50 protein-coding genes (1 of these 50 only partly in view) are annotated in these 54,530 nt (G+C 45.5%); 9 read left to right on the top strand and 41 right to left on the bottom strand.

What is annotated here, in order from left to right:
• Window positions 1-119 precede the first annotated feature (119 nt).
• From rfaH to ABUE20_RS14960, 3 genes are all read right to left on the bottom strand, one after another.
• Window positions 120-632: a transcription/translation regulatory transformer protein RfaH gene (rfaH, locus tag ABUE20_RS14970; protein WP_408620754.1), complete on the bottom strand. Its 513-nt coding sequence runs from the start codon at window positions 630-632 to the stop codon at window positions 120-122.
• 79 nt (window positions 633-711) lie between these two features.
• A complete protein-coding gene (locus tag ABUE20_RS14965) occupies window positions 712-1,713 on the bottom strand; it encodes a response regulator (protein WP_408620753.1) in 1,002 nt (333 codons plus the stop codon).
• Between the two features lie 101 nt (window positions 1,714-1,814).
• Window positions 1,815-2,573, bottom strand: a complete 759-nt coding sequence (locus tag ABUE20_RS14960; protein ID WP_408620752.1) for an MlaA family lipoprotein — start codon at window positions 2,571-2,573, stop codon at window positions 1,815-1,817.
• Window positions 2,574-3,004: 431 nt separating this feature from the next.
• Between ABUE20_RS14960 and ABUE20_RS14955 the strand changes: the two genes are divergently transcribed.
• Together ABUE20_RS14955 and ABUE20_RS14950 are read left to right on the top strand one after the other, a co-directional pair.
• Window positions 3,005-3,934 (top strand): hypothetical protein, encoded by a 930-nt coding sequence (locus ABUE20_RS14955; RefSeq protein WP_408620751.1) that lies wholly within the window; start codon window positions 3,005-3,007, stop codon window positions 3,932-3,934.
• Entirely contained in the window at window positions 3,931-4,236 is a 306-nt protein-coding gene (locus tag ABUE20_RS14950) for an EscU/YscU/HrcU family type III secretion system export apparatus switch protein (RefSeq protein ID WP_408620750.1), read from the top strand. Before ABUE20_RS14955 ends, ABUE20_RS14950 begins: the two co-directional genes overlap by 4 nt.
• Window positions 4,237-4,243: 7 nt before the next feature.
• On the opposite strand, the gene ABUE20_RS14945 is transcribed toward ABUE20_RS14950, so the two are convergent.
• The 33 genes from ABUE20_RS14945 to gyrA all read right to left on the bottom strand — a co-directional run bounded on the left by ABUE20_RS14945 (window position 4,244) and on the right by gyrA (window position 40,357).
• Window positions 4,244-4,663 (bottom strand): DUF2802 domain-containing protein, encoded by a 420-nt coding sequence (locus tag ABUE20_RS14945; protein WP_408620749.1) that lies wholly within the window; start codon window positions 4,661-4,663, stop codon window positions 4,244-4,246.
• A gap of 3 nt (window positions 4,664-4,666) precedes the next feature.
• Complete coding sequence (locus ABUE20_RS14940) at window positions 4,667-5,155, bottom strand: chemotaxis protein CheW (protein ID WP_408620748.1); 489 nt, start codon at window positions 5,153-5,155, stop codon at window positions 4,667-4,669.
• A 121-nt stretch (window positions 5,156-5,276) separates the two neighbouring features.
• Window positions 5,277-6,167 (bottom strand): chemotaxis protein CheW, encoded by an 891-nt coding sequence (locus ABUE20_RS14935; RefSeq protein WP_408620747.1) that lies wholly within the window; start codon window positions 6,165-6,167, stop codon window positions 5,277-5,279.
• The gene (locus ABUE20_RS14930) at window positions 6,164-6,946 is read right to left on the bottom strand and encodes a ParA family protein (RefSeq protein ID WP_408620746.1); all 783 of its coding nucleotides are present in this window, start codon (window positions 6,944-6,946) and stop codon (window positions 6,164-6,166) included. Before ABUE20_RS14930 ends, ABUE20_RS14935 begins: the two co-directional genes overlap by 4 nt.
• Window positions 6,946-7,965, bottom strand: coding sequence for an OmpA family protein (locus tag ABUE20_RS14925; RefSeq protein WP_408620745.1), 1,020 nt, complete (start codon window positions 7,963-7,965; stop codon window positions 6,946-6,948). Before ABUE20_RS14925 ends, ABUE20_RS14930 begins: the two co-directional genes overlap by 1 nt.
• A complete protein-coding gene (locus tag ABUE20_RS14920) occupies window positions 7,962-8,714 on the bottom strand; it encodes a flagellar motor protein (protein ID WP_408620744.1) in 753 nt (250 codons plus the stop codon). Before ABUE20_RS14920 ends, ABUE20_RS14925 begins: the two co-directional genes overlap by 4 nt.
• On the bottom strand, window positions 8,707-9,906 hold the full coding sequence (locus ABUE20_RS14915; protein ID WP_408620743.1) for a protein-glutamate methylesterase/protein-glutamine glutaminase: 1,200 nt from the start codon (window positions 9,904-9,906) through the stop codon (window positions 8,707-8,709). The genes ABUE20_RS14920 and ABUE20_RS14915 overlap by 8 nt, the downstream gene beginning before the upstream one ends.
• A 26-nt stretch (window positions 9,907-9,932) precedes the next feature.
• On the bottom strand, window positions 9,933-12,131 hold the full coding sequence (locus tag ABUE20_RS14910; protein ID WP_408620742.1) for a chemotaxis protein CheA: 2,199 nt from the start codon (window positions 12,129-12,131) through the stop codon (window positions 9,933-9,935).
• Window positions 12,132-12,142: 11 nt separating this feature from the next.
• Window positions 12,143-12,901: a protein phosphatase CheZ gene (locus ABUE20_RS14905; protein ID WP_408620757.1), complete on the bottom strand. Its 759-nt coding sequence runs from the start codon at window positions 12,899-12,901 to the stop codon at window positions 12,143-12,145.
• 11 nt (window positions 12,902-12,912) lie between these two features.
• Window positions 12,913-13,296: a chemotaxis response regulator CheY gene (gene cheY / locus ABUE20_RS14900; RefSeq protein ID WP_408620741.1), complete on the bottom strand. Its 384-nt coding sequence runs from the start codon at window positions 13,294-13,296 to the stop codon at window positions 12,913-12,915.
• A gap of 131 nt (window positions 13,297-13,427) precedes the next feature.
• A complete protein-coding gene (locus ABUE20_RS14895) occupies window positions 13,428-14,153 on the bottom strand; it encodes an RNA polymerase sigma factor FliA (RefSeq protein ID WP_408620740.1) in 726 nt (241 codons plus the stop codon).
• A gap of 11 nt (window positions 14,154-14,164) precedes the next feature.
• On the bottom strand, window positions 14,165-15,040 hold the full coding sequence (locus ABUE20_RS14890) for a MinD/ParA family ATP-binding protein (RefSeq protein WP_408620739.1): 876 nt from the start codon (window positions 15,038-15,040) through the stop codon (window positions 14,165-14,167).
• Between the two features lie 8 nt (window positions 15,041-15,048).
• Entirely contained in the window at window positions 15,049-16,458 is a 1,410-nt protein-coding gene (gene flhF / locus ABUE20_RS14885) for a flagellar biosynthesis GTPase FlhF (protein ID WP_408620738.1), read from the bottom strand.
• Between the two features lie 18 nt (window positions 16,459-16,476).
• A complete protein-coding gene (gene flhA / locus ABUE20_RS14880; RefSeq protein WP_408620737.1) occupies window positions 16,477-18,588 on the bottom strand; it encodes a flagellar biosynthesis protein FlhA in 2,112 nt (703 codons plus the stop codon).
• Between the two features lie 164 nt (window positions 18,589-18,752).
• Window positions 18,753-19,880, bottom strand: a complete 1,128-nt coding sequence (gene flhB, locus ABUE20_RS14875; protein WP_408620736.1) for a flagellar biosynthesis protein FlhB — start codon at window positions 19,878-19,880, stop codon at window positions 18,753-18,755.
• Window positions 19,881-19,891: 11 nt separating this feature from the next.
• On the bottom strand, window positions 19,892-20,671 hold the full coding sequence (gene fliR, locus ABUE20_RS14870) for a flagellar biosynthetic protein FliR (protein ID WP_408620735.1): 780 nt from the start codon (window positions 20,669-20,671) through the stop codon (window positions 19,892-19,894).
• Entirely contained in the window at window positions 20,671-20,940 is a 270-nt protein-coding gene (gene fliQ / locus ABUE20_RS14865; protein WP_408620734.1) for a flagellar biosynthesis protein FliQ, read from the bottom strand. The genes fliR and fliQ overlap by 1 nt, the downstream gene beginning before the upstream one ends.
• Before the next feature lie 15 nt (window positions 20,941-20,955).
• A complete protein-coding gene (gene fliP / locus ABUE20_RS14860; RefSeq protein WP_408620733.1) occupies window positions 20,956-21,702 on the bottom strand; it encodes a flagellar type III secretion system pore protein FliP in 747 nt (248 codons plus the stop codon).
• On the bottom strand, window positions 21,686-22,102 hold the full coding sequence (gene fliO / locus ABUE20_RS14855; protein WP_408620732.1) for a flagellar biosynthetic protein FliO: 417 nt from the start codon (window positions 22,100-22,102) through the stop codon (window positions 21,686-21,688). The genes fliP and fliO overlap by 17 nt, the downstream gene beginning before the upstream one ends.
• Complete coding sequence (gene fliN, locus ABUE20_RS14850; protein ID WP_408620756.1) at window positions 22,099-22,434, bottom strand: flagellar motor switch protein FliN; 336 nt, start codon at window positions 22,432-22,434, stop codon at window positions 22,099-22,101. Before fliN ends, fliO begins: the two co-directional genes overlap by 4 nt.
• Before the next feature lie 79 nt (window positions 22,435-22,513).
• Window positions 22,514-23,551, bottom strand: a complete 1,038-nt coding sequence (gene fliM, locus ABUE20_RS14845) for a flagellar motor switch protein FliM (protein ID WP_408620731.1) — start codon at window positions 23,549-23,551, stop codon at window positions 22,514-22,516.
• 13 nt (window positions 23,552-23,564) lie between these two features.
• Window positions 23,565-24,080 carry a flagellar basal body-associated protein FliL gene (gene fliL / locus ABUE20_RS14840; protein WP_408620730.1) on the bottom strand — a complete coding sequence of 172 codons (516 nt, stop codon included), beginning with the start codon at window positions 24,078-24,080 and terminating at the stop codon, window positions 23,565-23,567.
• Between the two features lie 75 nt (window positions 24,081-24,155).
• Window positions 24,156-26,612: a flagellar hook-length control protein FliK gene (locus ABUE20_RS14835; protein ID WP_408620729.1), complete on the bottom strand. Its 2,457-nt coding sequence runs from the start codon at window positions 26,610-26,612 to the stop codon at window positions 24,156-24,158.
• A 215-nt stretch (window positions 26,613-26,827) separates the two neighbouring features.
• Complete coding sequence (gene fliJ / locus ABUE20_RS14830; RefSeq protein ID WP_408620728.1) at window positions 26,828-27,277, bottom strand: flagellar export protein FliJ; 450 nt, start codon at window positions 27,275-27,277, stop codon at window positions 26,828-26,830.
• Window positions 27,278-27,294: 17 nt separating this feature from the next.
• Window positions 27,295-28,638 carry a flagellar protein export ATPase FliI gene (gene fliI / locus ABUE20_RS14825; protein WP_408620727.1) on the bottom strand — a complete coding sequence of 448 codons (1,344 nt, stop codon included), beginning with the start codon at window positions 28,636-28,638 and terminating at the stop codon, window positions 27,295-27,297.
• Complete coding sequence (fliH, locus tag ABUE20_RS14820) at window positions 28,607-29,599, bottom strand: flagellar assembly protein FliH (RefSeq protein WP_408620726.1); 993 nt, start codon at window positions 29,597-29,599, stop codon at window positions 28,607-28,609. The genes fliI and fliH overlap by 32 nt, the downstream gene beginning before the upstream one ends.
• A gap of 2 nt (window positions 29,600-29,601) precedes the next feature.
• Window positions 29,602-30,630 carry a flagellar motor switch protein FliG gene (gene fliG / locus ABUE20_RS14815; RefSeq protein WP_408620725.1) on the bottom strand — a complete coding sequence of 343 codons (1,029 nt, stop codon included), beginning with the start codon at window positions 30,628-30,630 and terminating at the stop codon, window positions 29,602-29,604.
• Window positions 30,620-32,338, bottom strand: coding sequence for a flagellar basal-body MS-ring/collar protein FliF (gene fliF, locus ABUE20_RS14810; RefSeq protein ID WP_408620755.1), 1,719 nt, complete (start codon window positions 32,336-32,338; stop codon window positions 30,620-30,622). The genes fliG and fliF overlap by 11 nt, the downstream gene beginning before the upstream one ends.
• Before the next feature lie 41 nt (window positions 32,339-32,379).
• Entirely contained in the window at window positions 32,380-32,643 is a 264-nt protein-coding gene (gene fliE, locus ABUE20_RS14805) for a flagellar hook-basal body complex protein FliE (RefSeq protein WP_498038925.1), read from the bottom strand.
• Window positions 32,644-32,829: 186 nt separating this feature from the next.
• Window positions 32,830-35,001: a putative bifunctional diguanylate cyclase/phosphodiesterase gene (locus ABUE20_RS14800; protein ID WP_408620723.1), complete on the bottom strand. Its 2,172-nt coding sequence runs from the start codon at window positions 34,999-35,001 to the stop codon at window positions 32,830-32,832.
• 179 nt (window positions 35,002-35,180) lie between these two features.
• Window positions 35,181-36,470 carry a 3-phosphoshikimate 1-carboxyvinyltransferase gene (gene aroA / locus ABUE20_RS14795; protein WP_408620722.1) on the bottom strand — a complete coding sequence of 430 codons (1,290 nt, stop codon included), beginning with the start codon at window positions 36,468-36,470 and terminating at the stop codon, window positions 35,181-35,183.
• A gap of 58 nt (window positions 36,471-36,528) precedes the next feature.
• Window positions 36,529-37,611 (bottom strand): 3-phosphoserine/phosphohydroxythreonine transaminase, encoded by a 1,083-nt coding sequence (gene serC, locus ABUE20_RS14790; RefSeq protein ID WP_408620721.1) that lies wholly within the window; start codon window positions 37,609-37,611, stop codon window positions 36,529-36,531.
• Between the two features lie 85 nt (window positions 37,612-37,696).
• Window positions 37,697-40,357, bottom strand: a complete 2,661-nt coding sequence (gene gyrA / locus ABUE20_RS14785) for a DNA topoisomerase (ATP-hydrolyzing) subunit A (RefSeq protein WP_408620720.1) — start codon at window positions 40,355-40,357, stop codon at window positions 37,697-37,699.
• Between the two features lie 406 nt (window positions 40,358-40,763).
• Here gyrA and ubiG point away from each other — a divergent pair, with 406 nt between their 5' ends.
• The 4 genes from ubiG to yfaE all read left to right on the top strand — a co-directional run bounded on the left by ubiG (window position 40,764) and on the right by yfaE (window position 45,588).
• Entirely contained in the window at window positions 40,764-41,480 is a 717-nt protein-coding gene (gene ubiG, locus ABUE20_RS14780) for a bifunctional 2-polyprenyl-6-hydroxyphenol methylase/3-demethylubiquinol 3-O-methyltransferase UbiG (protein ID WP_408620719.1), read from the top strand.
• A gap of 428 nt (window positions 41,481-41,908) precedes the next feature.
• Entirely contained in the window at window positions 41,909-44,182 is a 2,274-nt protein-coding gene (nrdA, locus tag ABUE20_RS14775) for a class 1a ribonucleoside-diphosphate reductase subunit alpha (protein ID WP_408620718.1), read from the top strand.
• A gap of 15 nt (window positions 44,183-44,197) precedes the next feature.
• Entirely contained in the window at window positions 44,198-45,328 is a 1,131-nt protein-coding gene (nrdB, locus tag ABUE20_RS14770) for a class Ia ribonucleoside-diphosphate reductase subunit beta (protein WP_408620717.1), read from the top strand.
• On the top strand, window positions 45,328-45,588 hold the full coding sequence (gene yfaE / locus ABUE20_RS14765) for a class I ribonucleotide reductase maintenance protein YfaE (RefSeq protein WP_408620716.1): 261 nt from the start codon (window positions 45,328-45,330) through the stop codon (window positions 45,586-45,588). The genes nrdB and yfaE overlap by 1 nt, the downstream gene beginning before the upstream one ends.
• Window positions 45,589-45,649: 61 nt before the next feature.
• Here yfaE and ABUE20_RS14760 read toward each other — a convergent pair whose 3' ends face one another.
• Complete coding sequence (locus tag ABUE20_RS14760) at window positions 45,650-47,182, bottom strand: methyl-accepting chemotaxis protein (RefSeq protein ID WP_408620715.1); 1,533 nt, start codon at window positions 47,180-47,182, stop codon at window positions 45,650-45,652.
• 379 nt (window positions 47,183-47,561) lie between these two features.
• Between ABUE20_RS14760 and ABUE20_RS14755 the strand changes: the two genes are divergently transcribed.
• Window positions 47,562-47,918: a DUF3802 family protein gene (locus ABUE20_RS14755; RefSeq protein WP_408620714.1), complete on the top strand. Its 357-nt coding sequence runs from the start codon at window positions 47,562-47,564 to the stop codon at window positions 47,916-47,918.
• Here ABUE20_RS14755 and ABUE20_RS14750 read toward each other — a convergent pair.
• On the bottom strand, window positions 47,891-48,853 hold the full coding sequence (locus ABUE20_RS14750; protein ID WP_408620713.1) for a LysR substrate-binding domain-containing protein: 963 nt from the start codon (window positions 48,851-48,853) through the stop codon (window positions 47,891-47,893). The two genes, ABUE20_RS14755 and ABUE20_RS14750, sit on opposite strands and share 28 nt — an antisense overlap.
• Window positions 48,854-49,023: 170 nt before the next feature.
• Here ABUE20_RS14750 and ABUE20_RS14745 point away from each other — a divergent pair, with 170 nt between their 5' ends.
• Window positions 49,024-50,241, top strand: coding sequence for a pyridoxal phosphate-dependent aminotransferase (locus ABUE20_RS14745; RefSeq protein WP_408620712.1), 1,218 nt, complete (start codon window positions 49,024-49,026; stop codon window positions 50,239-50,241).
• Between the two features lie 10 nt (window positions 50,242-50,251).
• On the top strand, window positions 50,252-50,857 hold the full coding sequence (gene yfbR, locus ABUE20_RS14740) for a 5'-deoxynucleotidase (RefSeq protein WP_408620711.1): 606 nt from the start codon (window positions 50,252-50,254) through the stop codon (window positions 50,855-50,857).
• Here yfbR and pseI read toward each other — a convergent pair.
• The 3 genes from pseI to ABUE20_RS14725 all read right to left on the bottom strand — a co-directional run.
• Window positions 50,854-51,894 carry a pseudaminic acid synthase gene (gene pseI / locus ABUE20_RS14735; protein ID WP_408620710.1) on the bottom strand — a complete coding sequence of 347 codons (1,041 nt, stop codon included), beginning with the start codon at window positions 51,892-51,894 and terminating at the stop codon, window positions 50,854-50,856. The two genes, yfbR and pseI, sit on opposite strands and share 4 nt — an antisense overlap.
• A gap of 81 nt (window positions 51,895-51,975) precedes the next feature.
• Window positions 51,976-53,253: an NRAMP family divalent metal transporter gene (locus ABUE20_RS14730; protein WP_408620709.1), complete on the bottom strand. Its 1,278-nt coding sequence runs from the start codon at window positions 53,251-53,253 to the stop codon at window positions 51,976-51,978.
• Between the two features lie 351 nt (window positions 53,254-53,604).
• On the bottom strand, window positions 53,605-54,530 hold the 3' portion of the coding sequence (locus ABUE20_RS14725; RefSeq protein WP_408620708.1) for a sigma-54-dependent transcriptional regulator. It continues 436 nt past the right edge of the window; the window shows 926 of its 1,362 coding nt (coding positions 437-1,362); its start codon lies beyond the right edge, outside the window; its stop codon occupies window positions 53,605-53,607.

The raw sequence follows: 54,530 nt of genomic DNA, 5'->3' as shown, positions 1-54,530 counted from the left end.
TGGCTCAAACTACAAGCCATCCTTGAAGGCTATGAACTCGCTTTGTCTCTTGAACAGGACTTGTGATCAAGAGACAGCTTCAATGAAGTGGTTTTCTAAAGGATGGCGGCCCTATGGCACTAAAAAGCTAACTCTGCATTTTCAACGCAAATTTCAACTTCCTGGTGTAATAGGTTAATTAATAAAATCGAACGTTCCAAACCATCGGCTTTTTGATAAATGGCATCAAGCCCCCGATAAGGTCCATCTTTAATCCATACTTTGTCACCAATTTTCGGTAACAAACACAGTTGTTGGGACACAGCTTCATTCAGTTCATCGGTATCTGAACGAGACATCAACTGATAAACCAAATTAGCAGGCACCTTAACCGGGGTATTACCCACACGGACAAAATCCGAAACCCCACGAGTAGAACGGATCGAGGTAAAACTGGTTTGTTCCGTCATTTTCACAAATAAATAATTGGGAAATACCGGTTCTATAACTTTTGTTTTCTTTCCCCGGAGAATTCGTTCGCTTGAAAAAACTGGGAAAAAACTTACCACTCCCTGATTAGCCAGATGCATTTCGGCACGCTTCTCATTCCTAGCTTTGCAATAGAGCAGATGCCAAGGCATCGAATTATCCATAACTGACCTTCTATATCCAATAAACTCACCTAATTGTTATAAAGAAGAGCAGATACTAAGTCAAATGATGAGTATGTAATTAATAGCTCATTGGCGATAATTTGAGGCTTAGACGATCGCCACTTTGATTAGATAATGAGACATGAAACCCCCGTGAATCCAGCTTTTCACTATGGGTTGAATAATTCACGTGTTCAATCAGACCAAGGCCAAATTCTGATCGAATAAAAGGGGGTTTGATGTCAAGCACACCAGCATTAACGGAATAGATATTTTCATGATCCAAGACCGCATAAACCATCCCAATCGAAGCTTTCACCCCCGCACGACAAATCATTTCATTCAGATGCTTCATGAGTAGATGTGGCGTAATCGCCAGAGGGTCATGTTCACACCGATAGGCATTCCAAGCTTGCTGTAAAAGCGAATTCAAAATAACGGCAGCAACAGCAACTTCGCTTCCGGATAAACTAAAATCAATAATAGCAACAGCCGTATAGACATCATCCAGCCCACCGACCAATGGGAGTATCGTACTGCCTTTTAACTGATGAATATAAAGAAATTTACCTATTTGCTGGCCGGATTCCGGTAACATCTGAGCTAATAACTGACTGGCAGCAACATCATGACTTTTAAAGAAATCAAAATGTTCCTGCAGCTGAGCAATTTGCTGCTGTTCTTTCACTCGGGGAAGCTGCTGAATATTAGTCTGAATCACCGACCCTAATATTTCAAAATCGAAAAATGGCTTGAGCAAAAAATCGCACGCGCCAAGTCGTAACGCCTGACGAATTTCATCCAGGTTGCTGTGTGACGACATGGCAATACAAGCCCAAGGCCCTTGACCCAAAAACCTGATTAACTCAATACCATCTCGGTTAGAAAGTGACAAATCAATGAATACAACATCTGGATTATCATAAAGACAAGCTTCCATAACCTGATACCCGTCATGAATTAAGGTTACAGTAGCCCCCTGGCGACTTAAATAAGTCTCCAGTCGACGAACGAATACATCCTCTTCGTCAATAATCAATACATTGATGTCACTCAATAGCCATTGCTTGTTACGACTCATCGGCTACCTTGCTCCTCGAATATAAAACGAGAATGCCAAATTTTGGTCTGTGACTCTTCTGTTATATTTTCATGCTAATCGAGTCATGCCATGATTTGTTATTAATTATTTGATTCAATTTCGTCCATGTATTGTCCCATATCAACAGACGAATCAGGCTGTTGAGCAGGCGGATGACCATTGTAAAAACGATAACGCCGATACTGTAAATAGGCATCTTTCACAAAGCTGTACGAATCCAGAGAACCATCCACTAATGGCTCCTGATCGACGACTTCCGAGCGACGATTCACACCATCAACCGTCCAACGGATTGCTGTTTGCAACATATTTAGCTGAGTAAACGGAAAATAAAATTGATCGACAATATCACCGGTCAACTGCCGAGCAGTCGAAGGACCTAAAGCAGGAAGCATCAAATAAGGGCCATCACCAACCCCATAGTGCCCTAAGACGTCACTAAAATCAGACAGATCTCGTTTTACACCTGCACGCCCCATCACATCAATCAACCCAAAAACCCCAAACGTCGAATTAAATACAAATCGAGTAAAATTATTGAGTGCGGCTTTAAACTTTAGCTGCATTAGATTATTCACCATACTTCCCGGTTCTTCTAAATTACGCATAAAGTTATTCACGCTACGCCGTCCTCCCGAAGGAACATGATTTACGTATCCATGAACGACAGGCCGATAAATCGGTTTATCAAGATAATTATAGTTAAAATTCCAAATCGGACGGTTAATCGATTCTAGAGGGTCATAATCCTGAGTCGATCCATCTTTTTCTGCGGCATTTGCCTGAAAACAAACAAAAAGAGGGACGATCACCCAAAACATGATGGTCTTTTTCAACACAATACTACCTTTTGTCCATACCCGATCAGAGCAGCGCCTATACCTTACCGGGAGTAAAAGTAGCATGCAAAGGCAACTGTCTGGATCACATGATCATTATTTCATAATGAAACTGACATAAACGCAACCTGTTCCATCATGCTATCCCATACGACATCCTGAATCAGTGGCTAAAATAGCAACTCAGGAAAACTGATTATACATTAAAAATGACAAATCTGTGTCAACGGCGAACAGTTTCGTCTTATTTTAACTGTACAATACCATTCCGTAATCATGGTATATAGATTGCCTGTTATTGCTGATGATTCATAGTGAGCTGTCATCTGAAGTTCGTTTAAATAAGATGCTATCATTCTTAGCCTCGTTTAATTTAAATGCTCTTTCGCCATAACAGCAGGCTCAAAACTCGTGGATAGCTTAGGATCCTGATGATGAATATTCCTCCGATGAAACCAACGCCACCCATAGCGCCACTGGCTCCTGTCACTCCAACTGCAGCCACTTCAATCACAAAATCTGTAGCCACTCCTGAACCAAATTTATCAATAGCATTGACGACGTTGACGCTACTGAGTTCTTTTTTGGATCATACGGCAACGATACCATCATCATCCCAACTCAACCAAAGCCCGACGATCGCCACAGTCTTACAACAATTTTTGAATTTACTTAAACCCTTTGATCGAGAAATAACGCCTACAGAAACCAAGCGTTTATTGAATTTAATGTTAAACTTTCAGCCGCTCAATAGTGGCACATCAACTCCCTTGAGCACCCCCTTTAACCAGCTGCTCAGTAGTTTGTTACTTCCAAAGTTATCTCCAGATGCCGCGAAGTTGCTCCAACAACTGATTAAAACCGATCCTGCATTACTTAAAGAAGCGGCAACATTTACAGAAACCAAAAATTTGATGGATACGTTAAAACAAGTAACCGGACAACTTCAGTCGGCTCAGATAGCTAGTGTCCAATCTGCACAAGATAGTGCACAATCACTATTTTTTAATATTCCACTTCCTTGGGATCAGCAAACCCGACGGATTGAAGCTAAAATTTCTCAGCAAAAATCATCTCCAAACCGCCCGGAAGATCATGGCTGGCATCTAAAAATGCTCCTTCCTGTCGAACAGAATCAACATATTTTGGCAGACATCCGTCTGTCAGCAGCTACAGAATTCAAATTACAATTTTATTGTCCATCGGATACATGGTTACAACGAGTTAAACAGTCAATGCCTTTGCTACAAACACGGCTGGAAGAACTGGGCATTTCGCAACTCACGGTACAAACTCAATTAGGACATATTCCTGATACGCTTATTCCAACCCATCAGGGCCAATTGGACATGCATATATGACACAATATGAAGATAAAGCGGCAATAGCGCTTGGCTATAGTGGTCAAGGTGCCCCCACCGTAAAAACTAAGGGCTACAATCAACTTGCAGAAGAGATTATTCAAGCCGCCAGAGAAGCAGGGATCATGATCTATGAAGATAAGAATTTATTGGCAATGCTGGATCAACTCACCCTTGATGAAGAAATACCAGAACAACTTTATACAGTCATTGCAGAACTGATCAGCTTTGCCTATTTGTTACAGGGTAAATTCCCAGCACACTGGACCAATATCCATAACAAAATCGAAGACAAAGCTTAATTAAAAACTAAGAGTTGAGGGGTTTACCATGCAGCGTATACAGTAGCTCCGCTTCTGCTCGTGGTAACTCACATTCCTTCATCACTTCCTGAATGTCGGCACCCAACTCAACCATTTTAACCGCCCGAGTATACAAACGGCTATCTGGGTCTTGAGTTACAATCTCATTCTGTCGAGATACCGTCTGTTCAACAACCGCTTCCAACTCGGCAACCCGTTGCATCATAGCATGATTCGCTGAATGGATTTCAATGAGCTGCTTTTGAATCGAATCATGGCTCTTAACCATTCGCTTCGTTAACAACTCATAGCTCGATAACTTCCGTTGTTGCTCCTGCCATACTTGTCTGCTTTTACGGACATATAAATATCCGCACATAAATGCGATCACAGCAATAACAGGAGCAATCCATTGAAACCAAATCATCAATTATAGTGAACTCAACTCATCCCATTCATCATCGGATAACAGTTTATTGAGATCCACCAAAATTAACAACTGACCATCCCGGTTACTCACGCCTTGAATAAACTTAGCACTCTCTTCAGTGCCCACATTCGGAGCAGTATCAATTTCGCTACTACGCAGGTAAACCACCTCAGCCACACTATCCACTAAGATACCAATCACCTGTTTTTCGGCTTCAATAATAACGATACGAGAATTATCAGTAACTTCTGCGGATGGAAGTCCAAACCGTGAACGTGTATCGATCACAGTCACGACATTCCCACGCAGATTAATAATCCCTAATACGTAATCAGGAGCCCCAGGCACCGGAGCTATCTCACTATACCGCAAGACTTCCTGAACCTGCATGACGTTGATACCATAGGTTTCTTTTTCTAGCTGAAATGTCACCCACTGCAAAACTTCATCTCCTGCAATGTTTTCGGCAACGTTTCTTTGTTCGCTCATCGGTTTAATCCTTTTATCAGCGCCTTAAGACAAAAGCGTATCCACTAATAAGTTATAAAACGAATTGTGTAATATTCCCAGTTTAGAAATCAAATAAATCGATATACTTTCTATAATTAAATTAATTACCGTTGATATTCACACCCTGATTCAATAATTTAATCAGTTCACTTACATGTAATAACGCGCACATTCGTTGTTTAATCAATCCGGCCAACCACGGGCGTTTTCCTGAAGAGACCCGCCATTTTACATCATCCTGATTCAGCCATTCCGTCCCCAACAACCGTTCACAACAGAGTCCCCAGTCCGTTTCACCAAGCATAACCAGATAACGATAATCCACTTCCAACGACTCATGTGGCAACACCCACTTAGCCGTATCAATTGCATTAATTTTCTCTTCCCGCTGAACCATAATGCCAGCGAACCAATCTGGTTTGCCAAAAATAGAAGTAATTTCTCGGATTTGATGAATTCCGCCTAAATCGGTTAGAGGAACCGCATAGGTCACCCCAGCAACCTCAAAAAAGAGCGCCTGGAATGAATGTTCCGTTTCTATATTATGCCATGGTTCCGGCGCTTCTGGTGCAATCTGTAACTCAGCTGACTCTTCTGTTTCCGTTATTTCTTGAGACAACTCTGATGCAGGTATTTCAACCCCTTCATCGGCTACCACCTCAATCTCTACTTCCGGTAATTCTTGGGGAATAATCGGAAGGACCTGAGGTAAAACGGGAGGCTCAGAGAAAGGCTTGGGTTGAACTTCCGTCTGTTTCAGTAACTGTTCTAACGGTTTCACTCTGGTGGATGACACTGACGGTTCAGACTTCTGATACCGATCATCCGCTCGTAATGAAGTTCTCTCTGGAGCAACGACCGGCAACAACTCACCATTTGATGCCGCCGAAGGATCGGCCATCACGTCTGACGGAGATTCAGTTACCTCATGACTATTGAGTAACGATACAAAATAATCATCCAGAGCCTGCTCTGATTGATGCGAACTCATACCCGTTCCTTCGCTAGCCGAATGAGATATCGAAGTAATGTTTCATAAGCAAATACACCTCGGCACTTTCTCATAAAAAACGAAGGGGGCAAATGACGGACACTGGCATCCCGAAATTTAGTATCAATAGGGATGACAGCGTTCCAGACATTCTCATGATATTTCTCCTGCAGCTCTTTCAATGCCGTCAGAGAGGCTCTAGTTCGTTTATCGTACATGGTCGGAACAATAGTATAGACGATCGGATTCGGACAAGAACGCTGCATAATCTGAAACGTCTTGATCATCCGTTCCAATCCCTTTAACGCTAAAAATTCAGTCTGTACCGGAACTAAAACCCGCTGACAAGCCGCCAGAGCATTCACCATCATAACGCCAAGCACAGGGGGACAATCAATAATGACATAATCATACTCGTCTTTAACCTGTGAAAGAATGTTTTTTAAAATCAATCCCATGCCTTCACTTTGCCCTAGCGTTTTATCAAGGGTCGCTAATGCCATACTCGCAGGAATGAGATGTAATTTGTCGTGTTGAGTATGAATAATAGTCTCATGAATATGCGATGCACTACGGTTCGAACGGCTCTGAAATAGCTCATATAAACTATGATCCAATGAATCCGAATCATAATTCAGATAACTAGTTAACGATGCGTGCGGATCGGTATCGACCAGCAAAACCCGCTTACCATTCTGAGCTAATAGCCCGGCCAGCGTCACCACCGTAGTGGTCTTCCCCACGCCACCCTTCTGATTTGCAACTGTCCATACTAACACTATTCATCCTGCCTTGTTGTGTAGCGCACACCGCCACCTTGTAGAGGAATGGTCAAGATAGTTTTACTATCGGCTTTAGTACGATTCTCTTGAGAATTGCCTGATGGTTCTGGTACCGATGTAGCATTCTTGATCAAAGGCTTTGGAGCTACCCAAGCATAGCGCGACAAAGCGATCACAACCCGCCTGTTTTCCATGCGATGAGCCTCCGAATCGTTCGCCATTAAAGGCGTATACTGACCATAACCTTCTACCGCTAAGCGCTGAGGAACAATCCCCTGCTCCGTCAAATAACGAAGTACATGCAGTGCCCGTGCCACGGATAATTCCCAATTCGATCCATAGAGCTCCGTATTGATCGGTTGATTATCAGTATAGCCTCGTACCCGTATATAATTATTGGCAGAATCTAAAACAGATGCGAGTTGATCCAATAAAAACTTCGCAGAATTAAGCAATGAGGCGCTACCACTAGCAAATAGTAACCCACTGTCTAATCGAATAATAAGCCAATCTTGACTACGTGATAAAACAACATGGTGTTCCTGTATGGCCGTACTCAAATGTTGTTTTAATTTTATTTCCAAACTTGCCAGTGACTGACCTTGCTGTTTTTCTGAAACAGTGCTCAATTGAGGTGGCAGCATAGGCTGTGGCAATAAAGCTGAAGAACGGTCAATCGATTGTTCCCCCCCCTCGGCTGAACTGACAACTTGCTCCTGCTGACCTTTCACATCAGGAGCAATCGCTCGTTTTCCTTCGCCCAACTGCAACGCACTCTGGGGATAAGGTAAAATATCTGGTTTCTGTGGTAATTGTTGTTCCTGAGACAGGATATTGACGGCCTCACTGAGATGTTCCATTAACACTGGATACCGATCCCGATTGACGATAGCCAATGCATATAACATCACAAATAAAGCAAACATCAAGGTCATGTAATCGGCGTATGAAACTAGCCATCGGTGGGTATCTTCCCGATGACCTAAATGACGACGTCGCCGATGGATCCGTCTCATAGGCGAAATCCGGATGAAAAACTACTTAATCGACGCTCTAGCGATAAACTACTTTCACCTTGCGCAATAGCAATCAACCCGCTTAAGACCATTTCCTGATAAACCATTTGCTGACTGTTAATCTGACGTAATTTATTCGCAATAGGAAGATACACAAAATTCGCAAATCCAACGCCATAGATGGTAGAAACAAAAGCAACAGCGATGCCATTACCTAACTGTTCAGGAGTCGCCAAATAGGCCATCGCCTGGATCAGGCCAAGTACGGCCCCCAGAATACCAATCGTAGGGCTATATCCCCCCATCGATTCAAAAATCCGAGCCTGACTCTCTAGTTGTTCTTGCTCTAGATCCATTTGCTGTTCTAGCAATTCCTGCATCATTGCTGGTTCAATGCCATCGATCAGCAATCCTAATCCACGACGGCAAAAGTCATCTACCTCATCACCATAGGCATCTTCCAGACTTAAAAAGCCCTGCTGCCGAACCTGAGTTCCCCACTGACGCAATTGCCGAGCCGACAGAGCAAATTCATACTTAGGGGGCTTAAATACCCATCCCAGATGCTGCCAAGCTGCGATAAAGTGATGCCAAGACGACTGGATCATAACCGCCCCGAGTGTACCACCGACCACGATAATGAAAGCGTGAACATTAAATAAAATGAGAAGGCTACCGCCACTTAACCACTGACCCGCCACCAGCGAACCAAAGGCCAGCAGCAAACCTATCAGGGTCAGCTTATCCATGACCAATTTCCGTCACAATCGCTTGACCAAAGCGATCAATCGGCAGTTGCAGCTGTGCTAAACCCGCTTTTGCAATAGCCTGAGGCATTCCATAAACAACACAAGTTTGCTCATCCTGAGCCCAAATCGTTGAACCATATTTGTTCAACATTCGCGATCCTTCCCGACCATCAGCCCCCATACCAGTCAGAACCATAGCCAAAACTTTATCCTGATAAACTTTAGCAAGCGACGCAAATGTAATATCAACACTCGGTTTATAATTAATCTTAGGATCATCTGATTCGATAATGCGAATTTTTGCCTGAGAACCATGCCCATCCACCAGCATCTGTTTGCCTCCGGGAGCTAAGTAAGCCCAACCCGGTTTAATGACATCCCCATCGGCTGCTTCTTTGACACTAATTTGACATAAGCTATCTAATCGAGAGGCAAACGCCGCTGTGAATGTCGATGGCATATGCTGAACCAATAAAATAGGAAGCGGAAAATTAGCCGGTAAACTGGTTAAAATCGTTTGCAGTGCCACCGGTCCACCTGTTGAGGTTCCAATCGCCACCAATCGGTAGTTCTTCCCCGAACGTCGAATAGCTATGGGCTTAGAAGGCGGAGTGGATTCAGGTTTTATCCCCCCTCTAGCGCGCAAAGATGAATTAGCAGAACCTACCGATGTATTTTCAGTTGAGGAATGAAGTGCTCGGCCAGTAGATGTTCGAAGATCCCGAGTTTCAGAACCCAATGGGGAACGGGTTGAAGGAATAGATGATGATGGCGTTGTCCTTCGCATTAAAAACCGGCGGCGAGCAATCGCTTTTACTCGTTGTTGCAACAACTCAATCGCTTCATCTCGATTACGGGCAATATCTTCAAATTTCTTAGGAATAAAATCCAACGCTCCCGCATCTAACGCATCCAAAGTAGCCTTAGCACCATCATGCGTTAAGGAGGAGAACATCAAAATAGGTGTCGGTAACAATCGCATGATTTCACGGACTGCCGAAATACCATCCAGAACCGGCATTTCAACATCCATTGTAATCACATCAGGCTTTAGTTGAAGCGTCATATCAATGGCCTCTCGACCATTTTTAGCTGCAGCTATAACTTCCAGAGAAGGTTCTGCATCCAGAATTTCCGTAACTCTACGTCGAAAAAAACTTGAATCATCAACAACTAAAACCTTAACAGACATTCAATCTCACTTATTATTTATTAGACTTATACACGCCGAGCATAACGTTTGAGTAAACTTGGAATATCTAAAATCAATGCGATACGCCCATCACTTGTAATGGTTGCACCAGCCATTCCCGGCGTTCCGTGAAGTAACTGATCTAACGCTTTAATAACGACTTCTTCCTGGCCAATCAAACTATCAACAACAAAACCGACCTGCTGAGTATTGACCTGTACAATGACAACATGTCCTGATTTAGTTTCATTTCCACGAGCTCGAGAAGGCATCAACCATTTTTTCAAATAAAACAACGGAATCGCTTTCTCACGAACAATCACAGTTTCCTGACCATCAACGACATTCGTTTTAGTTAAATCCAAATGGAAAATTTCATTCACTGAAGTTAATGGTAGCGCAAAAATCTGATCTCCCACATCAACCATCAATGTAGGCAAAATGGCCAAAGTTAACGGAACTTTAATCAATAAAGTCGTACCGACTCCCGGGTGGGAATCAATATCCACCATACCGTTCAACTTAGTGATCCCGGTTTTAACCACGTCCATCCCAACGCCACGGCCAGAAATATCGGAAATTTCGGTTTTAGTTGAAAAGCCAGGTGCAAAAATTAAATTATACGCTTCTTTATCACTCATTCGTGCTGCGGCATCGGTATCGATCACACCACGCTTAATCGCAATTCCTTTTAATTTCTCAGGATCCATCCCGGCACCATCATCCTGAATTTTTAACAGAATATGATCGCCTTCCTGAGAAGCCGCCAGCGTAATGACACCTGTTCGGGGTTTCCCCATCGACTCACGAACATCCGGCATTTCAATCCCGTGATCGACCGAGTTACGGACCAAGTGCACCAATGGATCCGCGAGCGCTTCAACCAAGTTTTTATCTAAATCTGTTTCTTCACCAATCAATTCCAAACGGATATCTTTTTTCAGACTCCGAGCCAAATCACGAACCACTCGCGGGAAACGGCCGAATACTTTTTTAATCGGCTGCATACGAGTTTTCATGACAGCGCCTTGTAAATCCGCAGTCACAACATCTAGATTGGCGGTGGCCTTAGCAACCTCTTCATCATTGCTATTCACACCTAAACTAACCAACCGGTTACGTACCAAAACTAATTCCCCGACCATATTCATAATATCATCGAGAGTACGGGTATCCACACGAACGGTGGTTTCTCCCTGAGACACGGCGGCTTTCTGTTGGGCCGGAGTGGGTGCTTTAGTCGCAGGCTCAGCAGCTTTAGCTGCCGCAACAGGAGCTGCTTTGGGAGCCGGGGCCTTAGCTGGCGCTGGCGCTTTAGGTTCTACGGCTTTAACGGGTGCTGCTTTGGCAGTTCCGGCACTGGCAGCCGGTTTAGCCGCCGATGCGACATCTTCTGCATAATGCGCTTTATCCCCCTCTGCCCCAGGGGCTTTTCCTGAACCATGCAACTCGTCCAGTAATTTTTCAAACTCATCATCATTAATTTCGTTGCTATTTTTCGCTGCGGGCGGCGTTGTGGCAACAGGGGCAGAACCAGCACTGGAGGGACCTGCACTACCGTGCAGCTCATCTAATAGTTTTTCAAACTCTTCATCAGTGATTTCATCTCCGGAGGCACCATTACTTGAGGGAACAACTGGTTTGGGAGGTTCATTATCAGTCACTTTAGCGCTACTGGAACCGTGTAATTCATCAAGGAGCTGTTCAAATTCGTCGTCGGTAATATCATCAATCGTTCCAGTACCGGATCTACTCACCGGTTCATCTACGACCGGTTCGGGCTCTGGAGCGGGTTGTGAAACGACAGGCTCTGCAACGACTTCGGGTTCACTGCCTTCCGGCTCACTGAGTTGATGAAGTTTTTCTAGTAATTCGGGATCTGCTGGGGAAGGTTGTTCTCGGGCCTGAACGGATGCAAACATTTCATTAATGGCATCCAGTGCTTCAAGAATGACATCCATGAGCTCGGGATTAACACTGCGCCCGCCATTACGTAACGTATCAAAGACGTTTTCAGCACCGTGGCAAGCGTCAACTAATTCATGTAACGATAAGAAACCAGCGCCACCTTTTACTGTGTGAAACCCTCTGAAAATCGCATTCAATAAATCACGATCATCAGGTGAATTTTCTAATTGAACAAGCTGCTCTGACAACTGTTCCAAGATTTCCGAGGCCTCAATCAGAAAGTCCTGCAAAATTTCTTCATCGACTTCAAAGCTCATGAATTGCTCCGTTAAAATCCTAAACTGGATAGAAGGTCATCCACATCATCCTGCGATTGAACAACATCATCCCTGCCTTCTTTGTTATGAATCGGACCTTCGGCTTCAATGCCCGACCCGTTTATATTTACGTTAGTTTCAGGTGAATTAGGCAATACTTTCCCTGTATCCCCACCAAACAAGGTCAACATTTCAACCAGTCGATCCTCTACTTCCTGAACTAATACAATTACCTTACGAATCATCTGGCCCGTTAAATCTTGAAAGTCCTGAGCCATTAGTATATCAGTTAACAACTGTCTAAGTTTATCGGCATCGCCCACAGAATTATTAAGAAATTCATCTAATTGATGACAAAGCGACTTAAATTCTCCCAATCCTAGCTGACGTTCCATCAAATTTCGCCAAGATGGCATTACCCCAGCAATCTGCTCATGCAATCGGTCGGCTAACGGCAAACTAGCTTCGACGGCATCCATGGTCTTATTCGCCGCATTATCCGTCATTTCTATGACATAGTTTAGTCGCTCCCGGGCATCAGGAATTTCCTGATTAGCTAATTCATTCATCCGAATATTGACTTTAAAGTCATTGAGCGAGTTGTGTAGTTCCCTAGTTAACTGACCCACACGTTTAAACAACTGATCCGAATTGGCGGCACAGGCCCGGGTAATAATCTGATTCGCTTCCGGTATATTCCCTTGTTCTAGAAAGGCAGCCAGAGCGCGCGCATCTTCAAGAGAAATCATAGGGGCTTCATTAGTCACAATAACTCATCCTGTTACTGTAAACGTTCAAAAATTTTATCGAGCTTCTCTTTCAATGTTGCCGCTGTAAAAGGTTTCACAATGTACCCATTTACACCAGCCTGAGCCGCTTCAATAATCTGTTCCCGTTTGGCTTCAGCCGTTACCATCAGCACTGGGAGATGTTTTAAACTATCATCGGCCCGGATATTTTTAAGCAGATCGATCCCTTGCATTCCAGGCATATTCCAGTCGGTCACTACAAATTCATAGTCACCACTTTTCAGCATCGGTAACGCGGTATTTCCATCATCTGCCTCATGGGTATTATTAAAACCAAGATCGCGCAGCAAATTTTTAATGATACGTCTCATCGTTGAAAAATCATCAACAATCAGAATCTTCATATTCTTATCCAAAATATCCCTCCCACAAGGATAATCACGGCACCAAGACAATGATGCTAACAAACTGATAGATGAAGCTTAATTATGCCCTACACAACACTATCTTAGTAGACCTGACTCAATAATTATTAGTCTATAACCCGCTATTGTGTCCAATCTCGCATGCGAACTTTTAACCGAGCTAACGCTTGACTATGGATCTGGCTCACACGAGATTCTGACACGCTCAAAACCTCACCAATTTCTTTGAGGTTTAATTCTTCGTCGTAATATAACGACAAAACCAGTGCTTCTCGCTCCGGTAGCCCTTGAATACATTCGGTTAGCGCCTGCTGAAAACGTTCATTAGCAAATCCTTCCAGAGGATAATTCTGATTTCGAGAGTCATCGTTGGTAATCACATCTTCACTGACACCTAAATCATCAATCCCCAAAATGCGACCAGAACTGACATCGCTCAACATGGCATGATATTCGGTCAACGACACCTGTAGATGGGCGGCAACTTCAACGTCTTTGGCATCCCGCCCTTTCTCTCGTTCAACGGCAGTGATCGCATCGTTAATCATTCGACTATTCTTATGCACGGAACGCGGAACCCAGTCACCCCGACGAATTTCATCCAGCATGGCGCCACGAATTCGGATCCCGGCATAAGTTTCAAAACTAGCCCCTTTACTTCCGTCGAAGTTACGAGAAGCTTCAATAAGCCCAATCATTCCCGCCTGGATCAAATCATCAACAATCACACTGGCAGGCAAACGAGCCATCAAATGATGGGCTATTCGCTTAACCAAAGGGCTATGGCGGGCGACAATTGTTTCCGTATCATCCGCAACCATACTGCTATACGCATAGGCTTTGTTCACGGTCATCCTCTCTAACTACTACTTCCAGCTTTAAGCAAGTTTTCAATGAAGAACTCTAAATGTCCTCCAGCTTGCTCGGGAACAGGCCAAGCCGCAGCTCGTGTTGCCAACGAACGAAACGCCAATGATGCGGGCGACTTCGGAAAACCATCGACGATCACTTTCTGCTTACGGACCGACTGCCTGACATTGTTGTCATAAGGAATGCAGGCAACAAGTTCTAATGTTGCATCTAAAAATCGATCCGTTACTCGTGTAAGTTTAGTAAAAAGTTCCTGTCCTTCGCGTAAACTACGTACCATATTGGCAACTATTTTAAATTTATAGCACCCATGCTCTTTTGACAGGATTTTTATCAGAGCATACGCATCGGTTATGGATGTGGGTTCATCGCAAACCACCACCACAATATCCTGTGCCGCTCTGGAAAAACTCAGGACCATGTCAGAAATCCCAGCAGCCGTATCCACCAATAATACATCAATAGGTGTTTTTAACTCACTGAAAGCGCGGATCAACCCGGCATGTTCAGCTACGGATAACTCAACCATCGACTGAGTCCCCGATGTAGCTGGCGCAATTAAAATACCATGCGGTCCCTCAACCAGAATTTCTTCCAGCGAACATTCTCCGGATAAAACATGAGACAAGTTTTTGGTCACTCGCAAACCAAGCATGACATCCACATTCGCAAGCCCTAAGTCGGCATCAAGAACCATCACTCGTTTACCCTGAGCGGCCATCGCAACTGCCATATTCAAAGTAATATTGGTCTTCCCGACACCACCCTTACCTCCGGTTACCGAAATCACTTTCACTTTATGGTTTTTTTGCATCATTCTTAAGCCACTTGCTTGATTAAAATCGTTTAATCGTTGGTTATACATGAACAGACCTACAGCCCCTGAGCGTTACTTTCCCAATAATATGAATTGGTTTCCGATACATCCATTTGCAATGCCTGAGACACCAAATCATATGGATTCGCCACATCAATATCTTCAGGAACACGTTGGCCATTTGTAATATAACTAATCGGTAGTGCATGAGTGAGCGTAACATTGAGTGCCTCTCCCAAACACAAGCTCTCATCTAATTTCGTCAAAATTATTCCGGATAAAGGAATACGGTTGAACTGCTGTACCGTTTCCTCAATCACTCGACTCTGAGAATTGGCCGACATCACCAGATAGCTACGAATATTGACTCGACTATTTTTGACCAGCGCATCCAGCTGTTCATTTAAACGTAAATCACGTTGACTCATGCCTGCGGTATCAATTAAAACCAGCCGCTTTTCTCGGAACTGATAGAGCAAATCCGACAATTCCTTTTCATCATTGGCGACGCGAACCGGACATCCCATGATTTTACCATAGGTTGACAACTGCTCATGCGCTCCGATCCGGTAAGTATCCGTGGTGATCATGGCCACTTGTTCAGCCCCATAGCGCTTTGCAAAGCGAGCGGCTAATTTGGCAATGGTCGTAGTTTTACCAACCCCAGTCGGGCCGAGCAACGCAACCGCGCCCCCTTCTCTTAAGACATCATCATTGCCGGTTTCAAGCTGAGCAGCCAACATCTCTTGAACTTGCTGCCATGCCTGCGAGGGCGAACTATCTTCAGGGATCAGACTGGCCAATTGATCGGCCAGCGCATCTCCAAATCCAAGCTTCTGCAACTCTTTAATCATCAATGCCCGGACGGGTTCCTGTCGTTCAACTTCCTGCCACATCAACCCTGAGACTTGATGCTCCAACAATTTTCGCATAGCGGCCATCTCGGCGCGTAGCGATTCAATCGCCGGATCCTGATCACCACTTGGAGCAGCTGAACGACGTGCGGCCATGGCCGGTTTCCGTGGGGCCGGACGGTTGGTCTTCCACTGATGTTGCTGAGCCAGCGTTTTGGGAGCCTCTGCAGCCGCCGCACGCCGAGGTGCTTTGGCAACCGGTTCGGACTCACTTTCTTGTAGATGCCGCTGTTGCTGACGCCGTAGGAAATCGGTCAGGTTATCTTTTAAGCTGGCCTGTTCGTCAAAGTTTCGTAATACGTCATTTTTTTGGGGTGCGACATATCGTTCCGGTGCTGGTTTTTTACTCGGCATAGACGAAATGTTGACACTATCTTCAGCCAGTTCTCGCGTTGGAACGTCATCTGAGGAGCCATAATCGACTGCGGCAACGATCTCAATGCCCCCGGTTACCTTCTTATTGGACATGATCACCGCATCACTCCCTAATGTCTCTTTTACATCATTGAGTGCACTACGCATGTCTTTGGCAAAAAAACGTTTAATTTTCACTGGCTACTGTCTCCCGACCTATTGCCCTACAGAGCTGACAATACGGATTTGTTTCTCTTCGGGAACCTCTTGATAAGAAAGGACCCGAAGTCCGGGAATCGCGTTTTTCACAAATCGTGACAAACTAGAACGCAGAATTCCTGATGTCAGCAAGATTGCAGGCTGGCCTACTAATTCTTGATTCTGAGCGGCTTCAGAGAGTGAGCTTTGCAGTTTTTCTGCAAGCCCTGGTTCAATACCGGCACCCTCGTTCCCCGCTGCCTGCATAGACTGATGCAATATCTGTTCCAATTCAGGAGAGAGTGTAATTACCGGAAGTTCAGTATCCGCTCCTATGAGCTCTTGTACAATCATACGTTTTAGTGAAATTCGACATGCTGCCGTTAATACATCTGGATCCTGACTTTTCGAACCATATTCAACCAAGGTCTGAACAATAGAACGAATATCCCGAACCGGAACGCCTTCCTGCAATAAATTTTGCAAAACTTTCACTACAATCGACAGTCCCATTGTATCCGGGATTAACCCTTCCACCAGTTTCGGATAAGTTTTAGCCAGCATATCCAGCAAGTTCTGAACTTCTTCATGGCCCAGTAACTGAGCGGCATGGTTCATCAACAGCTGACTTAGATGTGTTGCCACCACCGTTGCAGAATCGACAACGGTATAACCGAGGGTTTGAGCATGTTCGCGCAGATCACTGCCAATCCATTTAGCATCTAAACCAAAAGCCGGATCATGCGTCGGTGTCCCTTCAATATCCCCAAAAACCTGTCCCGGGTTAATCGCCATTTCCCGATCATGGAACACATCTGATTCGCCAAAAGTAATCCCCATTAAAGAAATTCGATATTGATTAGGTCCCAAGTCCAAATTATCTCGAATATGAACCGCCGGGATCAAAAAGCCCAATTCCTGAGACAGTTTTTTCCGAACCCCTTTAATTCGAGCCAACAATTCGCCGCCCTGACTTTTATCCACCAACGGGATCAATCGATAACCGACTTCCAAACCAATCACATCCACAGGCTGAACATCATCCCATCCCAGCTCCTTAGGTTCAGCCGAAGGCATATTCTCGGCATTATGTGACAATTTGGCTGCATCATCCGCTTGTTTACGATTCACGCGATGACGCCAAAAGGCTCCCCCTCCACACAATAAGGCGAAGGTTAAAAACGCCATATGGGGCATACCGGGAACAATCCCCATGATCATCAAAATGGCCGCAGCAATCGCCAACACCCGAGGGTTTTGTAATAATTGGGCCTGAACCGCTTCGCCCATATCCTGCTCAGTATTCTGCCGAGTCACGATAATGGCGGCGGCAATAGACAACAACAATGAAGGCACCTGAGCGACTAGACCATCCCCTATCGTCAGTAAGGTGTACACCTGTGCGGCTTCACCAAACGACAACTGATGCTGTACGACCCCGATAATAAATCCCCCTAAAATATTGATCATCAAAATCAATATCCCGGCGATCGCATCCCCTTTCACAAATTTACTCGCACCATCCATGGAGCCATAAAAATCGGCTTCGGATGTCACGTCTAATCGACGGGCCTTCGCTTGCTCCTGATTAATCAACCCGGCATTTAAATCCGCATCGATCGCCATCTGCTTACCGGGCATTGCATCCAAGGTAAAGCGAGCACTCACTTCGGAAATACGTCCAGCCCCTTTGGTAACGACCACAAAATTGATAATGATCAGGATAAGGAATACGACCAGACCGACGGCATAACTGCCACCGATCACCACGGAGCCAAACGCTTCAATCACATGTCCGGCCGCCCCAGCCCCATTGTGACCATGTAGCAATACCACTCGCGTTGACGCAACGTTCAGGGCCAAACGCAGTAATGTCGCCACTAACAACACCGTAGGAAAAGAGGCAAAATCCAAAGGGCGCTTGGTATAAACAGCCACCAGTAACACCACCATCGATAAGGCAATGTTGAAAGAAAACAACATATCCAACAAGAAAGGGGGTAATGGCAAAACCACCATGGCCAAAGCAAACAAAACTAAAAGTGGTGTCCCAATGCCTTTGACATTGCGATAATTGATGTTTTTTAAATTCTGCGGACGGAAATGTTGTAACGAGTTAAGTAAATCCATAAAGCGACGATTTTCCGACGTAATCCTAACGAATGAGGATACTCTGGCAAAAGTCGTGCCGTTTTAAATTAAACTATTAAAGTTCAGGTATACAATGGCTCGTTATCTGAGTCGTCACTCTCATTAAAGACGAATAGCACCATGAAGCAGATTGATCACATCCACTAATACTGAAGCTCTTCCGGAATAGGTAAATCAGCCCGGGGCTGTTTAGGTCTGGATGTTCTGCCCTTACGATATTGTTCCAACTGGAAGACATAAGCTAAGATCTGAGCCACCGCTACATACAAACCATCTGGGATCTGCTGACCAATTTTCGTCGTATGATACAGTGAGCGGGTCACGGCAGGTGACTCCAGCACAGGGACCTCGTAATGCTTCGCAATTTCTCGGATCTTGAAGGCCACTTCATCCGCCCCTTTGGCTAACACAATTGGAGCACCGCTACCTTCAGCATCATACTTCAGTGCAACGGAGTAGTGAGTCGGGTTGGTAATCACCACATCCGCTTTCGGAACATCGGCCATCATCCGGCGATTGGTCATTTCTATCTGTAAGCGGCGGATCCGCCCTTTAATTTCCGGGTTCCCTTCGGTATTTTTATGTTCGTCTTTAATTTCCTGGCGTGTCATTCGCAACTGTTTTAAATGATTCCAACGCTGAAACGGAACATCGATCCCGGCGATCAACAATAAACTTATCACCATCAATAAAAACAGCCACTGCAATAAAGAAAGTGCGTTGGCAATCGCTCCCGGCAAAGTTTGCATGCTTAACGCCAGCATAGATGGAAACTTCCATTTAAACAGCCACCAAACCACCAAACCAATGACGGCCACTTTCGCAATACTTTTCGCAAGTTCAACCAGTGCCTGCACGCCAAACATACGCTTGAATCCAGAAAGTGGAGACATACGACTCCATTTCGGCTGTGCAGCCTGCCAACTAAACGCCATTCCACCTAGCAACGTGTTTCCAGCAAATGCAGCCAACAGAATAATCAGCAATATCCAACCCATCGGTTTGATCAACAGCAACAACATTCCACCAATGCTATGGAGCATTAAATACGGATCAAACACCTCGGCTCGTTCCAGAGAGAATGCACTTTTCATCACATTGGCAATCGCAATCGCCAACTGTTGCCCCATAATCATCAACGCAATCGCTGAGCCAATCAAAACCAAGGCCGTTCCCAATTCTTTGGAACGAGCAATCTGCCCTTTTTCCCGAGCATCACTTAATCGTTTGGCGGTGGGTTCCTCGGTGCGTTCCTGGTCGTTATCAGCCATTTGCCATTACCTTAACAATCGATGTTTAATACCGTACACGCCAATGATCGTGCAGACCACCATTGATGCTCAAAGTGTGCCAAAAAATTACCAATCGTTAGCCATAAGATAAACAGCCCAAATAGCATACTGACCGCGAAACCGATGGAAAAAATATTCAATTGCGGCGCCGCCCGCGTCATCACCCCAAAAGCGATATTGATCATTAACATCGCCACAATGGCGGCAATCGTCATTGCTAAAGCCGCATAAAAAAGTTGTGAGTACCAAGCGGCAATTTGTTGGAAGTGAATGCCGGACAGCCCAAATTCCCCAATCGGCAATGTTTTAAAACTCATCACGATCAACCGGATCAATTGCAGATGACCATCCAGACCTAGAAAAATCAAAGTAGCCAGCAACATGTAAAATTGCCCGACCACCGGACTATTTTGACCATTGGTCGGATCAACCATTGAGGCAAAACCTAAACTGGTTTGCATTGCAATCACTTGACCGGCTAACACAAAGGTCTGCATCACCATCTGCGTAATAAAACCAATCGCAAAACCAATCAGAAGCTGTTGGATCACAACCAGAAAAGAGCGCACAGAAAACAGTTCAATCCCATGCACTGCCGGCAAACTGGGCACCACGGCAAATGTGACGGTAATGGACAGAAGTAACCGAACCCGAGCCGGAACCGCTCGACCGCCAAATGGAACCATCACCATCAATAGGCCACCGATACGCATCAGGGCCCACATGTACAGGCTCAGCCAATTCAGAACGATATCGGCAGGGTAATTCATCAACCCACAACCTGTGGGATCATATTCACCATATTAATAAACAGATCCATCAACACGCGAGTAAACCAGTGTCCAAAAATCATCAGCACCAGCAATGTCACAATGAGTCGCGGTAAGAAGCTGAGGGTTTGTTCGTTAATCGAGGTGGCGGCCTGGAAGACCGAGACAATTAATCCGACAATCAGGCTAGGAACAATGGCTGCAGAAACCAGAATAACAACCTGACTCAAGGCATGGCGAAATACGTCGACAAAAACTTCGGGTTGCATCCTGATCTCCTCTCCCTATAAGCCAAAGCTTTTGGCTAACGTTCCCATGACCAAACTCCAACCATCCACCAGTACAAACAACATGAGTTTGAACGGAAGTGACACAATCATTGGCGACAACATCATCATCCCCATTGCCATTAAGATCGAGGCAACCACCAAATCAATCACCAAAAATGGAATAAACAACATGAAGCCGATTTGGAAAGCCGTCTTCAGTTCAGAGGTAATAAACGCCGGGATCAACACCTGCATTGGAACCGACTTTGGATCGGGAACTTTAACATTGGCAATTTCGACAAACGTCTGCAAATCCGTCAATCGGGTCTGTCCCAGCATAAAGGTTCGCATCGGTTTTTCCGCTTCATGAAATGCCTGAATCGAAGTCATCTGATCGTTGAGATACGGCTGCAAAGCCTTATCATTGATCTGATTGAGAACTGGAGACATGATAAAAAAGCTTAAAAACAGTGCGATTCCGACAATCACTTGATTCGATGGGGTCTGTTGTAATCCCAACGCCTGCCGCAAAATAGCCAACACCACGACAATTCGAGTAAATGAAGTCATCATGATCACGATGGCTGGCAAAAAGGTCAAAGCCGTCATCATGGCCAGAATTTGCAGGGTTACTGAGTATTCCTGACTGCCATCTGGATTTGTGGTAACCGTTAACGCGGGTAAAAAACTATCCTTAGCACTGGCAGGGATCGCTATCACCACTAAAATCAGCAACCACCACCATTTACGATTTACGACCATATCCCTTTAATACCCGATTCAGTTGCTGAGCAAATCCCATAGAGTGTCCGACTGTCGTCGACGAAAGAGGCTCATCCAACTTGTCTAATAATTCAATCCGCTGATTGGTCACTCCCAGTAAATATTGCTGTTCTCCAACCTGCACCACCAATATTCGCTCTCGGGTTCCCAATGTTAAATTCGCGACGACTTTTAACTGTTGCCCTTGACCATAGGCATTAAACCGTGTCTTTTTAGCGAGCCAGGCACACACTCCAATGGCCACCAAAACCAAAACCATCGAAAGCCCCCACGAAAGCCAATCGGCCGTTCCCATCGGGGTTCCATTAGCATTCAGAGACTCCTGAGCCCATCCCAGGGTTGGGATCAATGCAAACAGGGCAATCAATATTCGGATCATTTCAGTTTTTTAATTCGTTCAGTCTGGCTGATGACATCCGTCAAACGGATCCCAAATTTATCGTTCACCACCACAACCTCACCATGTGCGACCAACGTTCCGTTCACCATGACATCCAAAGGTTCGCCAGCTACCCGATCCAACTCCACTACCGAGCCCTGGTTCAATTGCAACAAATTACGAATACTGATATTGCTACGCCCAACTTCCATCGAAATCGTGACCGGAATGTCTAAAATGGCGTCCAGCTTATGCTGTTCGTCTTCACTGAGGCTGGCAGCAGGACTGGTCTGTTCACCAAAATCCTCCAACTCAACTTTTTCAGCCCCCATTGATTCGGCCATAGCGGCTGCCCACTCATCTGCCATATCATTTTGATCTTGTGGTTCGTCACTCATCATTTAGACCTGTTTAATAATCCATCTCTTCATCTGTACGGCGACGACTACGAGCCACCACCATCTCAATATCACTTTTAACTGATTCCGGGCGTTTTAATTTTTCAGAAATACGCAAAGCTAAATTTTCACCCTTACGACCTACTTTCGCTCTAAAGCTCGGCAGCTCTTCAATCGAGACCAATGCATTTCCCGGCATATCAACCGGGATCACATCGCCAGGCTGCATGTTCAGCAAAGCTCGAAGCGAAATATCAACCTGCAATAACCGTGCGGATATCTCCACCGGGACATCCATAATTTCTTCACGCAGCGCGCTACTCCAACGCTGATCTGTATCTTCTTTATCACTCTGAACGCCGGCATCCAGTAATTCCCGAATCGGCTCAACCATAGAATATGGCATGGCAATATGAAAATCGCCACCACCGCCATCTAGTTCAATATGAAATGAACTGACCACAATCACTTCGGTTGGACTCACAATATTGGCCATCGCCGGGTTCACTTCCGAATCCAGATATTCAAAGTCGACATCCATGACCGGAGCCCACGCTTCTCGATAATCTTCGAAAACCAACTTCAGTAACATTTGAATAATACGACGTTCAGTCGGCGTAAATTCCCGGCCTTCAATTTTGGCATGGTAGCGTCCGTCGCCCCCGAAAAAGTTTTCAACCAGAATAAACACCAAACGGGCTTCCATCGTAATCAGCGCCGTTCCTTTTAATGGACGGAAACGCACCATATTCAAACTGGTCGGAACAAACAGGGTGTGAACATATTCACCAAACTTAAGCATCTGGACGCCGTTAATCGAAACTTCGGCCGTTCTTCGCATCATATTGAATAGGCTAATCCGCATATGTCGGGCAAACCGCTCATTCACCAATTCAAGCGTTGGCATCCGACCACGGACAATACGATCCTGTGACGAAAAGTCGAACTCAACTACATCGCCATCGGCAACCGTTTGCGTGTCATCTTCTTCAATATCATCAACGCCATGAAGCAGCGCGTCGATCTCATCTTGGCTAAGTAAATCGCTCACAATGTCTCTTTGTCTATTGCATTACAAATCCAGTGAATAAAACCCGTTCTATCACTGACTTACCTGTCAAATCTTTCAATGCTTTACGCGAATCGGACAACGCCTGATCCCGGATCTGATCTTTTCCCTGTGGAGTCGACAGCTGATCAACCGTAGCGGCACTAAAGGTCCGAAGTAAAGTTCCCTCAATTAACGGGATATTTTTCTTGGCTAAATCTTCATTCTCATTGCCACGAACCAGCAATTGAACTTTGATCTGTACCAACCGGTCACGCTGCCCTCCTGTGACATTAAACACAAAAGGTCTTGGCATTCCAACATAGAGTGCGGGCTCTTTGATCGGGGCCTTTTCAGTAGTTGTGGTCTGCGCAGCCTTTTCAGCCTGAGCTTCATCGCCACCACTAAATAAAAAGAAATAAGCAGCGCCACCGCCCCCCAACAAAATCACAACAGCCAATATAATGATAATCAGTAACTTTTTCTTACCGCCACCGGATTCTTCAACTTTAAGCTCTGCATCATCAGCCATTGTATTACCTCAAAAATTTACTTTTTCATCTGGCCGCAATTATGGCACATTTCTGACAATTTCGGGTAACCCCCATCATGCATAATAATCAATTCCATCATCAACTGCGGCACGGCGATATAACATCGACGGATGAAGCTCCTCGGCTTCAAGTTCCCCCGCATTCGCCATGCCTCCCATAAATGGACTTCCTGGCTGGTGTTGTGAAGACTGATTAAACGCATGCCCCGGAGTATTAGACTGGCCGCCTTGTTGATGGCTAATCTGACTCTGCCCTAGTTGGATCCCTTGCTGGGCTAACATATCACGTAATTTAGGTAATGTTTGCTCCAACATATCGCGCGCCTGAGGATTATGAACATGAATCTGTACCTGAGCCTGATCATGCTGCAAATTCAAGCGGATCTGCATCATTCCCAAATGGGCCGGATCCAATCGGATATCCGCAGATTGAATTTTATTTGAAACCAGATAATTCACTTTTTCATTCAGTTCCTGAGACAGATTCGGATTCTGCATCGACATCTGATTAAATGGCTGGTCACTTCGGGATGCAGCGGCTGTATTAGCTGCCATTCCCTGATTCTGAGCCAATTGTTGACCAAATGATGGATTGTGACTCCCACTTCCTAAATGAGCCTGATCGGTTGGAGAAATCGCTGCCGATGCGCTTGCCACTGAGGCGGCAATCGCTCGTTGATGCGAGATATCACTGGCCCCTTTATGTTCGGAAAGCATAGCCTGACCAGCCAAGGCCGATGCGGCGTGAGTCGCCACATTCGGGCTCAATTTATCAAATTGTTCCGCCTGTGTAGCCCCCGTTTGCGCCGAAGCCTGTTGGAGTTGATCAGCGGAAAACTGTAGCGGCATATCTTTTGACAATTGTCCGCCATTCAGCTGTTGAGTCACGGCCTGCGCCAGCTGATGCTGAACTGGATGATTCTCCAAATGTTCAACCGATGTTTTAGCTATTGTCCCCCCTGCGGCTCCGGCAGCCGTATCGGCAAGGAAACTAGAAACCGTTGATGATCCCGGAGCCGACGGGAGTGGTTTTGATTCCCCGGAAGAAGCTAGCCTCGCCAGTTCACTTAATTTAGGATCGGCTGATTTGATCGGCTGAGTCGAATCGACTTTTTCATCGCGGCCTTGCTCTTTCTTAAGCAGTGCTGCAATCGCTTTAAGTTCTTTTTGCAACGATGGATCAGAATCTGCGGCTTGTTCAATATTCTCTGTAGAAATAACCTGCCCAGCCATACGCGGTGTCGCTGATTGTTCTGTATTCACAAGTTGCCGGGCAGCAGAGGCCGATAGCAACTCTTGATCGTCTGAGTCCGATACACTTTGCCCATCTGTTTGAACATCTTTCTGAGGCATTTGAGATTGAAGTAATTGTGCCGCTTGCAAAGCAATTTGGAGATCACCCTCCGAATGTTCGGCTTGTTTAGGATCAGATGATTCATGCATCGTTTTCCCAGCCACTTTATCGGATGACAGAGACTTATCATCCGAAGACTGGGTTTTGCCAGCCAGCACCCGTTGTTGCAGTTGTTCCGCTAATTCTGAATTAGATAACTCAGCTGCAGATGAAGCGGTCTCCGAGCTCGCTGCATCTTGCTGACCACCGGCCGCAATGGCCTGCATATCTGCCCCTAGTTTGGCCTTGATTGAATCCGCATTGATCTCTGCCTCAGTCGCTGTATTAGTTTGCAGATGCTCCGAATCCGCGTCCCCTTTACCATTGCCCGATAAAGTTTGAACCTCACTGAGTAACAGGGTTTCATTTGAAAGGCCTTGAGGATCAGAAGATTTTTTCGCATTTTCTACAGCCGAGTTAAGCTTGCTTTGCGTCTGGGTCCCGATCCGTTCACTCTGACTGGCTTCATCCGTTGCAGAAACTTCATCTTCAGTTTCAACATCTTCAACATCGGCTTCATGTACCGACACATCAGCCTGCTGGGCCTGTTGCAACCGAGCCAATAATTGCTGAGAAGAAGTTGTGATATTCTGATCATTTTGAACACTTTTTACTGATTTGGAATCACTTTGTTCCTGTGCGGATTGATGGGCATCCTCGTGGACCTGAAGTTTAGGATCCGCTGAATGTGCTTTATCAGAAACGCTCGCTTTTGCCGGGGTCGTTTTTTGACTTTGATGAGGTATCTCTGTTTTTTTAGACGCATTCTGAGCAACCGCTTTATCGTCATCAACATCACTCTGCTTAGATGGCGACTGAACAGAGTCCGAGTGTGATTTCTGAACTGTTTTTTTATCATCAACTTGAGGTGATGAAGATGGACTTTTATCACGCAAGCGATCATGGTGAGCTTGAACCGATGTTACTGAATTTGCCCGATGAGACACTCGTGCTGGCAGTGATTTGCCGCCTGAGATCCGCCCGTCACGATGATGTGCCTGCTGAGCCTGGCCCAAAGCCTGATTAAATGATTCAAGACCAACCGACTTCACAGAACCTATGCCAGTGCCTGTGTTACTGGGGCCTTGATTAGGTTGAACAGCATTCACCGTTGCCATAATCTTACTTCCTTGCTCACAAATAAGAATTCACAGAACCGATGTGCATCACATCAGCTCACAGTCAACAAGCAATAATTAAGCCAGATAAATAAAGTTTAAATAGCTCTCGTTCAATCAAAGCGCAGAAATTTACCAATAGCTCAGAACATACAGCACAAATATGACTGTACACTTCCCTATTAATTTGCATAAAACGTAGACAAAAGACCGGATCAAACAGACTGCTGTTGACGGCGATAAAAGCTCATCATTGCGAACTCATCACTCATTTTTTGCTCAGCCCGCTGTGCTTTTTTCTGAAGTTGCTGATTCTGGCGCTCAATTAATTGCTCAATGGCCTTGCGCCGATTCTGAATGGCTTGCCATTGTTGCCGCTTGTGGGCCACATTAGCTTGCAATTGCTGAACGCTTTTCTGCTGCTCAGACTCGGCTTTTTCAATGGTCTGAATAAATGCCTGATACTGATGGAATCCTGATGCGGTTACCCCCGAAGCCCCACGGGCCAGCGATTGTTCCATATAACTACGCCGATAATCTTCTAATTGCCGCAGCTGTTGCTGGAACAACAATAATTGATGTCGGGCCTGCGTCAGTTCAACCGTCGCGCGCTGTTCCTGAGTTTGAAGCTGTTCTAATAAAATAGTTAATGCCTGCTGTGCCATTTAACGGCTCCTATCGTCTATCCTCCCTGGGCTGACTGACGCTGAGCGGTCTGCATCAGCTGCTGTAAATTCGCCAGGCTGGTGTCAAAATTAATGACATGCTTCATTCCCTGCTGCAAAAATTGATCCATTTGCGGTTTTAAACTCGTGGCCAAATCAATCCTAGGATCAGAACCTCGCTGATAAGCCCCCAAATTGATTAAATCCCGGTTTTGCTGGTACACGGCATACAGCATTTTTAAGGTCCGAGCCATCTGCTGATGCTCTTCTGTCGTCACGGCGGGCATCACTCGGCTAATTGATTTTTCAATGTCGATAGCTGGATAGTGACCACTATCGGCCAGTTCCCGCGATAACACGATATGTCCATCTAAGATAGCCCGTGCCGCATCCGCGATAGGATCTTGCAAATCATCGCCTTCAGTCAGCACGGTAAAAAATGCCGTGATCGATCCTTGCCCTTCAGGACCATTTCCGGCCCGTTCAACTAATCGGGGTAATTTGGCAAAAACTGAAGGGGGATATCCTTTAGTTGCCGGAGGTTCTCCAATCGCCAGTGCGATTTCACGCTGCGCCTGCGCATAACGCGTTAAAGAATCCATCAGTAACAATACGTTCAGCCCTTGATCGCGAAAATACTCCGCAATCGCCAATGTGGTATCACACCCTTTCATTCGCATCAGCGGTGATGCGTCCGCAGGAGCAGCCACCACCACTGACCGCGCACGCCCCTCTTCGCCGAGAATTTCATCAATAAACTCTTTCACTTCTCGGCCACGTTCCCCAATCAATCCGACCACGACTACATCGGCGGTCGTTCCGCGAGTCATCATGCCTAACAGAACGCTTTTCCCAACCCCGGAACCGGCAAACAATCCCATCCGTTGTCCTTGACCAACCGTCAGAACACTGTTAATGGCCTGTACCCCAACATCCAATGGTTTTCGAATCGTCGCTCGTAACATCGGATTGATACGCTCGCCGCTCAGCCGAGCCTGCTCATGACTAACGATATCACCCAAGCCATCCAACGGCTGGCCCAGCCCGTCAATCACTCGCCCTAACAACTGAGGCCCAACCGGGATCCCATGTTGTTGATTCATCGGAATGACTCGGGCGCCGGGTAAGACTCCGGTCAATTGTTCACTGGGCATTAAGTAGAGTTTTTCACCCGAAAAACCAACAACTTCAGCTTCCAGTTCACCTTCCAATGTTTCAACCCGACACAGCGATCCGACTGAAGCTCGGCATCCAATGGCCTCTAATGTCAAACCAACGACCCGCGTCAATTTACCGGCAACGGTGGGAGAACTTCGAAGCTGTCCGACTTCAATCTTCTGGAATTTCTGGAGTAGATCCATCCTGATGTTCTTCTGTTATGGGGGCATCACTTGAAGACGTCACCGATTGGGGTCCATCAGTGGCAAGATCCGCATCACTGAAAGGTGCCGCCGGTTCAGTCACGGCTCGAGGTTCATAGGCTTTGGCGACCGCCTCCGGTTTTGAAGGCCGATCAGCTTGGGCGACTTGCTGATTATTGAGCGCTGTAAACCGCCGCAGAGCCTGTTCGATCACCTCTTTCATCGATAAATCAATTCGGGAGTTCTCAGTCGTAATCTGACAATCCCCTCGGGACAAACTAGCATCGGTTAATAACTGCCAGTTATTTTTTTGCAAGGTCTCAGCCGGATAAACACCTTCAATAATCATCAGATCATCCGGATGGAGATAAATTTTAAGCGTTTGATTGGCAACCGGCATCGCCTGCAACGCTTCTTTAACCGTTTGGATGATCACCTGTTCGTTGGTGGTGAGCTCACAATGCAGGATAGATTGGGCGACTTCGGCAATTAATTCAACCAGTTGTTGCTGAACGGCCACGGTTACCTGCTGCAACGGGTTTTCCAACTCATCGATCAATTGCCGCCAATATCCTGACAACGTTTCGATTTGCTGCTGCCCTTGCTCTAATCCTTCTTTAAGCCCTTGAGCCGTTCCCTCTTTATGGCCTTGGGCCAACCCTTCCAGACGCCCGGCTTCCAATCCTTGCTGATGGCCTGCCGCCTGACCTTCAGCAAAACCTTCTTCATAAGCCGCCTGACGAATTTCTTCGATATCTTCAATCGTCAGTGGTTTGATCTCTTCAGGTTCTTCAACCGAATCAACAACCGGCTCACCATCCTGATACCAAGTCGACTGCCGGTTAAATGCATTCTCTTTCGGCTCTACCCGACGCGGACCAAAATCAGGTAAATCCAAAGGTTCAATATCATCTCTGTTCGTTAGATGTTCAATGTCTTCAGGTCGAATATATTCAGTCATAATTATAAGAATTCATCACCACCGCCACCGCCGCCGATCATAATTTCACCTGCGTCAGATAAACGTCGTGCAATCGATAGGATCTCTTTTTGTGCCGCTTCGACTTCACTCACCCGAACCGGCCCCATAGCTTCTAAGTCATCCTGCAACATTTCGGCTGCTCGTTTGGACATATTCTGTAATAATTTATCTTTCAGCTGATCATCGGCACCTTTAATCGCTTTAATCAGAACTTCCTGAGGCACATCACGCAGCAAGGTCTGGATACCTCGATCATCGACGTCGATCAGGTTTTCAAAGACAAACATCAGATCCTGGATCTGTTGAGCCATCTCTTCATCGGACTCACGAATAGAATCCATGAGCATTCCTTCCATATTGGTATCGAGATAGTTCATGATATTGGCAGCCGCTTTCAGGCCACCCATTTTCGCGGCCTGAGCCCCAGCCTGACCGGCAAACTGTTTCTCCATAATTTCATTCAATTCTGTCAAGGCTGCTGGCTGAACTTCTTCCAAATTGGCGATACGCATCATCAGATCCAAGCGCACTTTATCTGGAAACTGCGACAAAATTTCCGCTGATTGTTCGGGTTCCAAATAAGACAATACAATCGTCTGGATCTGCGGATGTTCATTTTGGATGATACTGGCCACCTGCCGGGCATCCATCCATTTCAATGAATCCAACCCTTTAGAGCCGCTCCCCATGATGATTTGATCCACCAGATTCGCGGCTTTATCTTCACCTAACGCCGCATTTAAGGCATTCCGCACGAAATCCTGGCTACCAATCCCAATATTGGTGTATTTCTGAATATCTTCAATAAAACGTCGATGCACCGCAACCACACGGTCATGGTTGAAGTCTTCCATCGATGCCATGGCCATCCCTAACCGTTGGACCTGTTTCGGTTCCAGATGACGGAAAATTGTCGCGGCATCATCTTCATTCAGACTCAGCATCAAAATAGCGGCCATTTCAGTGCCTGAAGTCTGACTTAAATCATATTGTTTTTCTTCATCGGCCATCGTTAATCACCCAGTCTTTAATTACCATTGCAGCCAGATCTGGCTCATTCGAAACCAAGGCTCGAACTGCTTTGAGTATATCTTCATCGCGATGCATATCTGGTAATTGTAGCTGCCCATCTTTAATTCCGAAATCAGCCTGTGTCAAATCAGACGATAACAATTCTGCATCATCACTACTATCATAAGCCGACAGCGCTGTTTCCAAATCACTGTCACTGCCTTCTTCATCCGGGTTATTGTTGAGCAAGCGGTTTAGAGTCGGACGCACCACTGCCAGAATCAAAACGACTAGGACTAACACCGCTCCGGCAATCCGCATCGCCCGCCAGAACCAATTTTGTTCCCAAACCGGCAGTTCAGCAACACTTTCAACACTCGGCCGGGTAAACGGAACACTCACCACTTCTAAAATATCCCCACGGCTCATGTCAAATCCAATCCCGCCTTGCAATAAACGCCGGATATCCGCCAATTCGGCTGCACTGCGCGGTTGACGCTGGGTCTGACCATCAGCCCCGGCCGCAGCGACATAATCAACCCCAACCGAAACACTTAACCGGCGGATCACTCCAATTTGCTGCCGGGTATGGCTAACAGTTGTGTCCAACTCATAGTTACGAGTTTCTTCTTTATGGCTGTGCCCGGAGGTCTGTGTTTGATTCGCCTGTGCCTGTGCAGCTGTTTCTGGAATATCGGATCGCGCTGGCGGTTGATTACTCAACGCCCCCGGGATCCCCAATGGATTACGACCAGTACTGTTATCCTGCACGGTCATTTCACTTCGGATCGCAGGTAAATCAGGATTATAACGGCGCTGTGTTTGTTCGACGGCGGTAAAATCCATTGAAACATCCACTTGTGCAGTATAATTTCCAGCACCTAGGACAGGGATTAAAATGGAATCTATTTTTTCTTTATATTGCTGTTCTCGATCTTGTTCGACCTGTAATTCATGTCGATGTTGGATCGATTCGGCACTTTCGCTCCCGGAATTCAACAACTGACCATTTTGATCGGTGACGGTTACCCGGCTAGGAGTCAAATTTTGGACGGCCGAAGCCACCATATCCACAATCGAGTCGATTTCATTTCGTTTCAACCCCAAAGTGACATTACGCAGTGATACCACCACCGTCGCCGATGGCTTTTGATCATCTCGAGCAAATACATTGTAACGAGGAATGGCTAACAGAACTTTAGCCTTAGAGACGGCCTGGATCTGCTCAATAGCATTTTCTAACTGACGTTCCCGACTTAATTTTAAACGCTCTTGTTCCAAGCGTTGGCTGACACCAAACCCCATATCCTGCAGTAAAATGTCATCACCGTTAGTTTCAGTCTGCTTGTCACTCATGCCATTACGCATCATCTGCAGTTTAATCGACTGATACTGATCCGCTTCGACATAAACAGTATTGCCTTTTACATCATATGAAATCTGATGCTGGTCGAAAAAATCTAGAGTCTGAACCAGTTCATCGGTCGTCATCGTCCCTAAAGGACGCATCTCCGGTTGTTTGGCCCAGAGCAACAAAAACACAGCCAATGCCAAACAAATGGCTAAGGCAAAAATCATAATCAGCTGGCGTACGATATCGCCATTTTGCAAAAAACTCAGACGTGAACTCTGCTGCTCATTTTCTTCAAGATTTGCAGATGCACTATCAGGCCCGGATAACAACACGGATTCTTGATTGACGGGCATTTCGCTTCCATCACTTGCCACGATCGTCTCCTCACTTCACCTTAGATGGGCATCGACATAATTTCTTTATACGCATCCGTTACTTTGTTGCGCACTTCCACCGTGGCATCAAAGGCAATGGATGACTTTTGAGCAGCGATCATGACGTCTCCGATACTGACGCTCTTATCGCCTAAATCAAAACGAGTTCGCAAATCATTGGTTTGACTTTGCAATGAATTTACATTGTTAATCGCATCAGCTAATAACTGGCCAAAATTCTGGCCCGCGTTATTCCCCGTCGGGGTCACCGTTGATGAAGGCATATCCTGCGCAATAGCCGATTGCGCCTGAAGGCTTCCTCCAGATTGCTGGGCCATTCGTTGCATTTCTTGCAAAAGCGAAGCGGATGTGACTTTCATACTTGAGTTCCTTAACTGCCAAATTCCTGACTACACCATCTTTTGGATGGATTAAAGCAATAGTCAGGCCATGTTTAAGAACATGGCTAATCAGGCAGAAAGTAACGCTAATTTGGTAGGATCAACAGATAAGTATTTAGTAATAAAATCAGAGCCTCGCATTGGTTTTGCATAATGATAACCCTGTACAAATTCACATCCCAATCGTTTGGCAATCTGGGCTTGTTCCAGAACTTCCACCCCTTCAATCAGAATCTTATGTCCAAAGCTTCGACCAATGGTCGCGATAGCTTGGACGATCTGCTGATCCGTTTTTCCCTTTTCAAGGCCTGCCGTAAATGCCTGGTCAATTTTCAGATGTGTGACCGGCAACTGCTTTAGATACGTCATCGAACTGTATCCCGTCCCAAAATCATCAATGGCAATATCAAATCCACGCTGACGTAACCGTTCAAAACTTGCCCGGGCTTGATCTGGATAATTCATGACCGATGATTCGGTAATTTCCAAACAAATCCAATGCGGATCGATCCCCCATTTTTGAGTCAGTTGAGAAACCAGAGTTTCACAGACCCCTCGAGAAACGGAGACAGCTGAAAAATTAACCGATAAGCGAAAATCTTTCGGCAAATAAGGTAACCAGTTCGCTAATGTTTCCATCGATCGTTCATAAACCCAGTGGTCTAAACGTACGATTAATCCTGTTTGTTCAGCGACCGGAATAAAAGCTCCCGGACTGATAATTTGACCATTACTATCCCGCCAGCGAACAAGAACCTCCGCTCCCACTAATTGTTGATTAATCAATGAAAACTGAGGTTGGAAATAGAGAACAAGCTGTTCGTTATCAATGGCATAACGCAATTTAGCTTCCATGGTTAATCGAGCTTTAACCACCAAATGCTGCTCGGGCTGATATTGGCAGACTCGCTGCTGAATAGATACAGCCCGATTAAATGCCGAATAAGCTTGCGTTAAAATTTGTTCAATATCGACAACCCGCTGCTGTTCAGCTAACCAGCTCACCCATCCCACATGACAGCGCGTCCGGATGCGCAAATTATCCAAGCATAGCCATCCTCGACACAACGTTGCTATCTTCTGTGCCACAGCATTATATGAATCACGAATTGAACCTTCAGCCATCACCAGCACAAAATAATGATCGCGCCAGTGAAATAACTGAGCCTGAGGGTATTCTCGTAACAATAATTTCCGACTACGACTTGCAAATGCTCGGCGAGTTTTTAAACCCAAATTAATACCATAACTTTCCGTGACATCATGCTGCCGGGAAAATTCAAATAAAAACACACCAAACGCTTGCTCTTTTTCCATGAAGCGCTGGATACACAAATATAATTCCTGACGACTGGCTAAACCTAAACCAGCGACTTTATCAATATTTGCGAAATGACGGACTTGACTAGATAAAATTTGATTTTTCAGTCGGGACTGCCGAAGCATTAATAACAACCCCAACAATAACAAAGCAAAAACACCCACTAATAATTGCCATAAATCAAATGGTTCAAAAGAAAGGCGCTTTTGAAGTAGGGGGGGAGCGAGCGATGTAGAAGAATCCAATAGCTTATTGATCTGAGAAAGTATCGGATTTTCAATCCCATCATTAGCCGCCATTAATGCATACTCTATAAACTGAGGCATAGCATAAAAGTGCATCGTAGGGGCTAGCTGGGAAAAGGTCGTCTTCATATGTGCGGGCAACAACACACCGTCAACTCGCCCCTGTTGCAAACTGCCCAACCCTTGTTTAAGGCTATACACATGCAACAATTCTTGCCCATTTTCCGACCAAGAAGGCGGAGCATAAGTAATCCCTGCATAAATAGCTAACCGGTATTGAGATAAATCCGACACGTTTTCATGAACATGCAAAGGATAGAGCGATGCAAGCAACCATCGTTCTTGATAGACTTTTTGCGAGAAACGGTACAGATCCGTCGAGTGCTGTGAGGTGGGCACTAAAAAAAACTGAATGAGATGCTCATCAAGCGCACGAACGCCTAATCGCCGAGACTGAAACGCTCGCCAACGGATCGAAAACTCGGGAGCTAACGCCTGTTGCAAGACATTCACTAAATATCCGTGAGGTCGTCGATTCGGCAAATAAGCACTTAAAGGTTCATCGTGTGCAAGATACCCGATAGTCAGCTGACGATGAATCGGCTCCGCAAAGGCCAATGCACACTGAGCCAGTAACAACACACACAGTCCGACGGCTTTGATGAACTGAGCCACTGCACTCCTCGGGAAATTGATATCAAAGAACACGTATGGCTGAAACTTTAACAAAAAAGATGGGATGGACCTAGTAAAAAAGGTTTATTAATATATAGGATATTTATTTTGAGAGAAATGATACAAAATAGGCACCTGCATATCACTTGATTGCAGATGCCCACGGACATTTTGAAGTTTTATTGAATAGCTATATCAACAAACTGCTCAAAATAATCAGGGAATGTTTTAGATGTACACTTCGGATCATTAATGGTCACAGCACAACCTGCTAAGCTCACTAATGAAAAACACATCGCCATTCGATGATCATTATAAGTGTCAATTGCGGCATGCTGGAGTTTTGCCGGTGGGGTCACAATCAGATAATCATGCCCTTCTTCAACCTCAGCCCCCACTTTGCGAAGCTCGCAAGCCATGGCTGCTAGACGATCCGTTTCTTTTACTCGCCAGTTATAAACATTGCGAATCGCCGTTGTTCCTTGGGCAACCAAGGCACATGTGGCTAATGTCATAGCGGCATCCGGAATTTCATTTAAATCCAGATCAACGGCCTGCAATGGTTTGACATGACGAGCGCGAATATAATCATCACCCCACTCTATATCAGCTCCCATTTTTGCCAACACATCGGCAAAAGCGACATCGCCTTGCATCGATAAACGACCGACACCTTCGACAGTTACATCGCCAGCCATCGCTCCGGCGGCTAAGAAATAGGAAGCTGACGAAGCATCACCTTCCACTAAAAATTGCCCGGGGCTCTGATAAGTTTGCTGTCCAGCAATGACAAACTGCTGATAATTTTGATTTTCGACTTCAATACCGAAACGATTCATCATGGCTAATGTAATATCGATATACGGTTTTGATACCAGTTCACCTTGGATATGAATAGTCGTTGCAGCATCAGCCAATGGCGCCGCCATCAAGAATGCTGTTAAAAACTGACTGGAAACGGATCCATCGATCGTAACATCACCACCCCGTAACCCCGTTCCGACAATATGCAGTGGTGGATAATCTTGATTTTTCAAGTAGTCAACCTGTGCGCCAGCCTGTCGCAACGCATCCACCAACGCGCCAATCGGACGTTCTTCCATCCGAGGTTCACCGGTCAGTTCAAATTCACCTGACGCTAAGGTGAGCGCGGCACATAGAGGTCGCATGGCGGTTCCGGCATTACCGAGAAATAACGCCTGACAGGTTCCATCACCTTGCAATGGGCCGGCTAAACCATCGACTTCACAGGTGGTTTTGTCTTCGCTTAGACGAACCGATACTCCCAGCGATGCTAACGCATTCAACATATGTCGAATATCATCACTATCGAGCAAATTGGTCAGGGTTGTAGTTCCTTTTGCCATGGCAGCTAATAACAAGGCGCGATTAGAAATACTTTTGGAGCCGGGTAAACGAATGGTTCCTTGAACCGATTGAATAGGCTCGAGGGTCAGCTGTTCTGTCATCTATTCCTCAACTGATTAACGACGGTGCTTCCAATGCGGAAGCACCGAGGATTACGGCTTAACCGTGAGTTTTTTCAAAATCACGCATAAGTTCAATTAAAGCCTGCACACCTTCCAAAGGCATTGCATTATAAATACTGGCACGCATCCCCCCTGCAACCCGATGCCCTTTGAGGGTTAACAGATGTCGTTCAGCGGCTTCAGCCAGAAATGCGCTATTCAGTTTGTCATCCGCCAGGAAGAAAGGCACGTTCATTTTTGAACGGCATTCTTTAGCTACCGGATTACTATAAAAATCACTCTGATCGATGTAATCATAAAGCAATGATGCTTTCGCCTGATTACGTTCAGCCATTGCAGTTAAGCCACCTTTAGCTTTCAACCATTTAAATACCAGGCCAGATAAATACCAGGCATAAGTTGGAGGCGTATTGAACATCGAGTCTTTATCAGCTGTAATCGCATAGTCAAAAATACTCGGTGTATGGGCCATCGCCTGACCGATCAGATCCTCACGCACAATCACAATAGTCAAACCAGATGGTCCAATATTTTTCTGCGCGCCAGCATAGATGACACCGAATTTACTGACATCCAAGGGTTCAGATAACAAGGTCGATGAAAAATCACCAACCAGAGGGACACTGACTTCAGGAACCTGATGTACGGCGATGCCTTCAATCGTTTCGTTGGGACAATAATGCAAATAGGCAGAATCTTTACTATAACGCCATTCATTCACCGGGCGCAGATGAGTCACACCATCTTCTTTGATCACCGCATCAAAAACATCCGCAGCGGCATATTTCTGACCTTCGGCCAATGCATTTTTAGACCAATGACCCGTTGTGACATAACTGGCCAGGGTTTTATCCCCTAATAAATTCATCGGAACGGCCGCGAACTGTCCCCGGCCCCCCCCATGACTAAACAACACTTTATAGTTATCAGGGATCGAAAGCAGGTCACGCAAGTCTTGTTCGGCTTGTTTTGCCATTTCGATATATTCTGAGCTACGATGACTGATCTCCATCACCGAAACGCCCATATCATTCCAGTTATTAAACTCTTGCTGTGCCTGAGCCATGACTTCAGTTGGTAACATGGCCGGCCCTGAACAGAAATTGTACACCTGTGTCATTGGTCTTTTCCTTAAAACTACTTTTTATTATTCTTATTTGCGTTAAAACAAATCGAGCGGCTCAATCGCCGCTCGACTTACACTATTACTCGCTCTCATCAGGCAGATTTGGCTGCTCATCAGCAGGCGGTAGCGGTTGAGTCAGATCTTCTGGACTATCTTGCTCATCTTCTTCGTCTTCGTCAATACGTTGCAATGCAACAACATGCTCTTCTTCAGAAGTTCGAATCAAGGTAACGCCCTGCGTATTACGACCGACTTTAGAAACTTCATTGGCCCGGATCCGAACCAGCGTTCCGGCATCGGTAATTAACATCACCTGATCACTGCGCAACGGGATTGTTTCACCTGATTCAGAATCAACATGCTCATCTTCGACACGCACCTGAACCGCTCCCACAACAGCCCCATTCCGCTCATTGACCTTGATCGAAACCACCCCTTTGGTCGCACGGCCTTTGGTTGGATATTCACTCTGACAAGTTCGTTTACCATAACCATTCGCCGTTGCCGTCAGAATATCACCATTTTCCTGAGGAATAATTAGCGATACCACTTTTTGGCCATCATCCAAACTAATCCCACGAACCCCACCGGCAGTACGGCCCATCGAACGGACATGATCTTCACTAAAACGCACGACTTTCCCGGCATCAGAGAACAACATGATCTCATCATTGCCATTGGTCAACGCGACCCCAATCAAAGAGTCATCATCACGCAGGTTAATCGCTTTAATCCCGCTAGAGAGTGGACGACTAAAGGACGATAGATCCGTTTTCTTCACTGTACCGTTGGCCGTTGCAAAGAAGATATAATAGCCTTCTTCATATTCACGAACTGGCAGAATCGCGGTAATTCGTTCATCTTCACCTAAAGGCAACAAGTTCACAATCGGCTTACCACGTGCCTGACGACTAGCCAAAGGCAGTTGATAGACTTTCAGCCAGTATACTTTACCGATACTGGAGAAACACAGCACGGTATCGTGAGTGTTAGCAATCAATAATTGGTCGATGAAGTCTTCATCTTTCATCCGGGTCGCTGCTTTACCTTTACCCCCACGACGCTGTGCTTCATAGTCGGTCAGCGGTTGATATTTAACATAACCGCTATTCGAAAGCGTGACGACCACATCTTCTTCATTGATTAAATCTTCAATGCACAGATCTGCACTGTTGGCATTAATCTGGGTACGACGCTCATCGCCAAACTGCTCACGGATCTCGATAAATTCATCACGAATGACTTCCATTAACCGAACCGGACTGCTTAGAATAAAAATCAGTTCTGCAATCTGTTCCAGTAATTCTTTATATTCGTCGAGAATTTTCCCGTGCTCTAAACCGGTCAATCGATGTAACCGCAGATCCAGAATAGCCTGAGCCTGCACATCCGTCAGATAATACAAACCATCTCGCAGACCATAACGATCATCCAGTCCTTCCAAACGCACCGCATCTTCACCGGCACGTTCTAACATGGCCGAAACGACACCCAATTCCCATCCCCGGGAAACCAATGCTACTTTAGCTTCAGTTGAAGTAGGTGATTGCCGGATCAGCGCGATCACTTCGTCAATATTCGCCAAGGCAATCGCTAAGCCTTCCAATATATGGGCCCGTTCGCGTGCTTTACGCAGCTCATACACGGTACGGCGAGTGACGACTTCTCGACGGTGACGAATGAAGCTCTCAATCATATCCCACAGATTGAATACTTTAGGCTGACCATGATCCAGCGCGACCATGTTCATCCCAAATGACACCTGCATCTGAGTCTGAGCATATAAATTATTCAGCACGACTTCGCCGACGGCATCGCGTTTTAATTCGATAACGATGCGCATCCCTTCTTTATCAGATTCATCTCGAAGTCCGGAAATCCCTTCCAGTTTTTTATCTTTTACCAACTCGGCAATTTTTTCGATAAGACGAGCTTTGTTCACCTGATAAGGAATTTCGTGAACAATAATGGTTTCTTTACCGTGTTTGTCTTCTTCGATATCGGCTTTGGCCCGAATCGAAACCTTCCCTCGACCGGTTCGATAGGCCTGAATAATCCCGGCACGGCCATTAATAATCCCCGCAGTCGGGAAATCTGGACCTGGGATATATTCCATCAACCCATCGATATCAATCTCCGGATTTTCAATCATCGCCAGACAGCCATTGATAACTTCAGTCAGGTTATGCGGCGGAATATTGGTTGCCATCCCGACGGCAATGCCCGAAGAACCATTGACCAATAAATTGGGGATTCGAGTCGGTAACACCTCAGGAATTTGTTCCGTATCATCGTAGTTAGGAACAAAATCAACGGTTTCTTTATCCAGATCAGCTAATAGCGAATGGGCAATTTTATCCATCCGGATTTCGGTATAACGCATGGCTGCAGCTGAATCACCATCAACTGACCCAAAATTTCCCTGACCATCGACTAATGTGTACCGGAGTGAAAACGGCTGCGCCATACGAACAATTGTGTCATAGACCGCAGTATCCCCATGAGGATGATATTTACCGATGACATCACCAACGACACGGGCAGATTTTTTATATGGTTTATTCCAGTCGTTACCTAATACACTCATCGCAAACAAAACACGACGATGTACTGGCTTCAAGCCGTCACGGACATCTGGTAGTGCCCGGCCGACAATTACACTCATGGCATAATCAAGATAAGATGTCTTTAGCTCATCTTCGATATTGACCGGTGTAATCTCTTTGGCAAGATCGCTCATAGAAGAAAGAATCCCTAATTTTTAACGCTTATCTGCAATACTGCAGCGAAGCGCTGATTTTATCACAAATTCGGATTGGCCCAAAAAGAAAACAATGAATATTCTATTTTCATACCTATTCAGGCCTTTTATTTTTGACTGTCATCCTCGAATCATCTGTAAATGAAACATTAAAAACACACTTCATTTCATGACGCGTATATCAGTGGACTGATTTTTCAGGAATTAGTAGGCGTAAGCAAGCTTAAAACTTATACTGATGCACTAATTTTTGCGAATCGTTTGAACCGCGGTTGATAGGGCATTCAAACATATCTTGTGCTTTATTTAGCTCGTTCACTTAGAATCAGCCCTCATAACGATTACGAGCCTTAAGTATATTGATTTAAGTAAAACCAACAAAGTAATGACTATGACAAATGAAAATGTAGATCCCCATGAAATAGATAAGTTTGCATCACTTGCCAGCCAGTGGTGGGATCAGGATGGTGAATTCAAAACGCTGCATCAAATCAATCCCTTGCGCGTGGAATTTATAGAGCAACATACAAATGGCTTATTTGAACTTAAGACTTTAGATGTTGGCTGCGGAGGTGGAATTCTCTCAGAAAGTTTGGCCAAACGCGGTGCGAAAGTTACAGCACTTGACATGGGTGAAGCTCAAATCGAAGTAGCTAAACTGCATGCGCTGGAATCCCAGCTCGATATTGATTATCAGCTGAGTTCAGCCGAACAGTTTGCCCAAGCCCATGCCGGTCAATACGACGTCATCACCTGTATGGAAATGCTGGAGCACGTACCGGATCCATCTTCAGTCATTGAGGCATTGAATACCCTACTCAAACCGGGAGGGCATCTATTTTTATCAACGGTTAATCGCACCCCAAAATCCTATGCACTGATGATTCTTGCGGCTGAAAAACTACTGCGAATGGTCCCCAACGGAACTCATCAGTATGCGAAATTTTTAAAACCCTCGGAACTGCTCGGTTGGTGCGATCATTTAGGGCTGCAAACGCAACATTTAACTGGGATCCGAGTCATTCCTTTTATTGATAGTTATCAGTTTTGTGCCGATGTTTCCGTCAACTATATGGCTCATCTCACGAAACCAGATTATTAAGTGCAGTCTTTCTCCCATTCATATCTTTTACTCAACACGTTTGGCATATCGGAGATTCAGAAAACAGCTCACCGAATACGCCGATACGTCAAACGCGTTATTTCTGTTAAGGGAACATTGCGAATGGATATTCTGGTGACACAATCATCATTCCAACAGATTTAACAATTATGTAAACTTACTATCGTAAATTTCTTAATTTTTTTAATATAAGGTTGCAAAAATCGGAGCCAAAATCAGATAAGGAAGAACTAGTAAGTAAGCACTAACCTATTTTATTTATCCACAGACTATCCCCCACGCCACACCTTGCATATTCGATAAAACCTCATTATCTTGTATCCATTGAATTAACAAACACTATATCTAGTGTTTTATTTGAACAAATCATCGATTCATTCCATACCCGATCAAGGTGACTGAAAACTATGAATACCAATCTTCTGGTGACAAAACGCAGTGGTAAAAAAGAGCCGATCGATCTGGATAAAATTCACCGCGTCATAACATGGGCAGCAGAAGGACTTAACGATGTCTCTGTATCGCAGGTGGAGCTCCGTTCTCATATCCAGTTTTATGATGGTATCCGCACGGACGATATCCATGAAACGATCATCAAAGCAGCTGCGGACTTAATCAGTGCCGATACACCCGATTATCAATATCTGGCGGCTCGTCTGGCCATCTTCCATCTGCGTAAAAAAGCATATGGGCAATTTGAACCGCCCAAACTCTATGATCACGTGGTTAAACAATGTGAACTCGGCCATTACGATCAGCATTTGCTCGCCGATTACACCCCCGCTGAATTTGCACAGATGGATGAGTTTATCGATCACTGGCGTGATATGAATTTCTCATATGCCGCAGTTAAACAGCTGGAGGGGAAATACCTTGTTCAGAACCGCGTCACCGGCGAAATTTTTGAAAGCGCTCAGTTCTTATATGTATTAATCGCGGCATGCTTGTTCAGTCATTATGAACCAGCCGTGCGCATGGGTTATATCAAACGTTTTTATGATGCAATTTCGACATTCAAATTGTCGCTCCCCACACCGATCATGTCCGGGGTACGGACCCCAACACGCCAGTTTAGCTCATGTGTTTTGATCGAATGTGACGACAGCCTAGCTTCCATTAATGCCACAGCATCCAGTATCGTCACTTATGTCTCGCAACGTGCCGGTATCGGAATTAATGCAGGTCGAATTCGCGCACTAGGCAGTAGTATTCGTAACGGTGAAGCCTTCCATACTGGCTGTATCCCGTTTTATAAATATTTCCAGACCGCTGTAAAATGCTGCTCACAAGGCGGTGTCCGCGGCGGTGCGGCAACATTATTCTATCCCTTCTGGCATCTGGAAGTAGAATCACTGCTGGTTCTTAAAAACAACCGAGGGGTTGAAGAAAACCGCGTACGCCATATGGACTACGGCGTTCAGATCAATAAATTGATGTATCAACGCCTGATTAAAGGTGAAAGTATTACTCTATTTTCACCCAGCGATGTCCCTGGGCTATATGACGCGTTCTTTGCCGATCAAAATGAATTCGAACGGCTCTATGCGCAGTATGAACAAGACCCCAGCATTCGCAAAAAATCAGTCAAAGCATCCGAATTATTCTCGGCATTGATGCAGGAACGCGCCTCAACGGGTCGGATCTACGTGCAAAACGTCGATCACTGTAATACGCACAGCCCATTTGATCCGACTCTGGCTCCAGTACGCCAATCCAACCTATGTCTGGAAATTGCTTTACCGACGAAACCGCTGAAGCACGTCTATGACGAAGAAGGCGAAATTGCGTTATGTACATTATCCGCTTTTAACTTAGGTGCCATTAACAACTTAGATGAGTTAGAAGAACTAGCCGATCTAGCCGTGCGGGCTCTCGATAGCTTGTTAGATTATCAAGACTACCCACTTCCTGCGGCTAAAAACGGGAGTATGAATCGTCGAACACTCGGGATCGGAGTCATCAACTACGCTTATTATCTGGCTAAAAATGGCGTTCGTTATAGTGACGGCAGTGCCAATGCACTGACACACCAAACATTCGAAGCCATGCAATACTGGTTGCTCAAAGCGTCTTTGAATTTAGCGAAAGAACGAGGCGCTTGCCCGGCATTTAACGAAACAACCTATGCCCAAGGGATTCTCCCCATCGATACCTATAAAAAAGATTTGGATGGGATCTGCGCTGAACCTTTACATTACGATTGGGAAACACTGCGAGAAGAGATCAAAACTCATGGTTTGCGCAACTCAACGCTCTCAGCGCTGATGCCATCCGAGACGTCCAGTCAGATCTCCAACGCGACTAATGGGATTGAACCCCCACGAGGTTACATCAGTATCAAAGCCAGTAAAGATGGGATCTTAAAACAAGTGGTCCCAGATCTACTGAAACTGAAAGGCCAATATGAATTATTATGGGATCTTCCATCTAATGATGGCTATCTGCAATTAGTTGGAATTATGCAGAAATTTATTGACCAGTCGATCTCAGCCAATACCAATTACGATCCGGCACGCTTTGAAGGCAACCGCGTACCGATGAAAATTTTATTAAAAGATTTGCTGACCGCTTATAAATACGGGGTCAAAACACTTTATTATCATAATACCCGTGACGGTGCAGCCGATGACCAAAATGATCTTGCTGCAGACGATTGTGCCGGTGGAGCGTGTAAGATTTAATTCAGGGAACTATCGATGAGTTATTCAATTTTTCCACAGCATCAATTAGATGCGACTAAACAAAATATGTTCTTTGGCGAGCCGGTGAATGTGGCTCGCTATGATCAACAGCGCCATGAGATCTTTGAGCGTTTGATCGAGAAGCAATTATCTTTCTTCTGGCGTCCGGAAGAAGTGGATGTCTCTCGAGATCGGATCGATTTTCAGAAATTGCCCGCTCATGAGCAACACATTTTTCTGAGTAATCTGAAATATCAAACGTTACTCGACAGCATTCAGGGGCGTTCACCCAACGTGGCATTGCTACCACTGGTGTCGATCCCGGAGCTGGAAACTTGGATTGAAACTTGGTCATTTAGTGAAACAATTCACTCGCGATCCTATACCCATATTATTCGTAATGTGGTGCAGGATCCGGCTGTTGTTTTCGATGACATCATGATGAATCAAGAGATCCTTAAACGAGCCGAAGATATCGCTTGTTATTATGATGATCTGATTGAAAGCACTCAGCGCTATAACCTCTATGGCGAAGGTGTGCATACGCTCAACGGCGAAACGGTAACCATCACACTCCGAGAGCTGAAGAAAAAGCTCTACCTGTGCCTGATGGCGGTCAATGCATTGGAAGCGATCCGCTTTTATGTCAGTTTCGCCTGTTCCTTTGCTTTTGCAGAGCGAGAGCTGATGGAAGGCAATGCTAAAATCATCCGCTTGATTGCTCGTGATGAAGCGCTGCACTTAACCGGAACTCAGCATATGCTAAACCTGATGCGTGACGGTAAAGATGATCCAGAGATGGCCGAAATCGCCATTGAGTGTCAGGCTCAAGCCTTCGACCTCTTTACTCGTGCAGCTGAACAAGAAAAAGCCTGGGCTGAATATTTGTTTCAGGGTGGCTCTATGATTGGCCTTAATCGTGATATTCTGTGCCAATACATCGAATATATCAGTAATATCCGTATGCAAGCGATCGGTCTACCCAGTATCTTTGAAACTCGCTCCAACCCGATCCCTTGGATCAATACGTGGCTGATCTCTGATAATGTTCAGGTGGCGCCTCAGGAAGCTGAAATTAGCTCCTATCTGGTGGGGCAAATTGATTCCTCACTCGATCACGATGATCTCGGTGATTTTGAGCTCTAATGAGTAGACTACGGATCAATAACCAGAGTGTGCCTATCCAAGAAAATGAAACGTTACTGGAAGCCGCAGAACAGGCCGGATTCACGCCCGACTACCAGTGTCGTAATGGTTTTTGCGGGACTTGTCGGGCCAAACTGGAGCGAGGGCATGTTAGTTATCACTCGCAACCATTAGCTTGCTGTGATGAAGATGAAGTCTTGCTATGCTGTGCCTATCTCGATCCATCGGATAGTGCCGAATTCAAGCTCAATCAAGGATAACTGCCGCTCATCTTTTACACAATGGCCGCTGAGCGGCCATTTTTATCCCACCCTACGCACATTAGTTGCCAAATGTCAGCGCCAGCGCTTTAAGCTGTTCAACTCGTGCTTCAATATTCTCGGCAAACAAGGCCACAAATTCAGCTTGTTTCAGATTATCATCAGAGAGCTGATGCACTTCACTCACATTACGGTTAATTTCCCGAGAAACTACATTTTGCTGTTCAACAGCGGCTGAGATCTGGGTCGTCAGTGCAGAAATACCGGATACCGATGACACCACCAGCGAAACGGCATCTTGAGTCTGCTGAGTCTCACTGACACAAGCTTCAGCCGCTTTCTGGCTGGCCGCCATAATCGCAACCCAAGAACGTAACGTAGACTGAATGCCACTAATTGAATCCTGAATTTGTTCTGTCGCCCGGTAACTCCGTTGCGACAAAGCCCGGACTTCATCGGCAACAACCGCAAATCCACGCCCTTGATCGCCTGCGCGAGCGGCTTCAATCGCGGCATTGAGCGCCAATAGATTAGTTTGCTCAGAAATGCCTTGGATTTCTTGCATAATCGATTCAATTTTTTCCGCTTCCTGGTTAAGATCCTGAGCGGATTTCGATGACCGAGTAATATCTGCTGCCAATGCAGAAATTTGTGTCGAAGTCGTTCCCATCACCTCATTCGCATGTTGACAGGACTGTTGGGCTTCATCCACTTCTGAGGCAGTATGCTGAATATTTTTAGTAATATCATCAATGGTTTGAACCATCTGTTCCATCGCCACAGAAATCTGATGTAACTGATCACTCTGCTGACTCGAGCCCATTTTGGCCTGCTCGGCTGATCGAGCCAACTGGGTACTGGTCTGATGGATAGGTTCGGCACTATCCAATACCCGCCCAACAATCGTGCGGATGCGTCCTTGATAAATATGAATGTGAAAATCACAAATGCTTTGTTCAGATCGCCCGCTATAGATCCAACGAGACGGACTATCAAAACGCTTCCTCAGTTTTTTAAAATAACTAGGCACCGTAATTAACTCATTCTGATAAATCAGAAATGGCAATACGACTAAGATACAAGAAAGTAACGGATAAAAATGAGCACCGGCAATAATGCAAATCGCCAACACTGCAAATAACAAATGCCGGAAAATCACATGATGATACCACTGCTCAACCCTTTGATTACGATTAAGGCGGGCATACATTTTTTCGGCCCGCTGCCGGTATTCCGGTTCAAGCCGGATCCGCACCGACTGATATCCTACCAGCTGTTTTCCTTCATACTCTGGAGTAATAAAAGCATCAACCCAATAATACCGGCCATCTTTACAGCGATTCTTAACTGCCCCTCGCCAGTGTCGACCGGATTTTAACTTACTCCAGAGATCTTCAAATGCCGCTTTGGGCATATCTGGATGGCGCACAAGATTATGATTATGCCCCAGTAACTCCTCTCGGCTATACCCCGCAATTCGACAGAATGCATCATTCGCATAAGTGATAACGCCCCGAAGATCAGTTCTTGACACCAATTTTTCCTGAGCAAACGTAACCTCTTCGTCAAGAATTGGTTGATTTCTTTGTCCCATGCATAGCATCCTTATCAACATCCACGTACTCAAGCGTGACTATCGTATAAAAGATTGAGCTAAAACATTCCTGAAACTAGGCCCGTTTCTCATCACTTTCGCACCTCCATCCGCGAACCATAAAGAACCGGAACAACCGAGTATCAGAATTGTTCATTTAGAATAATTTTTATCAGCATCGACGTTTGTAGCCTGTCTAACGCCTATTCTTTAAAAGGTAGTCAGCTTCTCTTAGGATCGACAGTTTTTTCTGTTATTTCATCAAAGCGACGAGAATAAAGATTTAAACTATGCTTTATTTACACAGTAGCCTTTATATAATTGGTGGTTAGACAATGAAAATAGCTGGGCAATAACCCTTTGGGCTGGAGCAAAATCTATGGTAACAAACGGTGAAGGATACTATCAGCTGATCCAGTATCTGACAGAAAATTTATCTGTTTTTGAACAGTCGGGAACCCCTATGACCGGCATAACCGTTGCCGAGTATACAACGGATAAAATTGCCGAAAGCGTGATGGCCGTCTGTCAACAACACCCCCACTTAAACAGTGAGAGCCGTTTTAGCGTCATTCGCGAAAGCGACTCCGTGGTCAATGATTTGCAAGAAGTTTTATCCAGTGTCTGGAATACCCCGCCCACTCAGCAACAAAGTGAATTTTTAGATGAATTTATTGGTTTAATCAAAAACTTATTCGACAGTGCTATCTACGAAATTGATCCGTTAGCTGAATAAGCCGGAATATCGTCTTTCGAGGTTACAGAACGAATCCCGCATAAATGTTCAAAACAGCTTTCTCTAGCAATTTGAACAAATGCCCGCAAGTGGCTTTGCTGTTGCTGTTGTTCCTGCATCGCCAAATACAAATTTTGCCACAATTCTCCCTTACCTAATTGCCGGGCTACTACATATCCTTTCTGAACATACTCATGAAGTGCCCAATTGGGAAGCACCGCAACCCCCAAATTACTGGCAACCAGTTGCATCATCATCATCGTCATATCGACCTGCCGAACCGCTCTAGGTTTCACACCTGCAGGCCCTAAAAACAAATTAAACAGATCCAACCGAGAGGTTTCAACCGGATAACTTAGTAATGTTTCCTGAACAAAATCGGTTGGAGTAATGATATCTTTCGTCGCCAAGCGATGATTTAATGCCACCGCCAACATAGGTTGATAAGCAAACAAGGCCCGATAACAGATCCCTGGGACAGGTAACGGATCAGAAGTAATGACGATATCCAACTCACCGGCCGCTAACTCGGGTAACGGTTCAAAACTAAAACCAGAGGCGAAATCAAGCTCAACATCCGGCCACAAACCACGATAAATATCGATAGCCGGCATCAACCAATTAAAACAGCTATGGCATTCAATCGCCAGATGCAATCGGCCAGACTGACCGGCAACTAATCGTTCCAACTCCCGTTCCGCCTGAGTGAACTGAGGCAAAACCTGATCCGCCAATTCCAATAACCGTAATCCGGCAATAGTGAAGCGCAATGGTTTGCTTTTACGAATAAACAATTGGGCGCCAATATGTTTTTCCAGTGCTTTCAATTGATGAGATAATGCCGACTGCGTCAAACAGAGTCGAGACGCAGCCTCAACGAGTGTTTCTGATTCACGTAGATGAACTAGCGTTTTAAGATGTTTAAGCTCTAACATAGCGCGAGGCTCCGCATCGTTGCCATATATTTATCTGAATTAGTTTAAAATAAAGTGAAAAAATCTAAGAGAATAGTATTTCATATCGAAAATAAACTGCCCTCTTGAAAGCCCTGCCAATTAGCGCCTTAATAGTGCTCTTTTTAGTTATCTTAACGTCTAACGCAATCATGCAGCCAATTGAAAAATCTTACAAACTCGACTCTGTCTGTTATGACATTCGAGGACCGGTCCTAGAACAAGCCAAACGTCTGGAAGACGAAGGCCAACGTATTCTTAAACTCAACATCGGTAATCCCGCGCCCTTTGGCTTTGAAGCCCCGGAAGAAATTTTAGTCGATGTGATCCGTAATCTACCAACCGCTCAAGGTTATAGTGATTCTAAAGGACTTTACTCGGCGCGCAAAGCGGTCATGCAACATTATCAGGCGATGGGTCTGCGTAGCGTCACAGTCGAAGATATCTATCTAGGGAATGGCGTCAGTGAAATGATCGTGATGTCCGTCCAGGCACTGCTCAATAACGGAGACGAAATGTTGGTTCCCGCTCCTGACTATCCTTTGTGGACAGCTGCGGTTACCCTTTCCGGAGGCAAGGCCATCCATTATGTCTGTGATGAACAATCGGACTGGTTTCCGGACATCAACGATATCAAAGCTAAAATCACCTCCCGAACCAAAGGGATTGTCGTCATCAACCCGAACAATCCGACCGGGGCCGTCTATCCTCGCGAACTGCTAACTCAAATCGTAGAACTGGCCCGCGAACATAACCTCGTGATTTTTGCCGATGAAATCTACTCCAAAATTATTTATGATGATGCCAAGCATGTCACCATGGCTACGTTATCAGATGATCTGTTAACGATTACCTTCAACGGGTTATCCAAAGCCTACCGGATCTGCGGATTCCGCTCGGGTTGGATGATGGTCAGTGGTGCCAAACATCTGGCTAAAGATTATATTGCCGGACTCGATATTCTCTCATCCATGCGGCTCTGTGCGAATGTGCCCGTTCAACATGCCATTCAAACAGCTTTAGGAGGATATCAAACCATTAACGATCTAGTCGCACCCGGTGGACGACTATATGAACAACGTGAACTCGCCTGGAGAATGCTCAATGACATTCCAGGGATCAGTTGTGTCAAACCACATGGAGCGATGTATTTATTCCCCAAATTAGATGCCAAAAGATTTAATATCCGGGATGACCAACAATTTGCTCTGGATTTGTTAATGAAGGAAAAAATTCTGATTGTTCAAGGAACCGGGTTTAACTGGCACAATCCGGATCACTTCCGGGTGGTCTTTTTGCCGTCCAAACAAGATCTTCGGGATGCCCTTGGCCGCTTAGGACATTTTTTGGAGACCTATCGACAAGTCTAAGGAATATTAAATGAGTTATAAGGCAACTCAACAAAGTCATTTTATCGCTCAGCTGGCCCGCATGAAGTTAATCGAACGATGGCCTTTAATGCGCAGTCAGCAGCGTGAAAACATTGCTGAACATTCGTTGATGGTTGCTATGATTGCTCACTTGCTGGTCGTCATTGAGAATCACTATTTTGATGGCCAGTTAGATCCCGGTCAGGCGGTCATGCAAGCCCTTTACCACGATAGTAGTGAAGTGCTCACCGGTGATCTTCCCACCCCGGTCAAATATGCCAATCACGAACTGCGGGATGCGTATCATGCCTTGGAAGCCCAAGCGGAACAGCGATTACTGTCACTGCTCCCAGCAGAACTTCAGCCCGATTATCAATCGTTACTGGTTCACCACAACACGTCCCATTATGCAACGATTGTCAAAGATGCCGATGTTCTTTCAGCTTACATCAAATGCAAAGAAGAGATGTCCAGTGGCAACTTGGAATTTGCTAGTGCAGAACGCAAACTGCAACAAACATTACAGGAACGTTCTCGTCCGGCCTTAGATTACTTTATCCATGTATTCGTCGATAGTACCAGCTTGACACTGGATGATTTAAGTCAATGGGATTAGGCAAACATCGACCACTGCAGTAATGCTCCCCGAGCAATACTCTGCAAAGCAGTTTTATTCAGAATCTGCGGCAAATGACGAGGAGCAATCCCCCCGCCTGGCCGCAAGCTTTTCACATTATCCGGGCTTAACTGTTCCCCTTCGGCAATATCTCTAATCGCATACAATGCTCGTTGCTCGCGGGTCTGTGCAGGGTAAATAACCTGACCAATTGCCTGCTCCGTTTGACGAATCGCTTCAACCATCTGCGTGAATTGCGCAGGATCCAGTGAAAATGCCTGATCCGCGGTGGGATCTGCTTTATCCAGCATAAAATGTTTTTCAACAAAACAAGCACCTAAGGCTACCGAAGCCACAGGAACCGCGATGCCCAATGTGTGATCCGATAACCCCACTGGCGCTTGAACCCACTGTTCAAGATGAGCGATTGTAGCCAAGTTCATGCGATCATAAGGGGCCGGATATTCACTGGTACATTTCAGCAAACATAAATTAGGATTCTGCTGCTGTTCCATCACCCGGATCGCACGTTGGATATCCGCCAGCGATGCTCCTCCGGTTGAAATAATCACCGGCTTACCCGTTGCGGCTACTTTTTCAATCAATGCCACATCGATCAATTCTGCGGAAGCAATTTTATAGGCCGGATAGTCGAGCTCTTCCAGCAGGGCTACGGCACTGGCATCAAATGGAGATGAAAATAACGTAATTCCACAACGTTGTGCTTCTTCCGCTAACGGCTGATGCCACGACCACGGCATCGCCACCTGCTGATAAAGCTCATAGAAACTTTGCCCACCCCATAATCCACCTTGGATCTGAAAATGGGGTAAATCACTGTCGAGTGTTAAGGTATCCGCTGTATAGGTCTGCAATTTTACCGCATCGGCTCCCGCTTCTTTCGCTGCGTGGATAATCTCTTTGGCTTTAGTCAGTGATCCCCCATGATTGGTCGACATCTCGGCCACGATATACACAGGATGACCTTTGCCAATCCATTTTCCATCCAACTCAAAAGCGTGGTTTAACGCAAACATATCCCTACCTTATGACCCACAACAGATTTATCACTCTATAAACGAAAACGTTTCATCCCAATTTATCGTCCGGGGAAGGATTTACATGAACCATTTCCATCCAATAAATACCACTAAAAAACCGAACAGGTAGATAAGTCCTATACGACTCAGCCATGATAAATAGCGATTGGGACGAACGCCTTGAGATTTTGGCATTGAGTGTACCAACCGATGATTCAACCAGGCAAACAACGGCGTGGTTATAAATGCCAGCGTCATCGCAAACCCCAGCATGGCCAGTAAAGCACTTTTAAAAAACAACGCTAGTACAAATCCAAGCAAGGTGACAAACAACACCCAATAACTAAAATGACGGGGGTTATCATTTTCAGTTTGCCGAAACAATAGTCGTGCCGATTCGTTTAACACCCTGGCATAACCATCCACAACGGTAATGACCGAACCAAAAATACACAAAAACGCGATCATAGCGATCAGATAACGAGCCCAATTGCCAATGGTCGAAGCATAAATACTGATCAACTGATGGGTAAAATTAACGCCTCCGGCGGCCAAACTATCAGCCCGGCCATTAAGAACCAACGCGCCCAGCGCCAAAAAAGCCACCGCTAAAACAGCGCTAATACAGTACCCCAGATTAAAATCAAACAGCGCACTGGATGTCGTCACCTCCTGCTGCTGACGCTGTCGCATCAACCAGAGTGATGTGATACAAGAAACTTCAATCGGTGCCGGCATCCAGCCCATTGTAATCACTAAAAAACCTACCGAAGCTAAATGCCAAGGTGATGGAGCACTATATCCGGCGGGAGCCATGCTGCCATTATGCCAGGCCATGCCTACCGCAATAATGGTAGCGATAGCCAACGTGACCACAATCACTTTAGAGATACGATTTAAAAATGAAAAATGCCCGGCCAAAATAATTAACAATGAAAGCACCACGATGATTAAACTAAGCATCGACAACGGGAGCTGAATCGGTAGAAAGTAACTGAGAAGGCTGGCTGAAAACATCACCAACGCCGCACAACTCACCACCGATGCAAATAGATTCAATAAAAAACTTAACGCCAGATAACGCCGCCCCATCAGCAAATAACCATGCAACAAACTTTGCCCGGTGGCCATCGGATAGGTAAAACCACTACGATAAAAAGGATATTTAAGCAGATTAACCAGAATAATTAGACCCACTAAATGCCAACCATACCGAGCACCTGCCTGAGTTGAAGCTACTAAATGACTACCTCCAATGGCGGCGGCAGCCATCAGCATCCCCGGACCTAAGACTTTAATTTTGGATAAAACAGATGAAATAATACCGGAGGGTTGCGAAGTCAGCATCTTCTCCATAAACACTCGTCCTTGAAATAGTGAATACCAAAAGCCCTGCCCTCGTTATAACACAGAGCCGTTTTTCATCGCTATGACCGTCCCAATACTTTAAAACAAACCACCGTAATTGCAGTGATGGGAGCATCTTTATCTAACGATTTCATTTGAATCAGCATAAAAAAAGCCAGTCAATCCTGGCTAAACTTAAATATCGGGCGAGCATACTTTATGATATTCCAACAGACGCAACGCCAGAACGAACTTACGGCATAATGAACCTCAACACGATCTGAGATCCATGCGGATGTTTATATTATGAAGACTATGTTCAGGGTCTGTGCCTGAAGGCTCAAACACAGATCCATTGATTTAAGCTGGAAGTTGAATACCTTCTTCACGCATGCGTGCTAATTTATAACGCAGGGTTCTCGGACTAATCCCTAATCGTTCAGCTACTTCTTTACGTTTACCGCGACAGTTTTTCAGCATCTCTAAAATAATCTGATTTTCCTGTTGTTTCAGCTCATTCCCTAATGCAGGTGCAGCTGCTTCAACTTCAAACTCATCCCCCCTTGGCATCACATAAGTTTCAGCGACGGGCTGCAAAATATCGCCCTCGATCAATAGATGAGCCGCATCCACTTGATCCGAAGCGAGAATAATCGCCCGCTGGATCACATTGTCTAACTCACGCACATTCCCCGGCCATCCATATCCCAGTAATTTTTGCTGTGCAGCCAAGGTAAACTGTAAATCGGCCCGACCCGCTGCAACACCGTGTTTTTGCAACAGATGGTAGGCTAAAGGTAGAATATCTCCCGGTCGCTGCGCCAATGGTTTCCAGGTCAGCGGAAACACGTTTAACCGGTAATATAAGTCCTCACGAAATTTCCCCTGCGCGACATACTCACGCAAGTTTCGGTTACTGGTAGCCAATACCCGAACATTTAACTGAATGACTTTTCGACTTCCCAGACGCTCCACTTCTCGCTCTTGTAATACGCGCAGCAGCTTCGCCTGTAACGCTAAGTCCATTTCACTGATTTCATCCAGTAAAATCGTACCATCTTGGGCCTGCTCAAATTTACCGGGACACCCCTGAACCGCACCGGTAAAGGCACCTTTTTCATATCCAAACAGCGTGGCTTCCAGCATATTTTCGGGGATCGCAGCACAGTTAATGGCAATAAAAGGCTGGGCACTCCGCTCGGAGTTATCATGAATATAACGCGCCAACACCTCTTTACCAGCCCCACTAGGTCCACAAATCATAACGGAAGCATCCGTCTTAGCCA

The sequence above is a fragment of the Celerinatantimonas marina genome, assembly GCF_046054165.1.
Lineage (GTDB): Bacteria > Pseudomonadota > Gammaproteobacteria > Enterobacterales > Celerinatantimonadaceae > Celerinatantimonas.
Note: the sequence above shows the minus strand (reverse complement) of the source record. Positions and strands in the feature narration are given on the sequence as shown.

Excerpts from the sequence above, each read along its gene's own strand:
- rfaH (WP_408620754.1), bottom strand. The coding sequence starts at position 632 with ATGGATAATTCGATGCCTTGGCATCTGCTCTATTGCAAAGCTAGGAAT.
- ABUE20_RS14965 (WP_408620753.1), bottom strand. The coding sequence starts at position 1,713 with ATGAGTCGTAACAAGCAATGGCTATTGAGTGACATCAATGTATTGATT.
- ABUE20_RS14955 (WP_408620751.1), top strand. The coding sequence starts at position 3,005 with ATGATGAATATTCCTCCGATGAAACCAACGCCACCCATAGCGCCACTG.
- ABUE20_RS14950 (WP_408620750.1), top strand. The coding sequence starts at position 3,931 with ATGACACAATATGAAGATAAAGCGGCAATAGCGCTTGGCTATAGTGGT.
- ABUE20_RS14945 (WP_408620749.1), bottom strand. The coding sequence starts at position 4,663 with ATGATTTGGTTTCAATGGATTGCTCCTGTTATTGCTGTGATCGCATTT.
- ABUE20_RS14940 (WP_408620748.1), bottom strand. The coding sequence starts at position 5,155 with ATGAGCGAACAAAGAAACGTTGCCGAAAACATTGCAGGAGATGAAGTT.
- ABUE20_RS14935 (WP_408620747.1), bottom strand. The coding sequence starts at position 6,167 with ATGAGTTCGCATCAATCAGAGCAGGCTCTGGATGATTATTTTGTATCG.
- ABUE20_RS14925 (WP_408620745.1), bottom strand. The coding sequence starts at position 7,965 with ATGAGACGGATCCATCGGCGACGTCGTCATTTAGGTCATCGGGAAGAT.
- ABUE20_RS14920 (WP_408620744.1), bottom strand. The coding sequence starts at position 8,714 with ATGGATAAGCTGACCCTGATAGGTTTGCTGCTGGCCTTTGGTTCGCTG.
- ABUE20_RS14915 (WP_408620743.1), bottom strand. The coding sequence starts at position 9,906 with ATGTCTGTTAAGGTTTTAGTTGTTGATGATTCAAGTTTTTTTCGACGT.
- ABUE20_RS14910 (WP_408620742.1), bottom strand. The coding sequence starts at position 12,131 with ATGAGCTTTGAAGTCGATGAAGAAATTTTGCAGGACTTTCTGATTGAG.
- ABUE20_RS14890 (WP_408620739.1), bottom strand. The coding sequence starts at position 15,040 with ATGTATAACCAACGATTAAACGATTTTAATCAAGCAAGTGGCTTAAGA.
- flhA (WP_408620737.1), bottom strand. The coding sequence starts at position 18,588 with ATGGATTTACTTAACTCGTTACAACATTTCCGTCCGCAGAATTTAAAA.
- flhB (WP_408620736.1), bottom strand. The coding sequence starts at position 19,880 with ATGGCTGATAACGACCAGGAACGCACCGAGGAACCCACCGCCAAACGA.
- fliR (WP_408620735.1), bottom strand. The coding sequence starts at position 20,671 with ATGAATTACCCTGCCGATATCGTTCTGAATTGGCTGAGCCTGTACATG.
- fliQ (WP_408620734.1), bottom strand. The coding sequence starts at position 20,940 with ATGCAACCCGAAGTTTTTGTCGACGTATTTCGCCATGCCTTGAGTCAG.
- fliP (WP_408620733.1), bottom strand. The coding sequence starts at position 21,702 with ATGGTCGTAAATCGTAAATGGTGGTGGTTGCTGATTTTAGTGGTGATA.
- fliO (WP_408620732.1), bottom strand. The coding sequence starts at position 22,102 with ATGATCCGAATATTGATTGCCCTGTTTGCATTGATCCCAACCCTGGGA.
- fliN (WP_408620756.1), bottom strand. The coding sequence starts at position 22,434 with ATGGGGGCTGAAAAAGTTGAGTTGGAGGATTTTGGTGAACAGACCAGT.
- fliL (WP_408620730.1), bottom strand. The coding sequence starts at position 24,080 with ATGGCTGATGATGCAGAGCTTAAAGTTGAAGAATCCGGTGGCGGTAAG.
- ABUE20_RS14835 (WP_408620729.1), bottom strand. The coding sequence starts at position 26,612 with ATGGCAACGGTGAATGCTGTTCAACCTAATCAAGGCCCCAGTAACACA.
- fliJ (WP_408620728.1), bottom strand. The coding sequence starts at position 27,277 with ATGGCACAGCAGGCATTAACTATTTTATTAGAACAGCTTCAAACTCAG.
- fliI (WP_408620727.1), bottom strand. The coding sequence starts at position 28,638 with ATGGATCTACTCCAGAAATTCCAGAAGATTGAAGTCGGACAGCTTCGA.
- fliH (WP_408620726.1), bottom strand. The coding sequence starts at position 29,599 with ATGACTGAATATATTCGACCTGAAGACATTGAACATCTAACGAACAGA.
- fliG (WP_408620725.1), bottom strand. The coding sequence starts at position 30,630 with ATGGCCGATGAAGAAAAACAATATGATTTAAGTCAGACTTCAGGCACT.
- fliF (WP_408620755.1), bottom strand. The coding sequence starts at position 32,338 with ATGCCCGTCAATCAAGAATCCGTGTTGTTATCCGGGCCTGATAGTGCA.
- fliE (WP_498038925.1), bottom strand. The coding sequence starts at position 32,643 with ATGCCTTCATCAACGGTGACCCCGACGGGGAATAACGCGGGCCAGAAT.
- aroA (WP_408620722.1), bottom strand. The coding sequence starts at position 36,470 with ATGACAGAACAGCTGACCCTCGAGCCTATTCAATCGGTTCAAGGAACC.
- serC (WP_408620721.1), bottom strand. The coding sequence starts at position 37,611 with ATGACACAGGTGTACAATTTCTGTTCAGGGCCGGCCATGTTACCAACT.
- gyrA (WP_408620720.1), bottom strand. The coding sequence starts at position 40,357 with ATGAGCGATCTTGCCAAAGAGATTACACCGGTCAATATCGAAGATGAG.
- ubiG (WP_408620719.1), top strand. The coding sequence starts at position 40,764 with ATGACTATGACAAATGAAAATGTAGATCCCCATGAAATAGATAAGTTT.
- nrdA (WP_408620718.1), top strand. The coding sequence starts at position 41,909 with ATGAATACCAATCTTCTGGTGACAAAACGCAGTGGTAAAAAAGAGCCG.
- nrdB (WP_408620717.1), top strand. The coding sequence starts at position 44,198 with ATGAGTTATTCAATTTTTCCACAGCATCAATTAGATGCGACTAAACAA.
- yfaE (WP_408620716.1), top strand. The coding sequence starts at position 45,328 with ATGAGTAGACTACGGATCAATAACCAGAGTGTGCCTATCCAAGAAAAT.
- ABUE20_RS14760 (WP_408620715.1), bottom strand. The coding sequence starts at position 47,182 with ATGGGACAAAGAAATCAACCAATTCTTGACGAAGAGGTTACGTTTGCT.
- ABUE20_RS14755 (WP_408620714.1), top strand. The coding sequence starts at position 47,562 with ATGGTAACAAACGGTGAAGGATACTATCAGCTGATCCAGTATCTGACA.
- ABUE20_RS14750 (WP_408620713.1), bottom strand. The coding sequence starts at position 48,853 with ATGTTAGAGCTTAAACATCTTAAAACGCTAGTTCATCTACGTGAATCA.
- ABUE20_RS14745 (WP_408620712.1), top strand. The coding sequence starts at position 49,024 with ATGCAGCCAATTGAAAAATCTTACAAACTCGACTCTGTCTGTTATGAC.
- yfbR (WP_408620711.1), top strand. The coding sequence starts at position 50,252 with ATGAGTTATAAGGCAACTCAACAAAGTCATTTTATCGCTCAGCTGGCC.
- pseI (WP_408620710.1), bottom strand. The coding sequence starts at position 51,894 with ATGTTTGCGTTAAACCACGCTTTTGAGTTGGATGGAAAATGGATTGGC.
- ABUE20_RS14730 (WP_408620709.1), bottom strand. The coding sequence starts at position 53,253 with ATGGAGAAGATGCTGACTTCGCAACCCTCCGGTATTATTTCATCTGTT.